This window comes from Cellulomonas chitinilytica (assembly GCF_016862675.1).
Taxonomy (GTDB): domain Bacteria; phylum Actinomycetota; class Actinomycetes; order Actinomycetales; family Cellulomonadaceae; genus Cellulomonas; species Cellulomonas chitinilytica.
Genome location: NZ_BONK01000015.1, coordinates 57672 through 115180 on the forward strand (window position 1 = coordinate 57672; position 57509 = coordinate 115180).

At 73.9% G+C, this 57509-nt stretch carries 47 protein-coding genes (2 of these 47 cut by a window edge); 30 read left to right on the plus strand and 17 right to left on the minus strand.

Translation table 11 applies throughout. From position 1 onward, the window contains the following. Positions 1-1444 carry the 3' portion of an FAD-binding and (Fe-S)-binding domain-containing protein gene (locus tag Cch01nite_RS18880; protein WP_444542250.1) on the plus strand. Its footprint begins 1538 nt before the window's first position, so only the last 1444 of its 2982 coding nucleotides appear in the window; the start codon falls outside the window, past its left edge; its stop codon occupies positions 1442-1444. Here Cch01nite_RS18880 and Cch01nite_RS18885 read toward each other — a convergent pair. Further along, positions 1426-1923, minus strand: coding sequence for a DUF6174 domain-containing protein (locus Cch01nite_RS18885; protein WP_203758043.1), 498 nt, complete (start codon positions 1921-1923; stop codon positions 1426-1428). The two genes, Cch01nite_RS18880 and Cch01nite_RS18885, sit on opposite strands and share 19 nt — an antisense overlap. A gap of 126 nt (positions 1924-2049) precedes the next feature. On the opposite strand from Cch01nite_RS18885, the gene Cch01nite_RS18890 reads away from it, so the two are divergent. Next, positions 2050-2349, plus strand: coding sequence for an MTH1187 family thiamine-binding protein (locus Cch01nite_RS18890; RefSeq protein ID WP_203758044.1), 300 nt, complete (start codon positions 2050-2052; stop codon positions 2347-2349). A 194-nt stretch (positions 2350-2543) separates the two neighbouring features. Next, positions 2544-4106 (plus strand): restriction system modified-DNA reader domain-containing protein, encoded by a 1563-nt coding sequence (locus tag Cch01nite_RS18895; protein ID WP_203758045.1) that lies wholly within the window; start codon positions 2544-2546, stop codon positions 4104-4106. 57 nt (positions 4107-4163) lie between these two features. Here Cch01nite_RS18895 and Cch01nite_RS18900 read toward each other — a convergent pair whose 3' ends face one another. Both Cch01nite_RS18900 and Cch01nite_RS18905 read right to left on the minus strand, forming a co-directional pair. After that, on the minus strand, positions 4164-5222 hold the full coding sequence (locus Cch01nite_RS18900) for an alpha/beta hydrolase (RefSeq protein WP_239071041.1): 1059 nt from the start codon (positions 5220-5222) through the stop codon (positions 4164-4166). Between the two features lie 61 nt (positions 5223-5283). Then, on the minus strand, positions 5284-6243 hold the full coding sequence (locus tag Cch01nite_RS18905; RefSeq protein ID WP_203758046.1) for a zinc-binding dehydrogenase: 960 nt from the start codon (positions 6241-6243) through the stop codon (positions 5284-5286). Between the two features lie 125 nt (positions 6244-6368). Between Cch01nite_RS18905 and Cch01nite_RS18910 the strand changes: the two genes are divergently transcribed. Next, positions 6369-7049 (plus strand): DUF5995 family protein, encoded by a 681-nt coding sequence (locus Cch01nite_RS18910; protein WP_203758047.1) that lies wholly within the window; start codon positions 6369-6371, stop codon positions 7047-7049. Positions 7050-7065: 16 nt separating this feature from the next. Here the strand turns inward: Cch01nite_RS18910 and Cch01nite_RS18915 are convergent, their stop codons facing one another. The 3 genes from Cch01nite_RS18915 to Cch01nite_RS18925 form a co-directional block, all read right to left on the minus strand. Continuing rightward, a complete protein-coding gene (locus tag Cch01nite_RS18915) occupies positions 7066-8679 on the minus strand; it encodes a tetratricopeptide repeat-containing diguanylate cyclase (protein WP_203758048.1) in 1614 nt (537 codons plus the stop codon). A 129-nt stretch (positions 8680-8808) separates the two neighbouring features. Then, positions 8809-9726 carry a S1C family serine protease gene (locus tag Cch01nite_RS18920; RefSeq protein WP_203758049.1) on the minus strand — a complete coding sequence of 306 codons (918 nt, stop codon included), beginning with the start codon at positions 9724-9726 and terminating at the stop codon, positions 8809-8811. 68 nt (positions 9727-9794) lie between these two features. After that, complete coding sequence (locus Cch01nite_RS18925) at positions 9795-11468, minus strand: cation:proton antiporter domain-containing protein (protein ID WP_203758050.1); 1674 nt, start codon at positions 11466-11468, stop codon at positions 9795-9797. A gap of 116 nt (positions 11469-11584) precedes the next feature. Between Cch01nite_RS18925 and Cch01nite_RS18930 the strand changes: the two genes are divergently transcribed. Both Cch01nite_RS18930 and Cch01nite_RS18935 read left to right on the plus strand, forming a co-directional pair. Beyond that, complete coding sequence (locus Cch01nite_RS18930; protein ID WP_275407235.1) at positions 11585-11806, plus strand: AbrB/MazE/SpoVT family DNA-binding domain-containing protein; 222 nt, start codon at positions 11585-11587, stop codon at positions 11804-11806. After that, entirely contained in the window at positions 11803-12168 is a 366-nt protein-coding gene (locus tag Cch01nite_RS18935; RefSeq protein WP_203758052.1) for a type II toxin-antitoxin system VapC family toxin, read from the plus strand. The genes Cch01nite_RS18930 and Cch01nite_RS18935 overlap by 4 nt, the downstream gene beginning before the upstream one ends. Before the next feature lie 92 nt (positions 12169-12260). On the opposite strand, the gene Cch01nite_RS18940 is transcribed toward Cch01nite_RS18935, so the two are convergent. From Cch01nite_RS18940 to Cch01nite_RS18950, 3 genes are read right to left on the minus strand one after another with little or no spacing between them, the layout of a single operon-like run. Next, entirely contained in the window at positions 12261-12989 is a 729-nt protein-coding gene (locus tag Cch01nite_RS18940) for a maleylpyruvate isomerase N-terminal domain-containing protein (protein WP_203758053.1), read from the minus strand. Positions 12990-13010: 21 nt separating this feature from the next. Next, a complete protein-coding gene (metX, locus tag Cch01nite_RS18945; RefSeq protein ID WP_239071058.1) occupies positions 13011-14390 on the minus strand; it encodes a homoserine O-acetyltransferase MetX in 1380 nt (459 codons plus the stop codon). A gap of 5 nt (positions 14391-14395) precedes the next feature. Then, positions 14396-15715 (minus strand): bifunctional o-acetylhomoserine/o-acetylserine sulfhydrylase, encoded by a 1320-nt coding sequence (locus Cch01nite_RS18950; protein ID WP_203758054.1) that lies wholly within the window; start codon positions 15713-15715, stop codon positions 14396-14398. Between the two features lie 581 nt (positions 15716-16296). Between Cch01nite_RS18950 and Cch01nite_RS18955 the strand changes: the two genes are divergently transcribed. Then, positions 16297-17772: a C40 family peptidase gene (locus Cch01nite_RS18955; RefSeq protein WP_203758055.1), complete on the plus strand. Its 1476-nt coding sequence runs from the start codon at positions 16297-16299 to the stop codon at positions 17770-17772. Positions 17773-17865: 93 nt separating this feature from the next. On the opposite strand, the gene Cch01nite_RS18960 is transcribed toward Cch01nite_RS18955, so the two are convergent. Continuing rightward, positions 17866-18366, minus strand: coding sequence for an inorganic diphosphatase (locus Cch01nite_RS18960; protein WP_203758056.1), 501 nt, complete (start codon positions 18364-18366; stop codon positions 17866-17868). A 171-nt stretch (positions 18367-18537) separates the two neighbouring features. Here Cch01nite_RS18960 and dacB point away from each other — a divergent pair, with 171 nt between their 5' ends. The 15 genes from dacB to Cch01nite_RS19035 all read left to right on the plus strand — a co-directional run bounded on the left by dacB (position 18538) and on the right by Cch01nite_RS19035 (position 34970). Next, on the plus strand, positions 18538-19950 hold the full coding sequence (dacB, locus tag Cch01nite_RS18965; protein WP_203758099.1) for a D-alanyl-D-alanine carboxypeptidase/D-alanyl-D-alanine endopeptidase: 1413 nt from the start codon (positions 18538-18540) through the stop codon (positions 19948-19950). Between the two features lie 107 nt (positions 19951-20057). Beyond that, positions 20058-21152, plus strand: a complete 1095-nt coding sequence (locus Cch01nite_RS18970; RefSeq protein ID WP_203758057.1) for an Rv3626c family coenzyme F420 biosynthesis-associated protein — start codon at positions 20058-20060, stop codon at positions 21150-21152. Positions 21153-21200: 48 nt separating this feature from the next. Further along, entirely contained in the window at positions 21201-22286 is a 1086-nt protein-coding gene (gene tilS, locus Cch01nite_RS18975; RefSeq protein WP_203758058.1) for a tRNA lysidine(34) synthetase TilS, read from the plus strand. Between the two features lie 17 nt (positions 22287-22303). Beyond that, entirely contained in the window at positions 22304-22843 is a 540-nt protein-coding gene (gene hpt / locus Cch01nite_RS18980; RefSeq protein WP_203758059.1) for a hypoxanthine phosphoribosyltransferase, read from the plus strand. Between the two features lie 129 nt (positions 22844-22972). After that, positions 22973-25006 carry an ATP-dependent zinc metalloprotease FtsH gene (gene ftsH, locus Cch01nite_RS18985; protein WP_203758060.1) on the plus strand — a complete coding sequence of 678 codons (2034 nt, stop codon included), beginning with the start codon at positions 22973-22975 and terminating at the stop codon, positions 25004-25006. Between the two features lie 4 nt (positions 25007-25010). Next, entirely contained in the window at positions 25011-25640 is a 630-nt protein-coding gene (gene folE, locus Cch01nite_RS18990) for a GTP cyclohydrolase I FolE (protein ID WP_203758061.1), read from the plus strand. Between the two features lie 124 nt (positions 25641-25764). Next, positions 25765-26652 (plus strand): dihydropteroate synthase, encoded by an 888-nt coding sequence (folP, locus tag Cch01nite_RS18995; protein WP_203758100.1) that lies wholly within the window; start codon positions 25765-25767, stop codon positions 26650-26652. Continuing rightward, positions 26649-28037, plus strand: coding sequence for a 2-amino-4-hydroxy-6-hydroxymethyldihydropteridine diphosphokinase (folK, locus tag Cch01nite_RS19000; protein WP_203758062.1), 1389 nt, complete (start codon positions 26649-26651; stop codon positions 28035-28037). Before folP ends, folK begins: the two co-directional genes overlap by 4 nt. Then, positions 28037-28528: a DUF3180 domain-containing protein gene (locus Cch01nite_RS19005; RefSeq protein WP_203758063.1), complete on the plus strand. Its 492-nt coding sequence runs from the start codon at positions 28037-28039 to the stop codon at positions 28526-28528. The genes folK and Cch01nite_RS19005 overlap by 1 nt, the downstream gene beginning before the upstream one ends. 102 nt (positions 28529-28630) lie before the next feature. Further along, positions 28631-29152, plus strand: a complete 522-nt coding sequence (locus tag Cch01nite_RS19010) for a PH domain-containing protein (RefSeq protein ID WP_203758064.1) — start codon at positions 28631-28633, stop codon at positions 29150-29152. Further along, the gene (locus Cch01nite_RS19015; protein ID WP_239071065.1) at positions 29149-30753 is read left to right on the plus strand and encodes a PH domain-containing protein; all 1605 of its coding nucleotides are present in this window, start codon (positions 29149-29151) and stop codon (positions 30751-30753) included. The genes Cch01nite_RS19010 and Cch01nite_RS19015 overlap by 4 nt, the downstream gene beginning before the upstream one ends. Continuing rightward, positions 30750-31793, plus strand: a complete 1044-nt coding sequence (locus Cch01nite_RS19020; RefSeq protein WP_203758065.1) for a Rossmann-like and DUF2520 domain-containing protein — start codon at positions 30750-30752, stop codon at positions 31791-31793. Before Cch01nite_RS19015 ends, Cch01nite_RS19020 begins: the two co-directional genes overlap by 4 nt. Continuing rightward, complete coding sequence (panC, locus tag Cch01nite_RS19025; RefSeq protein ID WP_203758066.1) at positions 31790-32707, plus strand: pantoate--beta-alanine ligase; 918 nt, start codon at positions 31790-31792, stop codon at positions 32705-32707. The genes Cch01nite_RS19020 and panC overlap by 4 nt, the downstream gene beginning before the upstream one ends. Next, entirely contained in the window at positions 32704-33192 is a 489-nt protein-coding gene (panD, locus tag Cch01nite_RS19030) for an aspartate 1-decarboxylase (RefSeq protein ID WP_203758067.1), read from the plus strand. Before panC ends, panD begins: the two co-directional genes overlap by 4 nt. Positions 33193-33218: 26 nt before the next feature. Further along, a complete protein-coding gene (locus Cch01nite_RS19035) occupies positions 33219-34970 on the plus strand; it encodes an L-aspartate oxidase (protein ID WP_203758102.1) in 1752 nt (583 codons plus the stop codon). A 59-nt stretch (positions 34971-35029) separates the two neighbouring features. Here the strand turns inward: Cch01nite_RS19035 and Cch01nite_RS19040 are convergent, their stop codons facing one another. Next, complete coding sequence (locus tag Cch01nite_RS19040) at positions 35030-36625, minus strand: beta-1,3-glucanase family protein (protein WP_203758068.1); 1596 nt, start codon at positions 36623-36625, stop codon at positions 35030-35032. A gap of 518 nt (positions 36626-37143) precedes the next feature. Between Cch01nite_RS19040 and Cch01nite_RS19045 the strand changes: the two genes are divergently transcribed. The 6 genes from Cch01nite_RS19045 to Cch01nite_RS19070 all read left to right on the plus strand — a co-directional run bounded on the left by Cch01nite_RS19045 (position 37144) and on the right by Cch01nite_RS19070 (position 49620). Continuing rightward, entirely contained in the window at positions 37144-41742 is a 4599-nt protein-coding gene (locus tag Cch01nite_RS19045; RefSeq protein ID WP_203758069.1) for an endo-1,4-beta-xylanase, read from the plus strand. A 255-nt stretch (positions 41743-41997) separates the two neighbouring features. Then, positions 41998-46269: an endo-1,4-beta-xylanase gene (locus Cch01nite_RS19050; protein WP_203758070.1), complete on the plus strand. Its 4272-nt coding sequence runs from the start codon at positions 41998-42000 to the stop codon at positions 46267-46269. 151 nt (positions 46270-46420) lie between these two features. After that, a complete protein-coding gene (gene nadC, locus Cch01nite_RS19055; RefSeq protein ID WP_203758071.1) occupies positions 46421-47353 on the plus strand; it encodes a carboxylating nicotinate-nucleotide diphosphorylase in 933 nt (310 codons plus the stop codon). Positions 47354-47475: 122 nt separating this feature from the next. Next, complete coding sequence (gene lysS / locus Cch01nite_RS19060; RefSeq protein ID WP_203758072.1) at positions 47476-49017, plus strand: lysine--tRNA ligase; 1542 nt, start codon at positions 47476-47478, stop codon at positions 49015-49017. A 10-nt stretch (positions 49018-49027) separates the two neighbouring features. After that, positions 49028-49216 (plus strand): hypothetical protein, encoded by a 189-nt coding sequence (locus Cch01nite_RS19065; RefSeq protein WP_203758073.1) that lies wholly within the window; start codon positions 49028-49030, stop codon positions 49214-49216. Between the two features lie 68 nt (positions 49217-49284). Then, entirely contained in the window at positions 49285-49620 is a 336-nt protein-coding gene (locus Cch01nite_RS19070) for a histone-like nucleoid-structuring protein Lsr2 (protein WP_203758074.1), read from the plus strand. Between the two features lie 212 nt (positions 49621-49832). Here Cch01nite_RS19070 and xylB read toward each other — a convergent pair whose 3' ends face one another. Beyond that, positions 49833-51263, minus strand: a complete 1431-nt coding sequence (xylB, locus tag Cch01nite_RS19075) for a xylulokinase (protein WP_203758075.1) — start codon at positions 51261-51263, stop codon at positions 49833-49835. Positions 51264-51396: 133 nt separating this feature from the next. Further along, positions 51397-52584, minus strand: a complete 1188-nt coding sequence (gene xylA, locus Cch01nite_RS19080; protein WP_203758076.1) for a xylose isomerase — start codon at positions 52582-52584, stop codon at positions 51397-51399. A 70-nt stretch (positions 52585-52654) separates the two neighbouring features. Here xylA and Cch01nite_RS19085 point away from each other — a divergent pair, with 70 nt between their 5' ends. After that, positions 52655-53881, plus strand: a complete 1227-nt coding sequence (locus tag Cch01nite_RS19085; RefSeq protein WP_203758077.1) for an ROK family transcriptional regulator — start codon at positions 52655-52657, stop codon at positions 53879-53881. A gap of 9 nt (positions 53882-53890) precedes the next feature. On the opposite strand, the gene Cch01nite_RS19090 is transcribed toward Cch01nite_RS19085, so the two are convergent. The 4 genes from Cch01nite_RS19090 to Cch01nite_RS19105 form a co-directional block, all read right to left on the minus strand. Beyond that, complete coding sequence (locus Cch01nite_RS19090; protein ID WP_239071066.1) at positions 53891-54355, minus strand: hypothetical protein; 465 nt, start codon at positions 54353-54355, stop codon at positions 53891-53893. A 2-nt stretch (positions 54356-54357) separates the two neighbouring features. After that, complete coding sequence (locus Cch01nite_RS19095; RefSeq protein ID WP_203758078.1) at positions 54358-55668, minus strand: ABC transporter substrate-binding protein; 1311 nt, start codon at positions 55666-55668, stop codon at positions 54358-54360. A 278-nt stretch (positions 55669-55946) separates the two neighbouring features. Continuing rightward, complete coding sequence (locus tag Cch01nite_RS19100) at positions 55947-56186, minus strand: hypothetical protein (RefSeq protein ID WP_203758079.1); 240 nt, start codon at positions 56184-56186, stop codon at positions 55947-55949. Then, the gene (locus Cch01nite_RS19105; protein WP_203758080.1) at positions 56186-56872 is read right to left on the minus strand and encodes a hypothetical protein; all 687 of its coding nucleotides are present in this window, start codon (positions 56870-56872) and stop codon (positions 56186-56188) included. The genes Cch01nite_RS19100 and Cch01nite_RS19105 overlap by 1 nt, the downstream gene beginning before the upstream one ends. A 220-nt stretch (positions 56873-57092) precedes the next feature. On the opposite strand from Cch01nite_RS19105, the gene Cch01nite_RS19110 reads away from it, so the two are divergent. After that, positions 57093-57509: the start of a lactonase family protein gene (locus Cch01nite_RS19110; RefSeq protein WP_203758081.1), read on the plus strand. It continues 657 nt past the right edge of the window; the window shows 417 of its 1074 coding nt (coding positions 1-417); the start codon lies at positions 57093-57095; the stop codon falls past the right edge of the window.

Sequence of the window (57509 nt, forward strand, 5' to 3'; positions counted from 1 at the left end):
CCGCCCGCTCGACGTGGACCTGCGCCGCCCGCACGCCCGGCCCCTGCTCGCGACCACCGGGTTCGCCTTCCAGCACGACGCGGGCGACCTCACCACCGCCGTGCACCGCTGCGTCGGCGTCGGCAAGTGCCGGGCGGACACCACCGCCGCCGGCGGGTTCATGTGCCCGTCGTACCTCGCGACGAAGGACGAGAAGGACTCGACCCGCGGCCGGGCCCGCGTGCTGCAGGAGATGGCCAACGGGACGCTCGTCTCGCGCGGCTGGTCCTCGCCCGAGGTGCACGAGGCGCTCGACCTGTGCCTGTCCTGCAAGGCGTGCTCGTCGGACTGCCCCGCAGGCGTCGACATGGCGCAGTACAAGTCCGAGGTGCTGCACCGTACATACCGCCGCCGGCTGCGTCCGGTGACGCACTACGCGCTCGGCTGGCTGCCCCGGTGGACCCGTCTGGTGACGTCCCTGCCGGGCCTCGCGGCGCTCGTCAACGCGACGCTGCGCGTGCGGCCGGTCGCCAAGGCCGTCCTCGCGTCGGCCGGGATCGACACCCGGCGGCAGATGGTCACGTTCGCCACGCAGCCGTTCCGCACGTGGGTGCGGCGCGACGGGGCCGGGCAGGTCACGCGGACCTCCGGCCGGGCGGCGGCTCGCGCGGGGTCCGGGTCGCCGGCCGGCTCGTCCGGCGCCCCCGGTGCGAAGCCGCGCGTGCTGCTCTGGACCGACTCGTTCAGCGACACCCTCTCGCCGACCGTCCCGCAGGCCGCCGTCCAGGTGCTGCGCGCCGCCGGCTACGAGGTCCTCGTGCCCGACCACGACGCGTGCTGCGGCCTCACCTGGATCAGCACGGGCCAGCTCGACGGCGCCCGCCACCAGCTCAGCCACCTGCTCGACGTGCTCGGCCCGTTCGCCGTCAACGGCATCCCGATCGTCGGCCTCGAGCCGTCCTGCACCGCGGTGCTCCGCTCGGACCTGCTCGACCTGCTGCCCGACGACCCCCGCGCCGTCGCGGTCGCCCGCGAGACCCGCACGCTCGCCGAGCTGCTCACCGCCCCGGCCCCGATCGGCCCCGGGGACCGCTGGCAGGTCCCGGACCTGTCCGACGTCACCGCCGTGGTCCAGCCGCACTGCCACCACTACTCGGTGATGACGTGGACCGCCGACCGCACGCTCCTCACGGAGGCGGGCGCGACGTTCTCGGCGCTCGCGGGCTGCTGCGGCCTGGCCGGCAACTTCGGCATGGAGAAGGGCCACTACGAGGTGTCCGTGGCCGTCGCCGAGAACCAGCTGCTGCCCGCGCTGCGCGCCGCCGCCCCCGGCGACGTCTACCTGGCCGACGGGTACTCGTGCCGCACGCAGGCCGACCAGCTCGCGGGCGTCCAGGGGATCCACCTCGCGGAGCTGCTGGCCTCCCGGCTGCGCGCCGGCCGGGATCAGCCGGTCGGCGCGTAGTCCGTGACGACGTAGCACTCCTCGTCGTCGGTGCCCTGGGGCATCGGGTCGAACAGCACGGACGCCGGGTAGCCGGTCGCGGGGTCGAACGAGACCTCGGCGACGTCGTCCGCGTCCGTGTCGAGGACGCGGGCCTGCAGCTCGGACAGCGTCGGGATCTCCTCGGCGAGGTCGTGCCCTTCGCCGACGATCCGCACGGCGGTCTCGTCGAGCCCGACGACGTCCGTGATCGTGCCGCCGGTCACGGTCACCCGGTACGTCCCCCACAGGAGCCGTTCGCCGCACTCCGCGGTCAGCGTGAACGCGTAGTCGTCGGACCCGTGCGCGGCCCAGGCGGCGGACGCCGACGCGGCGACGTCGGGGTCGACCGCCGAGCCGGGCATCGACGCGCAGCCGCCGAGGAGGCCGGCCACGAGGACGGCGAGCGCGAGCGCCCGGGACGCCGTTGTCCGCGGGTGCTGCGCCGGCCGTCCTCGCACGTCCGTGACTCTAGGGCCGCCCCCGGGGCGGCCGGGTGCGGTCCGGGTCACGATCCGGCGACGACCTGGTCACGGCGCCGGTGGACGCCGTTGGACATCGCCCGGCCCCGCGACCAGCATGGACGGATGCTCGTCGCCTTCTCCGTCGCCCCGCTCGGTACCGGGGAGTCCGTCACGCAGGCCGTCGCGGACGCCGTCCGCATCGTCCGCGAGTCCGGCCTCCCGAACCGCACCGACGCCATGTTCACCACGATCGAGGGGGAGTGGGACGAGGTGATGGACGTCGTGAAGCGGGCGACCGAGGCGGTCGGCCGGGACGGTCACCGCGTCAGCCTCGTCCTCAAGGCCGACATCCGTCCGGGCCGCACGGGCGAGCTCACCGGCAAGGTGGAGCGCGTCGAGGCCGCGCTCGCCGACGACGCCTGACGGCGGACCACGCCGGCTCACGCCGGGCGACCGTCCGGTGTGAGAGATTGCCTGAGGCACCACCCGAACGACGGGCTGACGTGCTTGGCGTGCTGTGGGACCCTGTGGTCGCGAGACGTGTCCGGACGGGGGGCACGCGAGCGACCAACGAGGGACGTGCCGGGACGGGCGCGCGCCCAGGAAGGCCGGGAACGATGCCCATCTTCGAGCTCGACGAGGGTCGCCCCCGCCTCGTCCAGCCGATGCAGCCCCTGGCCGGATCGTTCGCGCAGGAGTGCGCCGCGCTCCTGACGCACCACCTGGCGGCGGTCGCCGGCGAGCCGCTGTTCGCGGTGCGGTTCCGCACCGGTGCACCGGACCACGCCGACCTCCCGGAGCTCCTCGCGCTCGACGCGACGGGCCGGGCGGTCGTCGTCGAGGTCGTGCAGGTCGTGGACGACGACGCGATCGTCACCGCCCTCCGGCACGCCGGTTCCGCGTCACGGCTGACCGCGACCGACCTGGCCCGGGCGTACCACGTGGACCCCGGCCGGTTCGCGGTCGACTACGCGGGCTTCCGCGAGCAGGTCGCGTTCGGCACGCAGACGAGCCGCCGCGACGGCGTGCGGCTCATCGTGCTGTGCTCCGAGGTGGCCGCCGAGGCCGGTGACACGCTCGGTTTCCTGCGAGGTCCCGGCCGGCACGTCGACGTGCTGCAGGTCGGTGTGGTCCGCGGGGTCGACGACCGCCGCCTCATCGACGTCTCGCCGCTGGCGACCCACGAGGGCGTCCGCCGTCCCGTCGAGCCCACGGCGCTGCGGCTGGTCCGGTCCAGCGAGGCGTTCGCGACCGCGATGGCGTACGCGCCCGAGCGGGACACGCACCTGCCGACGACGAACCCCCGCAAGGCCCTCACGGGCGAGCTGCGGGCCGTGACGCCGCCGCAGGCCCGGTCGACGCCGCCTGCGCCGACGCCGCTGGCGCGCCGCTCGTCGGCGACCGAGCCGACCCCGATCCCGTTCGGCGCCCTCGGCACGGGCACCGGGACGGACCCTGGTGCCGGCTCCGACGACGAGGAGCGCTCCGAGGACGGCACGGCGACGACCGACGAGACGACTGCGCCGCGCAGCCCGTGGACGGTGACCCCGACCGCGACCGACGGCCCCACGACGGACCCGGCCGGGCTGCCGCCCGTCGTCACGCTGCCCCCGGCACCCGCACCGGGTGCGTCCCGGACCCCGCCGTCGAAGTCGACCGCCCGACCGTCCTCGGCGACGTTCCGCCCGGCCCCCGCGACGCTCACCCCGATCGCCGGCCTGCGGGCGGCTGCCGACGACCGCGTGCGACCCCGGCCCGGCCAGGCCGACGACCTCGTGGGCCCGGGCGGGCCGCGACCGTTCGTCGCGTCGCCCGGCTCGGAGGGCCCGGCCGCGACGCCCCCGGCGGGCACGGGCACACGTGCGCGCGTGACGGACCCGAAGCAGCCGCCGACGAAGCCCGAGGGGCTCGTGCCGCTGCCCGAGCTCGCGGCGCTCGCGAAGAGCCGCCGGGCGGTCACCACGCTCGTCTGGCTGCGGGAGCGGCGCGGTCAGCGCTTCGTCGCGACCCTGCGGCCGGACGGCCTGCTGCAGCTCTCGAACGGGCGGATCTTCGCGGACCCGGACGCCGCGGCGACGTCGGCGGCGGACTCGGAGAGCACGCTCGACGGGTGGCGCGCGTGGCGGCTCGGCGACGGCGGCCCGACCCTGGCCGAGGCCTCAGGGGTCGACCCTCACTGACCCGCCGCGGCCCGGCCGCGCCGACCCGGCCGTGCCGACCCGCCCTCCGCGGACCAGTCAGGTCCAGCCGTACGCGGCGACCCACCGGTCGATCTCCGCGTAGAACCGGCCCCGGACCGGTGGGGGTGACAGGGACAGGTCGTGCAGGCCGTCGGGGATGCGGACGACGGTCACGTGCGTGCCGAGCTGCACGGCGCGGCGGGCGACGAGCTCCACGTCGAGGACCACGTCGGCGTGCCGCATGTCCTCGTTCCACCGCGGGCTGATCACCGTGCGGCTGGACGCGAGCGTGAGGATCGGTGCCGTGATGTGCAGGCCGCGGGCGACGTGCGCGTGCCCTGTCATGACCGCGCGGAGCCAGCCGGCCCGGACGGGGAACGAGGGGACGGGCCGCCACGCCGGGTCGTAGTCCCACTCGCCGTCGGCCAGGGTGCGGGCGTAGTACCCGGGGTCGATGTTCGGCAGGGGAGCCTTCGGTCCGAACCTCGCCAGGCGGCTCACGGCGGGGCCGCTGAGGTGCCGCAGCACCGACGACCCCTGCAGCTCCAGCCATGGGCTGTTGAGCACGAGTCCGGACAGCACCCCGGGGTTGCGGTCGGCCCACAGGGCGGCGACGAGCCCGCCGGTCGAGTGGCCCATGACGGTGATGCGGCCGTGCGTGCCGATCTCCGCGCGGACGACGTCGAGGGCGGCCTCGAGGTCCTCGTCGTAGACGCGCAGGTCGTCCGTGTACCCGGGCGTCTGGTGCGGGCGCAGGCTGCGGCCGTACTTGCGCAGGTCGAGCGCGTAGAACGCGACGCCGCCGCCGTGCCAGTGCTCGGCGAGCCCGCGCTGGAAGAAGTAGTCGGACCAGCCGTGCAGGTAGAGCACGGCGCGGGACGGGCGGACCGGCTCGTCCGTCGGCGGCGCGTACCGGACCAGGCTGGCGACGACGTCGCCCTCGTCGTCGGGCCGCAGGGGGAGCGTGAGGACCTCGTAGTCGTCGCCCAGCACGTCGGGCACCCAGGTCCCCGGTGGCGCGGCCGGGCCGGGGGCCGTCACGGTGCCGTGCGAGCCGGCGGCGCCCCGTGGCACGGCGGGGGCCGCTGCCGCCCGGTGGTGGGACATCAGCGACATGTGCTCACCATGCCCGTCGGGGTGGCGCGCGGCCAGACGGGGAGCGGGTGAGGTGCGGCCGTCAGACCTCCAGCACGACCTTGCCGAACTGGGCGCCGTCGGCCAGCCGGGCGAGCCCGTCGCGGGCGCCGGTCAGCGGGAAGGTCGAGTCGACGAGCGGGCGGACGCCCGTGCGGGCGAGGAACGCGAGCAGGTGCACGAGGTCGTCGCGGGAGCCCATCGTGGTGCCGACGATGCTGATCTCCTGGAAGAACACCTTCGTCAGCTCGGCGGGTGCCGGGTCGCCCGACGTGAGGCCGGCGAGCGCGATCGTGCCGCCCGGCCGCACCGACCGGACCGAGTGCGTCCAGGTGGCCTTGCCGACGCTCTCGAGGACGAGGTCGACGGGTGCGACGCGGGTGCCGGGCTCGACGGCCTGCGCGGCGCCGAGCCGCAGGGCGTGCTCCCGGCGGGCCTCGTCGCGGCCGGTCACGACCATCTCGAGCCCCGCGGCGGCGCCGAGCAGCACGGCCGCCGTCGCGAGCCCGCCACCCGCCCCCTGCACGAGCACCCGCTGGCCGGGCGTCGCGCGGCCGGTCGTGAACAGCATCCGGTAGGCGGTGAGCCACGCCGTCGGCAGGCACGCGGCCTCGACGAACGACAGCCCGGCCGGCTTGTCGACGAGGTTCCACGTCGGCACCGCGACCTGCTCCGCGAGGGTCCCGGGGTAGCGCTCGGACAGCAGCGACCGGGGCTCGTCGGGCCCGACGCCGTGCCCGCTCGCACCGCCGATGACGCCGTGCACGACGACCTCGCGGCCGTCCGCCGTGACGCCGGCGGCGTCCGTGCCGAGGATCATCGGCAGCTGCTCGGCCCGCAGGCCCACCCCGCGCAGGGTCCACAGGTCGTGGTGGTTCAGGGCGGCCGCCCGGACGTCGACCACCGACCAGTGCTCGCGCGGCTCGGGCGCGGGGCGGTCGCCGACCACCAGGCCGGACAACGGGTCGGAGGGCGAGAAACCGGCGGCGTAGGCGGCGATCACCCGGCCACCGTAGTCAGCGGTCGGTGCCGCCGCCGGGCAGAAGGTCCGCGCGTCGGGCGCGTCGCCGTGTCCGTGGCAGCGCGCGGCGGTCTCCTGGTGGTCACGACGACGAGGGACGGTGGCGGATGGGCGGGTCGGCCGCGATCGGGCAGGTGGTCGCGACGATGGACGGGTGGCGCGACGACTGGCCGCCGAAGGACGGGCTGGGAGTGTTCCTCGACCTGTACCGGACGGTCACGGTGCTGGTCGGGGAACGGGTCACGGACGCGACGTTCCACGACCCGGCGTTCGTCGAGGACCTCGACGTGCGGTTCGCCGGGCTGTTCCTCGACGTCCCGCGGGACGTCGCCGCGCACCGGCGGGTGTCCCGGGCGTGGGCGCCGCTCGTCGAACGTCGTGCGACGCCCGGCGTCCTGCCGATCCAGTTCGCGCTCGCGGGGATGAACGCGCACATCAACCACGACCTCGCGCTGGCCCTCGTCGCGACGTGCGCGGCCCGTGGCGTGGCACCCGACGACCGGACGGTGCACGCCGACTTCGAGCAGGTGAACGGGGTTCTCGCGGAGGTCGTGCGGCCGATCCGGCAGTCGTTCCTCGACGCGCACGTGGTGCAGGTCGGGGCCCCGCTGTCGCCGGTCGCCGACCTCGTGTCGAGCTTCTCGATCGACAAGGCCCGCGACGCCGCGTGGGTGTCCGCGCTGCTGCTGTGGCAGGTGCGGGACGTGCCGTTCCTCGCGGCGGCCGCCCGGGACACCCTCGCCCGGACCGTGGGCCTCGTGGGTCGTCAGCTGCTCACGGTTGTGTGAACGCCGGCCGCCGGCGTCAGGCGGGGGGCCCGACGACCCGGTTGCGTCCGGCGGCCTTCGCCGCCCGCAGGCGGCTGTCCGCCAGCGCGAGCAGCTCGATGCTCGTCGTCGCCTCCGTGCCGAGCGCGGCGCCGAAGCTCGCGGTGACGGCGATGCCGGGGGCGAGGGACGCCCAGTCGTAGCCCTCGACGGCCTGGCGGGTCCGCTCGGCCAGCGCGATCGCACCCTCGCGGGAGACGCCGCGCATCACCATGGCGAACTCCTCACCGCCGAAGCGGGCGACGGTGTCGCCCTGGCGGCAGCTGCCGCGCATCAGACCGGCCAGCACGCGCAGCACGGAGTCTCCGACCAGGTGGGAGTGGTCGTCGTTGACACGCTTGAAGTGGTCCACGTCGAGGATCACCACGGAGCTCGTCGTCAGGTCGGACGCGAGCAGCTCGTCGAGGCGGCGACGGTTCGGCAGGCCCGTCAGCGGGTCCTCCATGGCCTGGCGCCGCAGCTTCTCGGAGTTCTCGTGCAGGTCGGCGGCCTCGTTCGCGAGCGCGAGGGCCCGCGCCTGCGCCTGGGCCGTCTCGAGCCGGACCGCGGCGACCCCCGCGGCCAGCTGCGCCCGCTCCGACGCCTGGTCGCTGAGCAGGGCGAGCATCCGCTTGTAGTGCGTCAGCGCGCCGGACAGGTCGCCGGTGTCCTCCAGGAGGCTCGCGAGCGCCCTGCGCGCGTTGATCTCGTGCGAACGGGTCGGGGCCTCGGCGATGCTGAGCCGCAGCAGCTCGGCCGCCTCCTCCCGCCGTCCCAGGGCGAGCAGGATGATCCCGCGGGTCTGCCGGTGGTGGCCGATGGTCGGCACGGTGTCGCGCGTCGGGTCCGCGGGCCAGCTGTCCAGCAGGTCCAGGCCCTCCTGCGGGCGGCCGCAGTCCGCGAGCGACTCGGCGAGGTTCGCGACGGCGGTGGCCTCGGTGCGGCGCGCACCCGCCTCCCGGGCCATCAGCATGGCCCAGCGGGAGAGCACGACGGTGTGCTCGTGCAGCTCGGCGGCCTGCTCGTGGTCGCCGCGTTCGGCGGCCTCGCTGGCCATCCCGCCGTAGCAGAACGACACGGTGTCGATGGCGGAGCACTCGGACGTCGGGTCGCCGAGCAGGCGGGTGGCCTCGTGGTAGCGCTCGGCGAACGTGAGGGCGCGCTCCCACTGGCGCAGGGCGGCGTACACGTTGCACATCGCGCGGGCGGCTGCGGAGATCGCCTCGAGGTCGCCGCAGGAGTCCGCGGCCTCCATCGCCGCGACGCCCTCCTCCAGGCCACCGGTCGTGTCGCCGGTGTCGACGAGGATCCGCGCCGCCACGTGGTGGGCCTTGGCCAAGGTCGGCAGGTCGTCCATCGCCGTGCTCAGGTCGATCGCGGTGAGCACGCACGACATGGCCTCGGCGATGTCGTGGCGGACGTACAGGACCCGGGCGAGCACGGTGATCGCGCGCGCGTGCATGACGGCGTCCCCGGCGGCCTCCGCGATCGCGACGGCCTGGGCGGCCAGCCCCTTCGCCGTGTCGACGTCGGAGGCGACCAGCGCGGACTCGGCGTCCACCAGCAGCGCAGCAGGTGTCCGCTCACGCGACTCGAGCACTGAGCCGAGCATGGTCCGGGTTCCCTCCGATCGGGTCGTCAGCCGAGAGAGATCGGCGCGGGACGGGCGACGATGAGCGTTTGCGTCGAGCGTCACACGACTGCGTCGCGGCACCGCGGGGTGCGCGGCGGCCGGCCGGACCTACGTCAGCTCGCGGGGCCAGGCGAGGACGTCGACGAGGGCGCCGTTGCGCCACACGGTGATCTCGATCCGCCGGTCGATGGCGTCCTCGACCATGAGCCGCTGGACGGCCGTCGCGGTGACGACGCGGTTGCCGTCCAGGGAGACGACGATGTCGCCGCGCCGCAGCCCGGCGACCGCCGCGGCGCTCCCCGGGGACACCTCGACGACCTGCAGCCCCGTGCGTGAGCCCATCCGGGCGGCCACCTCCGGGGCGAGGGTCACCTGGGTCCCGGCGATGCCGAGCCAGGCCCGGCGCACCCGGCCGTGGTGCATGAGGGCGTCCACGATGTGCCGGGTCGACGCGTTGACGGGCACCGCGAGGCCGACCCCGATCCCGGCGAGCGCCGTGTTCACGCCGACCATCCGCCCGGCTCCGTCGGCCAGCACCCCGCCGCTGTTGCCGGGGTTGAGGGCGGCGTCCGTCTGGATGACCTCGTCGACCACGCGTCCCGACGCGGTGGGCAGCGACCGGCCGAGCGCGGAGACGATGCCCGCGGTCACGCTGCCGGCGAGGCCGAGCGGGTTGCCGAGCGCGATGACGAGCTGGCCGACGCGCAGCCCCGCGGCGTCGCCGAGGGGAAGGGGCGCGGGGACGTCGTCCCGGGCGTGCAGCACGGCGAGGTCGGACAGGGGGTCGGTGCCCACGACGTCCGCCCGCACCACCGTCCCGTCGAGGAACGCCGCCTCGACGGACCGCGCACCGGTGACCACGTGCGCGCTCGTCAGCAGGTGCCCCTCGGAGGTGATGACGCTGGCGCTGCCCGCGCCCGTGCCGCGGCTCGTCGCGACCGTGAGACTCGCGACGCTCGGCAGCACCGCGGCGGCCACCCCCGAGACGGTGCGCGAGTAGGCGTCGAGCGCCTCGTCGTCGTCCATGCCCTGCTACAGCGTGCGGCGACGGCCGGGCGATGCCGCCGTTCGCTGTGGGCCGAGCAGCCGGGTCGCTACGCCGGCTCGGCCCGGCGGTCCAGCGGCTCGAGCACGTCCAGCCCGTCGTCCGGGCGGGCCGGGGGGTGGTGCTGCTCCGGCGTCCCACCGCGGCCGCGCATCAGCACCTCGGCGGCGTGGTCGGCGAGCGCGAACCCGGCCGACCCGTACAGGTGGAACACGGCGTCGGCGCCCTTGCGCTGCAGCTCGGCGACGTCGTCGTCGTACCGGGCGACGGCGGCGACCTTGCCGGTGAAGCCGGCCGCCTGGAGCCGCGCGAGCGCGATGAGGTTGGCCTTGTGGAACGGCATCGCGAGGACGGCGACCTTGACGCGGCCGGCCCGCTGCACCCGGTTCCAGAACTCCAGGTCGGTCGCGTCGGCCCGCACCACCTCGTAGCCCTCCTCCTCGAGCGTCGCGACGCGCGTGCGGTCGTGCTCCACGCCGACGACGGACAGCCCGTACTCGTCGCGCAGCCGTGCGTACGTCGCGGCACCGACCCGGCCGAGGCCGAGCACGACCGCGTCGGCGTCCCCGATGTCGACGAGCCGGTCGTCGGGGTGCAGCCGGTCCTTGTCCCGCGCGGGGAGCAGCCGCGACAGGCGGGACGCGAGCTCGACGCCCCGCCGGTTCACGATCGCCGACAGGCCGAAGCTGAACGCGACGGCGAGGGACGTGATGACCACCCACTGCTCGTCGAGCAGCGCGGCGCTCGCCCCGACGGCGACCACGATGATCCCGAACTCGGAGAAGTTCGCCAGCACGAGGCCCGCGAGGAACGAGGTGCGGCGCCGCAGCCGCATCATCCACAGGACGACCGAGTACGCCGCGACCTGGAACGGCAGCAGGAGCAGGAGCAGCGCCGCCAGCGCGACCTCGACGGCGTCCGGTGTGCCGTGCAGCCCGATCTGCACGAAGAACGCGACCAGCATGAGGTCCTTGAACGTCATGAGGGACCGCGACAGCTCACCGGCCTGCGGGTGGGACGCGAGCAGCGCACCGACGACGAGCGCGCCCACGTCGCCGTCGATGCCGACGAGCTCGAACAGGCCGAACCCGAGCACGACCGCGACGAACACCCCGAACAGCGCCTGCAGCTCGCCGTGGCCGACCCGGTCCCAGACCCGGTGCAGCACCCACGAGCCCGGCAGGAGCAGCACGAGCAGCAGGGCCCACGGGCTCGGCGGCTCACCGCTCGCGAAGGACAGGAAGACGACGGCGGCGACGTCCTGCATGACGAGCACGCCGACGGCGATGCGCCCGTACAGCGACGTGGTGTCGGAGCGGTCGTCGAGGACCTTGACGACGAAGACGGTCGACGAGAACGACAGCGCGAAGCCGACCAGCGCGAGCGCCCCCCACGACTCGCCCGCGACGTACCCGAACCCGATCACGGCGAGCAGCCCGAGGAACCCGACCGCGATCGCGACGCTCAGCGCCAGGTGCACCGCGGTGGTCAGCCAGATCTCGCGCCGCAGCAGCGTCCGGACGTCGAGCTTCAGCCCGATCGCGAAGAGCAGCAGGACCACGCCGAGGTTCGCGATCGCGTCGAGGTAGGGGAGCTCGGGTGCGCCGCCCGCGCCGAGCGCGAACCCGGCGGCGAGGAACCCCACGAGCGGCGGCAGGCGCAGCAGCACCGCGAGGAGCCCTCCGACGAGGGCGGCCCCGAGGTACAGGGCTGCTGCTGCCATGCGGGGTCCTCTCGCGCGGGCCGGATGGTGGGGTCCATCTTGCCTGCTGCGGCGTCTTCCCACCGTGGCGAACCGCGACGTACGCTCGTCGGGTGAGTGGGACATACACGGTCGTGATGGGAGATCGGGGGCGGTTGGTCGTGCCCGCCGAGCTGCGTCAGCGCGCCGGTCTCGGCGAAGGCTCCGCGCTGATCATCATCGACACGCCGTCCGGTCTGGTGGTGATGACCCGGGACCAGGCGCGCGACCATGTACGCCGCCAGCTCGAGGGCGCGGACCTCGTCGCCCAGCTGCTCGACGACCGGCGCCGCGCAGCCGCCGGCGAAGACGCCGCGTGAGCGTCCTCGACGCGTCCGCGCTGCTGGCGTTCCTGCAGGGCGAGGCTGGTGCCGACGTCGTCGAAGGCGAGCTCTCGTCGCAGGCCCGTTGCTCCGCCGTGAACTGGTCGGAGGTCGCGCAGAAGGTCACGGCGGCGGGCGGGGACTGGCAGGTCGCCCGGGCGCTCCTGCTCAGCTACGGGCTCCAGGTCGTCGACGCCACGGCCGACGACGCCGAGTGGGCGGCAACGCGGTGGCGTCGTGGCGAGGGCCTCTCGCTCGCCGACCGGTTCTGCCTCGCGCTCGGCGCGAGGCTCGGCGGGACCGTCTGGACCGCAGACACCGCGTGGGCATCCGACGGGAACATCAGCCAGATCCGGTAGCGCACCTGGACGGCAAGGATCGCGGCATCGACGGGTCACGTTCGCTGATCCAGGAGAGCGGCTGGCGGGACTCGTCCGAGCGCGCCGGGAGGTCAGAGCACCGGCAGCATCCGCCCCAGGTCCGGGACGGCGTCGGACGTGTACTGCGGGTGCAGCGCCTCGGCGAGCACGTCGACGTCGTACGGCACCCGCCCGGCGGCGAGCCGCACCCACGTGCGGGCGTCCGCGACCTCCAGGCTCCAGCCGCCACGGGCGACGACGACGTCGAGCAGCACCTGCGCGACGAGCGTCAGCGCACCCGGGTCGACCGGGTCGGGGCCGGCGCCGGTGCCGCGCGCCCGGCGGACGGAGCGGGCCAGGTCGTCGGCGTGCACGACGAGCTCGATGACGCGCGACACGGTCATGGTGCTGAGCAGCACGGGCCCGCGGCGGGCCTGCACGACGAGGTCGCCGGGGCCGAGCTCGTCGAGCTTCGCGAACGCGGCGGCCGCCCGGGCGTCGACCTGGCGGAGCGGGTCGCCGGCGATCTCGGCCGCGAGGTCGCGGGTGGTCTGCGCGATGTCCTGCGCGCGGCCCGCGTACTGGCCGACGTACTCGCCGAGCGTCAGGGGCACGGTCTCGGGCGGCAGCGGGACGCACACCGCGAGCGCGTCCATGGCCCGGCCGAGGTGCGCGACGAGCTCGGTGACCGTCCAGCCGTCGAGCACCGACGGGGACCCGCCGACCTCGTCGTCGACCACGTCACCGACCCACGTGCGCAGGCGGGACCACTGGGTGTGCAGGGCGGCGGAGGCGTCGGGGACGCTCACGGTGGTCGACATCCGCCCATCGTGCCGCAGGCGTCAGGGGCGCCGGGCGCCTTCCGCGAGGAACTCGGAGACGAAGCGGCCCACCTGGTCCTCCTCGATGAGGAAGCCGTCGTGGCCGTAGTCCGAGTGGATGGTCCGGACCGGGCCGGCGCCGGGGATGCCGGCGGCGATCCGCTCGGACTGCGCGGGTGGGAACAGCCGGTCGGAGTCGACGGCGACGACGAGCGCGCGGGCCGTGATCTGCGCGAGGGCCGCGCTGACGCCGCCGCGGTCGCGGCCGAGGTCGTGCGTGATCATCGTGCGCGTCAGCGCCACGTACGTGTTCGCGTCGAACCGCCGGGTGAGCTTGTCGCCGTGGTGGTCGAGGTACGACTGCACCGCGAACCGGCCGCCCTCGAGCGGGTCCTCGCCGCCCTGCGGGATGCGGCCGAACCGCTCGTCGAGCTCGAACGCGCTGCGGTACGTCTGGTGCGCGATCTGCCGGGCGAGGCCGAGGCCGTTGTGCGGGCCGTCGCCGTCGGTCGCGTCGTAGTAGTCGCCGCCGCGGTAGCCGGGGTCGGCCGCGATCGCGGCGAGCTGGGTGTGGAAGCCGGCGATCTGGTCGCCGGACGTCTGCGCGGCCGTCGCGATCGCGGCGATGGCCTCGACGCGCTCCGGGGCGGACGCCGCCCACTCGAGGACGCGCAGGCCGCCCATCGACGCGCCGATGACGAGGGCCCACGAGTCGATGCCGAGCAGGTCCGCTAGGCGGATCTCGGCGGCGACCTGGTCGCGGACGGTGAGCAGCGGGAAGCGGCCGCCCCACGGGCGGCCGTCGGGGGCGGGCGACGACGGGCCGGTGGAGCCCTGACAGCCGCCGAGCACGTTCGGCGCGACGACGAACCACTCCTCGGTGTCGATCGGCGCACCCGGTCCGACCATGGACGACCACCAGCCGGCGGTCGGGTGGCCCGGTCCGGCGTCGCCGGTGACGTGCGAGTCGCCGGTGAGCGCGTGCAGGACGAGCACCGCGTTCGTGCCGTCCTCGTTGAGCGTCCCCCACGTCTCGTACGCGAGCCGCACCGCCGGCAGCCGGCCGCCCGACTCGAGCGCGAACGGACCGAGGTCCGCGAACTGGCGACGACCCACGGGGTCGCCCTGGCGCCACGCGGCGGACGCGGGCACCGGGGGCCGCTCGGGGAGCGGGACGCGGCTCGACAGCGTGCGGGCGTGGGCCCGGTGGGGGGCGAACGTGAACGTCTCGTCGGGCACGAGACCCCAATCTACGGGCCGGGCGCGGGGTGTCCCGGGCGGGGTGGTGGGTTCGCCCGGTGTGATCTCACCGGGCGGGACGGCCGCGCCGTCCTCGTCGGGCCGTCCCCGACCCTGCGACGGGTCGGGGTCCGGGCGCGACGAGGACGGCGGTGGCGTCATGCGGGTCAGGCGCCCTTCGCGGCGCGGAACCCGGCGTCGAGGTCCGCGAGGATGTCGTCGATGTGCTCGATGCCGACCGCGAGCCGCACGAGGCCCGGCGTGACGCCGGACAGGGCCTGCTCCTCGGGCGTGAGCTGGCTGTGCGTGGTCGAGGCCGGGTGGATGACGAGCGAGCGCACGTCGCCGATGTTCGCGACGTTGGAGTGCAGCTCGAGGGCCGACACGAACGCCTGACCGGCCTCGGTGCCGCCGTCGATCTCGAACGCGAGCACCGCGCCCGCACCGCGCGGCGCGTACTTGACCTGGGCGGCGTGCCACGGGCTCGACTCGAGGCCGGCGTAGTGCACCGACCTCACGTCGTCGCGCGCCTCCAGCCACTCGGCGACCTTCTGCGCGTTCTCGACGTGCCGCTCCACGCGCAGCGACAGCGTCTCGATGCCCTGCGCGATGAGGAAGGCGTTGAACGGCGAGATGGACGAGCCGAGGTCGCGCAGGAGCTGCACGCGGGCCTTGAGGATGAACGACAGGTTGACGCCGAACAGGCCGCCGACGCCGAGGTCCCGGGCGAACACGAGCCCGTTGTACGACGGGTCGGGGGTGTTGTAGTTCGGGAACCGCTCGGGGTACTGCGCGTAGTCGAACGTGCCGCCGTCGACGATCACGCCGCCGATCGCCGAGCCGTGGCCGCCGAGGTACTTGGTGGCGGAGTGCACGACGACGTCGGCGCCCCACTGCAGCGGGTTGATGAGGTACGGCGTCGCGACCGTGTTGTCGACGACGAGCGGCACGCCGTAGTCGTGCGCGACGCCCGCGACGAGCTCGATGTCGAGGATGTCGGACTTCGGGTTCGGGATGGTCTCCGCGAAGAACAGCTTGGTGTTCGGGCGGATCGCGTCCTTCCATGCCTGCGCGTCGTGCGGGTCCGTGACGAACGTCGTCTCGATGCCCAGCTTCGGCAGCGTGTAGTGCAGCAGGTTGTACGTGCCGCCGTAGAGCGACGGGCTCGCGACGATGTGGTCGCCCGCCTCCGCGATGTTGAGGATCGCGAACGTCTCGGCCGCCTGGCCGGACGCGACGACGAGCGCGCCGACGCCGCCCTCGAGGTTCGCGATGCGGTTCTCGACGACCTCCGTGGTCGGGTTGCCGATGCGCGTGTAGATCGGGCCGAGCTCCTTGAGCGCGAACCGGTCGGCGGCCTGCTTGGCGGAGTCGAAGACGTACGACGTCGTCTGGTAGATCGGCAGGGCTCGGGCGCCCGTCGCCGGGTCGGGGGTCTGACCGGCGTGGATCTGGCGGGTCTCGAAGCTCCAGCTCTCGTTGCTCACGGTGTGCTCCTCAGCGGTGGTTCTCGGGTGGAGGGATCCGCGGGGAGCTCGGGCAGCCGACGTCCGTCCCGCGGAGGGATAGGGAGTGGCGCACGGATCGAGCCGGGGCTCGGGCGGGAGGTCACCGTCGAGGCGACCGGCCGCGGGCACAGCCGAGCGTGCGCTGGTCAGCGACACATTCGACGGGACATGTCGATGAGAGTAGGCAGACCGTCCCTCCTGGTGAAACGCATGTCTCAAGATGTGGACGGCGCTCGTCCATGGCGGGTCGCGCGGCGCGCGGGCACGGACGGCCCCGCCGCGCGGACGGCCTCGTGCGGCGCGCCCGTGCGGACGCTCCTCGTGGGCCCGTCCGCCACGGGTGCGCGCAGGGCCGCACCGCGGCTGCGCGGTCCGCGTCTGCGCACGTCGGACGCGCAAACGGGTGATCTGTCGCCGATCCCGTCCGGTTCCTCCCAAACCACACCGGTGTGACTCGTGTGACGGGTGTGACTGGTGTTCACTTCTGGGAAACATGCGGATAGCGTCGCGAACGGAGCGGCCCCCACATGGCGCTCCCAGGGTCGGGGAGGGCCCACCGGATGACGCACCGCAGCGCTGCCGCACGCACGGCCGACGGGCTCCGTCGGCGCTCCGTGCTGCGCCACCTCGGCCGCCCCGCGGTCGCCGTCCTCACCGTCGCGGTGCTCGCCGGCGGAGCCGCCGCCGCCCCGTCGTACGCCAGCCCGTCGAGCCCCTCCGACAAGGACGTCCGCGACGCCCAGCGCGCCGTGACCCGCGCCGCGAGCTCCGTGGCCGAGATGGAGATCCGGCTCGCGCAGCTCAGCGCGCAGGCCGACGCCGCCGAGCTCGCCGTCCAGCAGGCCGGCGAGGCGTACACGCAGGCCCTCGCCGACGCCGACGCCGCCGCGGCCGCCGCCCAGCAGGCCGCCGAGCGGTCCACCCAGGCCGACGCCAACGCCGAGGCCGCCCGGCAGACGCTCGTCGCGATGGCCCGCGAGATGGCCCGGTCCGGCGGCTCGACCGAGGGACTGCAGGCCGTGCTGTCCGCCGACGGGTTCGAGGACGTCGCCCGCCGCAGCTCGGCCCTCGAGCACATCACCGGCAAGGCCGACGAGGCCGTCCAGGGCTACCGGGCCGCCCAGCTCGTCGCCGCCACGTTCTCCGAGCGCGCCGAGGCGGCGTCCGACACCGCCGCGGCCGCCCGCCAGACGGCCGAGGACGCCCTCACGACCGCCAAGCAGACCCAGCAGGCCAGCGACGAGGCCCTCGCCGCGGGTGCCGCCGAGCGCGACCAGCTCATCGCCCAGCTCGCCGCCGCCCGGCAGACGAGCGCCGAGGTCGAGGCCGCCCGCCAGGCGCAGATCGAGGCGGACAACCGCGCCCGCGCCGAGGCCGCCGCGAAGGCCGCCGCGCTCGCCGCGAAGCCGAAGCCCGCGACCCCGCCGGCGAGCGGCGGTTCGACGGGCGGCTCGACCGGTGGCTCGACCGGAGGTTCGACGGGCGGCAGCACGGGCGGCTCGACGGGCGGCAGCGCGGGCGGCTCGACGGGCGGCAGCGCCGGCGGCTCGACGGGCGGTGGCTCGACGGGCGGCGGCTCCACCGGCGGCGGCTCCACCTCGACGCCCGCCCCGACCACCCCGCCCGCCACGGCCCCCGGCCTCGGCACCGGCTCGTCGCGCGGCAGCGCCGGCCAGGGCCAGGCGGCGCTCGACTGGGCGCGCACGAAGCTCGGCATCATGTACGGCTGGGGCGCCACCGGCCCGGACGCCTACGACTGCTCCGGCCTGACGATGCAGGCGTGGCGCGCGGCGGGCGTCAACCTCAACCGCACGTCCCGCGACCAGTACAAGCAGGTCCTCAAGATCAGCTACAGCGACCTGCGCGTCGGCGACCTGCTCTTCTGGTCGACCAACCCGAACGACGCCGACGCGATCTACCACGTGGCCATGTGGGCCGGGAACGGGCAGATCCTCGAGGCCCCGAGCGAGGGCAAGCCGGTCCGCATCACGTCGATGCGCTGGGGCAGCGTCATGCCCTACGCCGGCCGCCCCTGACGACAGACCCTGACGAGCCCCCCTGGCGACAGCAGGGATGCAAGCACGAAGGCCGCCGCTCCCGGGCTGGGGGGCGGCGGCCTTCGTCGTCGGTCAGTGACCCGTGTGGTACCCCTGGTCGATGGCCCGCTGGCGCGAGCGCTCGATCTCGGCCTCCGCCTCGGCACGGCCCACCCAGTGGGCGCCCTCGACGGACTTGCCGGGCTCGAGGTCCTTGTAGACCTCGAAGAAGTGCTGGATCTCGAGGCGGTGGAAGTCGGACACGTCGTCGATGTCCTGCCGCCACGCCGCGCGCTGGTCGCCCGTCGGGACGCACAGCACCTTGTCGTCGCCGCCTGCCTCGTCGCGCATGCGGAACATGCCGAGCGCCCGCGCGCGGATGAGGCAGCCCGGGAACGTGGGCTCCTCGAGCAGGACGAGGGCGTCCAGCGGGTCGCCGTCCTCGCCGAGGGTGCCCTCGATGAAGCCGTAGTCGTCGGGGTAGCGCGTCGAGGTGAAGAGCATGCGGTCGAGCCGGATGCGGCCCGTCGCGTGGTCGACCTCGTACTTGTTGCGCTGACCCTTGGGGATCTCGATCGTGACGTCGAACTCCACAGCACTCCTTCGCACCACGTCCGAGCCCGGGGATGCGGGCCGGTGGACCGGCGACGTTGTGTCGTCGTGAACGGCGCGCCGGGCAGTCAGGGGCGCCCATTGTCTCGGACAGTAGTCTGACGCACCGGCGGGGGATCGTCCCCCCCTGCCTCCCGACGGAGATGGGTGACGATGAACACAGCGGCGCGCGCGAGCGGCATCGCGGCGCTCGTCGTGGTCCTCACCGCAGGGGCGTACGTCACGGCCGACGCGCACGACCTCGTGCCCGGCCCGCTCACGCTGGCGCCGACGGTCGCGCCCGCCGCACCGTTCCCCACGGCACCCGGCGCGGTCGCGCCGACGGACCCGACCGGTGCGCTCGCCGCCCTCGACCCGCAGGTGCCGCTGCCGGCGTCGTCGGTGGTGCAGGGCATGGTCGACGGCCTCGTCGCCGACCCGCGCCTCGGGCCGAGCGTCGGCGTGGTCGTCGCGGACCAGCTCACCGGCGAGGTCATCGCGTCGCACCTGCCCGACCAGGGCCGCACGCCCGCGTCGACCGCGAAGCTCGTGACCGCCGTCGCCGCGCTCAGCACCCTCGGCCCCGACGAGACGATGCCGACGCGCACGGTCCGCGGCGCGGCCGACGAGGTCGTGCTCGTCGGCGGTGGGGACATGATGCTCGCGCCCGGCGAGGGCGACCCCGACGCGACGGTCGGCCACGCGGGTCTCGCCGACCTCGCGGCCCAGACGGCGAAGGCCCTGCAGCTCGCGGGCACCACGTCGGTGCGCCTGTCGTTCGACGACTACCTGTTCACCGGTCCCGCGCTCAACCCGACGTGGGACCCGGCCGACATCGCGGCCGGCTTCGTCGCGCCCGTGACGGCGCTCGCGGTCGACACCGCGAAGATGAAGGCCGGTGAGTACCCGCCGCGCTGGCCGGACCCGTCGCTGGCCGCCGCGAAGACGTTCGCGCAGCGCCTCACCGAGGCCGGCATCACCGTCACCGGCACCCCGACGCGCGTCGACGCCCCCGACGGCGCCCCGCAGCTCGGCGAGGTGCGGTCGGCCCCGCTCGACCAGGTCGTGCACCACTTCCTCGACGAGTCCGACAACACCATCACCGAGGTGGTGTCCCGGCTCGTGGCGATCCACGAGGGGCTGCCGGCGAGCTTCGAGGGCGGCACGCAGGCGGCCCTGCACGCGGTCGGGGTGCTCGGCGTCGACACCGCGGGCGCGCACCTGTCGGACGCGTCGGGCCTCGGGTCGGGTTCGGTCCTGCCGCCCGACCTCCTCCTGGGCCTGCTCCGGCTGACGGCCGACCCGACGCACCCGGCGCTGCGCGACGTCGCGACCGGCATGCCGATCGCGGGCCTCACGGGCACGCTGGCGGACCGCTACACGACGTCCCCCGCCCGTGGCATGGTCCGGGCCAAGACGGGGAGCCTCCCGCACGTCACGGCGCTCGCCGGGACCGTGCTCGACGTGGACGGCCGCCAGCTCGTGTTCGTCGTGCTCGCCGACGCGACGCCCGACGGCGGCCAGGGTGCACCGCGCCAGACGATCGACGCGTTCGCGTCGGCGCTCGCGGCCTGCGGCTGCCGCTGACCCGGGCTGATCCGCGCGGGGACACGGGTCCTGACCCGTCAGGTGCCCGGGTTGCGCCGAGGGCGGACGCCCGACCACCCCGCCGTCCGCCCGGTTACCGTGGCCCGATGGAGCTCGAGGACGGACCTGTCGACTGGCCCGCGGCGGCCCGGATCGCCGGGAGGCTCGCGCAGCCCGGGCCGCGGGCGTCGCGCGACGAGCTGACGGCGCTCGTCGCCGAGCTGCACGCCTCGGCACGCCGCGCAGGCGGGCACGCCTCGCGCATCACGGGCCTGGCGGCGTCCGACGGCACCCCGCCCGACGAGGTGTCCCGGGTGCTCGTCGTCGACCGCCCCCGCTGGGCGCAGGCCAACACGCAGATGTTCGCCGTGATGACCGGCCCGCTCAACGCCCGCTCGGACGGCACGCCGGTCAAGGTGCCGCCGGGGGCGCGGTCGGCGGCGGCGGTGCAGGTCGGCGGCGTGCTCGCGCTGCTCGCGGGCAAGGTCCTCGGTCAGTTCGACCCGTTCACCCCGTCCGCCGACGGCCGTGGCCGGCTGCTTCTCGTCGCGCCGAACGTGCTCCACCTCGAGCGCACCCTGAGCCTGGACCCGTCGGACTTCCGGCTGTGGGTGTCGCTCCACGAGCAGACGCACGCGCTGCAGTTCGCCGCCGCCCCCTGGCTGGCCGGCTGGCTGCGCGGGCGGGCGGCCGACCTCATGGGGGACCTGTCGGACGCGATGCCCGGCGTCGACGGCTCGCGGGGGAGCGGCGGTCCGCAGCTCGCGGACCTCGTGCAGCTGCTGGGGCGAGCGGTGTTCGGCCCCGAGGGGTCCGTGAGCGTGCTCGACCTGCTCGGTCCCCGCCAGCGGGAGGTGTTCGAGGAGATCGGTGCGGTGATGGCGCTGCTCGAGGGGCACGCGGACGTCGCGATGGACGAGGTCGGTCCGGGCGTCGTGCCGAGCCTGGCGACGATCCGCCGCAAGTTCGAGGCGAAGCGGGACCAGGGCGCGCAGTCGACGGGCACCGAGCGGCTGCTGCGCAAGCTGCTCGGGATGGACGTCAAGCTCGCCCAGTACCGCGACGGCGCGAAGTTCGTCCGGGCCGTCCGCGCCGACGTGGGGCTGGACGGCTTCAACGCGGTGTTCGACGGCCCGCACAACCTGCCGACGGCGCGGGAGATCGCCGACCCGCGCGCGTGGACCCGCCGCGTGCACGGCTGACGTGCCCACGCCCGCCATGCCCGTGCTCGACACGCCCTGCGAGCAGCGGTGAGCGGCCCCGACCCGCGCGTGGCGGCGATCCGCTCGGCGGTGACGGACGCCGTCGCCGACCTGCCGGACGGTGCGCTCGTCCTCGTCGCCTGCTCGGGCGGCCCCGACTCGCTGGCGCTCGCGGCGGGCCTCGCGTTCGTCGCGGACCGGTCGCGACGTGCCGAGCGGCCGGTGGCCCTGCGGGCCGGTGCGGTGGTCGTCGACCACGGCCTGCAGCCCGGCTCGTCGGACGCCGCCGCGGCCGCGGCCGACGCGTGCCGCCGTCTGGGCCTGGACCCGGTGCTCGTCGTGGCCGTCGACGTCGCAGGTCCGGGCGGACCCGAGGCGGCCGCTCGTGCCGCGCGCCACGACGCGTTCGAGAAGGCCGCCTCCGACACCGGCGCGGCCGCGGTGCTGCTCGGCCACACGCTCGACGACCAGGCGGAGACGGTCCTGCTGGGCCTCGCCCGCGGCTCGGGCGCGCGGTCGCTGGCGGGGATGCCCGCCACGAGGGGCGTGCTCCGGCGCCCCTTGCTCGCGCTGCGCCGTGCGGACACCGTTGCGGCGTGCGAGGCCCTCGGGCTGGAGCCGTGGCACGACCCGACGAACGCCGCCGACCACCCGGCCGCGGGCGCACGGTCGCGGGTCCGGGACCGGGTGCTGCCGGTCCTGGAGGACGTCCTGGGGCCGGGCGTCGCCGCGGCGCTCGCCCGGACCGCCGCGCAGCTCCGGGAGGACGCGGCGGCGCTCGACGCGCTGGCCGGTGTGCTCCTGGCCGACGCGACGCAGGCGGTGACCGGGCGGCACGACGGGCTCGTCGGGCTGGACTGCGCCACGCTCGCCGCCGCCCCCGACGCGGTCCGGCGCCGGGCGCTGCGGGCGGCCGCGCTCACCGCGGGATGTCCCGGGGGAGCGCTGCACCGCACGCACGTGCTCGCCCTCGACGCGCTCGTCGTGGGGTGGCACGGGCAGGGCCCCGCGGCGCTGCCGGGCAGGCGGGAGGGGCGTCGCTCGTATGGCACGCTTGTGCTGGGTCCTGGCCGCGACGCGGCCGGGGGGGACGAGCAGTTCAGCCCGCAACGGGACGAGCAACAGGAGCGGTGACGGTGGACCCTGCGACGATGGGCGACGACCTCGAGCGGGTGCTCCTGACCGAGGAGCAGCTGCACACCCGGCTCGACGAGATCGCCGCGCAGATCGACGCCGACTACGCCGGCAAGGACCTGCTCCTCGTGGGTGTCCTCAAGGGTGCGGTCATGGTCATGGCGGACCTCGCCCGGCGGCTGACCCACTCCGTGCAGATGGACTGGATGGCGGTCTCGTCGTACGGCTCGGGCACGAAGTCGTCCGGCGTGGTGCGGATCCTCAAGGACCTCGACGCCGACCTCACGGGCCGGCACGTCCTTATCGTCGAGGACATCATCGACTCCGGCCTGACCCTGTCGTGGCTGCTGTCGAACCTGCGTTCGCGCGGGCCCGCCACCGTCGAGATCGCGACGATGCTGCGCAAGCCCGAGGCGTCCAAGGTCGACGTCGACGTCCGGTACGTCGGCTTCGACATCCCGAACGAGTTCGTCGTCGGGTACGGCCTCGACTACGCGGAGAAGTACCGCAACCTGCCGTTCGTCGGCACGCTCGCACCTCACGTCTACGGGTCGTGAGGCCCGTCACCGGGGCGCACGGCGGTCTCTGCCCTCGGTGAACATCGTCGGGAACGGCCAGGAACACCGTGTAACTTCGAGGCCAGAACCCCTGCGACCGGAGGATGAGGGGCCTGGCCCCGATCGCCCATGAACCTCAAGCGTCTTGTCCGTGGTCCCTTCCTGTGGATCGCCGTCGCCGTCGTCCTCCTGTGGATCGGTGCGAGTGCGCTGACCTCCCCGAAGGTCAGCCACATCGACACGTCCGACGGCCTGGCGCTCCTGGCGGGCGGCAAGGTCGAGCAGGCCAAGATCACCGAGGGCGAGCAGCGGGTCGACCTGACGCTGACGGACGACTTCGTCAAGGACAAGGACAACTACGGCAAGCTCGTCCAGTTCAACTACGTCGAGCCGCAGGGCCCGTCGGTCGTGGAGGCCGTCGCCGACGCCGACCCGCCGAAGGGCTTCGACTCCTCCGTGCCGCAGACGGCGTGGTGGTCGAGCCTGCTGAGCCTGGTGCTGCCGTTCATCATCATCCTGGGCATCTTCTGGTTCCTCATGTCGTCCATGCAGGGCGGCGGCTCGCGGGTCATGAGCTTCGGCAAGTCCCGCGCCAAGCTGGTCAGCAAGGAGTCCCCGCAGGTCACGTTCGCGGACGTCGCGGGTGTCGACGAGGCGGTCGAGGAGCTCCAGGAGATCAAGGAGTTCCTCTCCGAGCCGGCCAAGTTCCAGGCCGTCGGCGCCAAGATCCCCAAGGGCGTGCTGCTGTACGGGCCTCCCGGGACCGGCAAGACGCTCATCGCCCGCGCGGTCGCCGGCGAGGCGGGCGTGCCGTTCTACTCGATCTCCGGGTCGGACTTCGTCGAGATGTTCGTCGGCGTCGGCGCGAGCCGCGTCCGTGACCTGTTCGAGCAGGCCAAGCAGAACGCGCCGGCCATCATCTTCGTCGACGAGATCGACGCGGTCGGCCGTCACCGCGGCGCCGGCCTGGGCGGCGGGCACGACGAGCGCGAGCAGACGCTCAACCAGATGCTCGTCGAGATGGACGGCTTCGACGTCAAGACGAACGTCATCATGATCGCCGCGACCAACCGGCCGGACATCCTCGACCCCGCGCTGCTGCGTCCCGGCCGCTTCGACCGTCAGGTCGCCGTGGAGCCGCCGGACCTCAAGGGCCGCGAGAAGATCCTGCAGGTGCACGCGCAGGGCAAGCCGATGGCGCCGCACGTGGACCTCACCGGCGTCGCGCGCCGCACGCCCGGGTTCACCGGTGCGGACCTGGCGAACGTGCTGAACGAGGCCGCGCTGCTCACCGCGCGCATGAACGCGCAGATCATCGACGACAAGATGCTCGACGAGGCCATCGACCGCGTGGTCGCCGGCCCGCAGAAGCGCACGCGCGTCATGAACATCAAGGAGCAGAAGATCACCGCGTACCACGAGGGCGGCCACGCCCTGGTGGCGGCGGCACTGCGGTACACCGACCCGGTGACGAAGGTGACGATCCTGCCGCGCGGCCGAGCCCTCGGCTACACGATGGTCATGCCGACCGAGGACAAGTACTCGACGACCCGCAACGAGCTGCTCGACACGCTCGCCTACGCGATGGGCGGCCGCGTCGCCGAGGAGCTGGTGTTCCACGACCCGACCACGGGTGCGAGCAACGACATCGAGAAGGCCACCGCGACCGCCCGCAAGATGGTCACCCAGTTCGGCATGAGCAGCCGGCTCGGTGCGATCCGGTTCGGCCAGGCGGACGGCGAGGTGTTCCTCGGGCGCGACGTCGGCCACCAGCGCGACTACTCCGAGGACGTCGCGGGATCGATCGACCTCGAGGTGCGGGCGCTCATCGAGCACGCGCACGACGAGGCGTGGGAGATCCTCGTCGAGTACCGCGACGTGCTGGACCACCTGGTGCTCGAGCTCCTCGAGAAGGAGACGCTCAACGCGCAGCAGCTCGCCGAGATCTTCACGCCGGTCGTGAAGCGGGCGCCGCGCCAGGTGTGGCTGTCGAGCGACCAGCGCAACGTCTCGGAGCGGCCGCCGGTGCTGACGCCCGGCGAGAAGGCCGCGATGAACGGTCACGAGGTGATCCCCGAGGACGAGGCCGCCGTGGCGTTCGGGCACCCGTCCGAGCAGATCGTGCAGGTCCCGCCGTCGCAGACCCCCGACGCGAAGGCCTGAGCCGATGACGAGCACCGACGGCCACCGGACCGCGCTCGGACCCGTGGCGGCGCCGGACGGCGCGGTCGGCGAGTACGACCAGGACCGGGTGGAGAAGGCGATCCGTGAGCTCCTGCTCGCGGTCGGCGAGGACCCGGACCGTGAGGGCCTGCGGGAGACGCCGTCCCGGGTCGCCCGGGCGTACCGCGAGATCTTCGCCGGGCTGTACCAGGAGCCGGCGGACGTCCTGACCACGACGTTCGACATCGGCCACGAGGAGATGGTCCTGGTCAAGGACATCGAGGTGTACTCGACGTGCGAGCACCACCTCGTGCCCTTCCACGGGGTCGCGCACGTGGGGTACATCCCCGGTGCGGACGGCCGGATCACGGGCCTGAGCAAGCTGGCGCGCCTCGTCGACGTGTACGCGCGCCGGCCGCAGGTGCAGGAGCGGCTCACGTCGCAGATCGCGGACGCGCTCGTCGAGGGCCTCGCGCCCCGGGGTGTGCTGGTCGTCGTCGAGTGTGAGCACCTGTGCATGTCGATGCGCGGCGTCCGCAAGCCGGGTTCGCGGACCGTGACGTCGGCGGTCCGGGGCCAGATGCGCGACGTCGCGACTCGTGCCGAGGCCATGAGCCTCGTCCTGGGCCGCTGACGGGCGCACGCCGGACGGTGCACGCCCTAGGCTCGGCACCGTGATCCCCAGCGACCCCGTCGCCGCGCCGGCCGGACCGGCGGCCCTGCCGGAGTCGTTGCGTGCACCGGGCCGGACGCTCGTCATGGGCGTCGTCAACGTGACTCCCGACTCGTTCTCCGACGGAGGCCGCTGGTTCACGCCGGACGCGGCCGTCGCGCACGGCCTCGAGCTGCTCGCGCAGGGCGCGGACCTCCTCGACGTCGGTGGCGAGTCGACGCGTCCGGGTGCGCGCCGGGTCCCCGTCGAGGACGAGCTCGCCCGGGTGCTCCCGGTGGTGTCCCGGCTCACGGCGGCCGGGGCGGCGGTGAGCGTCGACACGACCAGGGCTCTCGTCGCGCACGCCGCGGTGGACGCGGGGGCGGTGCTGGTCAACGACGTCTCGGGCGGGCTCGCGGACGAGGCGATGCCCGGCGTGGTCGCCCGCACGGGTGCCGCGTACGTCGCGATGCACTGGCGCGGGCACGCGGACGTGATGGACGAGCTCGACGACTACGACGACGTCGTCGCCGACGTCCGCCGGGAGCTCGCCGAGCGTGTGGCCGTGCTCCGCGCGGCGGGGGTTCGCGACGACCAGGTGGTGCTCGACCCGGGCCTCGGGTTCGCGAAGCCGGGCGCGAGCAACTGGCCGCTGCTGGCCCGGCTCCCGGAGCTCGTCGCGGACGGCTTCCCGGTGCTCGTCGGCGCGAGCCGCAAGCGCTTCCTCGGCCACCTGCTGGCGCGTCCCGACGGGGAGCCGGCGCCGCCGCTCGCGCGGGACCGGGCGACGGCGGCCGTGAGCGCGCTGGCCGCCGCGGCGGGCGCGTGGTGCGTGCGGGTGCACGAGGTGGCAGGCTCGGCCGACGCCGTGCGGGTGGCCGCCGCGTGGCGGCACGCCGGCGCACCGGTCGTGCCCGCCGCCTCGCCGGGTGCACCGGACGACGAGGAGATGCCGGTCGACGAGGACGCGACGACAGGACGGAGCTGGACGTGACGTTGCACGACGAGGCGCGGGGGATCGCGTTCGACGCGAGCGGGCGTCGGCTGGACCAGATCCGGCTGAGCGGCATCTCCGCGACGGGCTACCACGGCGTGTTCGAGCACGAGCGTCGCGACGGCCAGACGTTCGTCGCCGACGTCGTCGTCCACCTGGACACGCGCCGCGCCGCCGCCGGTGACGACCTCGCGCACACGCTGCACTACGGCGAGCTCGCGGAGCAGGTGGCCGCGGTCCTCGCCGGGGATCCCGTGGACCTGATCGAGACGGTCGCCGAACGGATCGCCGCGACCGTGCTGGCGCACGGGATCGTGCAGGCCGTCGACGTCGCCGTGCACAAGCCGCAGGCGCCGATCCAGGTGCCGTTCGGGGACGTGGTCGTCGCGATCCACCGGGACCGCTCGAAGCTCCCCGCCGCCGAGCCGTACGTGGCCCGTTCGGCGTCCGGCGCCGCGTCGAGGCCGGTCCGCACGTCGACCGCGTCGTTCTCCGTCGCCGCCGGCGACAGCCCTGCCGCGGCCCCCGGGCCGGTGCTCCCGGGCCCGGGACCGCTGCCGCCGTCGGGCCCGACGACGGTCCTGCCAGCACCGTCGGGGGTGCTCGCGGGAGGCCTTCCGGACGGTCCTGTGGGCCGTGCCGACGAGGTGCCCGCCGGCGATGCCGCGACCGGTGCTGGGACCGGTGCCGAGGTCGCTGCGTGGTCGGCGCCGGCGCCGGTGCAGCTCGGCGAGGACGCCGACGACGTCGTCGAGGGCGAGCTCCTCACGGACGCGCTCGACGTGCCGCCGGACGTCCCGGTCGACGTCGTCCTGGCGATCGGCGCGAACATCGGCGCCGCGCAGGACACGCTCCGGCAGGCGGTCTCCGACCTCGCGGGGACGCGCGGGCTGGAGGTCGTCGACGTCTCGCCGCTGGCGCGGACCGCCCCGGTCGGCGGGCCCGAGCAGCCCGACTTCCTCAACGCCGTCGTGCTCGCACGCACGACGCTGTCGCCGCGCGACCTGCTGCGCGCCACGCAGGAGGTCGAGCACGCGCACGGCCGGGAGCGGCACGAGCACTGGGGGCCGCGCACGCTGGACATCGACATCGTCGTCTACGGCACGGTGCTCGCGACGTCCGACGACCTGGAGCTGCCGCACCCGCGCGCACGGGAACGGGCGTTCGTCCTGCAGCCGTGGGCGCAGGTGGACCCGCACGCGGTGCTGCCCGGGCTGGGTGGCGGCCCGGTGGCGGCGCTCGCCGCGACCGCGCCCGACCGGGACGGTGTCCGCTGGCTCGCCCTCGACTGGCTGACCGCGCCGGTACCCGCCGCGAACCCGGCACCGCCCGCCGGGTCCGAGCACGGCGAGCCGGGGTCCGTGCCTCCCGCGCCTGCGCCGTGATGCAGCGGACCCGCTGGCAGACGCTCCTGCTCCTCGCCGCCGGGGTGGCGGCCGGGACGTGGGCCGTGCTGGGGGCGCTCGTGCGACGAGGCACGACCCCGCCGACCGTCCCGGTGCTCGTGGTGGCCGTCGAGGTCGTCATCGCGGCGGTGGTGTTCGTGCTCGGATGGGCGGTGCGGCAGTTCCTGCGCGGCAAGCGCCCGTCGCTCGACCCGCTGCGCGCGGCCCGGACGGCGATGCTCGCGAAGGCGGCGTGCTACACGGGTGCGCTGCTGCTCGGCTGGTACGCGGGGCAGGTTCTCGCCGTGCTGGGCCGGCTCGAGATCCCCGCGAACGGCCAGCGCGCCCTCGCCGCGGGCATCGCGGGCGCGGGTGCCCTGCTGCTCGCCGTCGTCGGCCTGATCGTCGAGGGCTTCTGCCGGATCCCGCCCCCCGAGGGCGACGCGAAGGTGCCCCAGCAGGACGTGAGCCCGGACCCGAGCGCCGGCTGACCCGGCCCCCGAGGACACCCGGGACGACGGGTCCCTGCGCTGCTCACGAGGGGGAGGCGAGCCCTGCCGTGGACGGGCTGTGCCGGTGCGAGGATGTGGGGCATGACCTCCGACGCCACCGTGCCCACGGCCGACGGCACCCGTGACCCGTTCGCGCCGCTCGACGTCACGTGGACACCGGTGTCGACGCGGCTCGCACGGGCGCGCCTCACCGTGCTGGCCCTGTGGTTCGGGCCGCTGGTGCTCGCGGGCGTCGTGGTCGCCGTCGCGACCGGCGAGCCGTGGGTGTGGGTGTGGCCGGGCGTGACGGCGGCGCTCGCGGCGTGGCAGTCGTGGCTGATCCCGCGGCAGGTGCGGGCGATGGCGTACGCGGAACGGGCCGAGGACCTGCTGATTCGCCGGGGCATCCTGTTCCGGACCCTCGTCGTGGTGCCGTACGGGCGGATGCAGTACGTCGACGTCACCGCGGGGCCGCTCGCGCGCCGGTTCCGCATCGCGTCGGTGCAGCTGCACACCGCGTCGCCCGGCACGGGGGCGTCCATCGAGGGGTTGCCGCCCCAGGAGGCGGCTCGGCTCCGTGACCGGCTCGCGTCCCGCGGCGAGTCGCGGCTGGCGGGCCTGTGAGCCGCAGCGCCCCCCAGGGCGAGCAGGACGTGGTGGACGAGAGCGTGCCGCCGGGCGCCTGGCGCCGCATGCACCCCGTCACGCCCGCGCTCAAGGGCTGGAAGATCTTCGTCGGTGTGCTGCTGGTCGCCGGGTACCAGCTGACGGACAACCTCCAGCAGGCGTCGAGCCTGCTCGAGGGCCGCGGCTGGCTCATCGCGATCGGCGTCCTCGCGCTCGTCGCCGTCGTCGGGTTCGGGTACTCCGCCGTGGCGTGGCGGATGACGAGGTTCGCCGTCACCGACGACGCCGTGCACCTGCAGACGGGGATCCTGTTCCGCCAGCAGCGGCAGGCCCGCCTCGACCGGCTGCAGGCGGTCGACGTGGTGCAGCCGCTCCTCGCCCGGCTCGTCGGGCTGTCCGAGCTCAAGCTCGAGGTCGCGGGCGGCAGCGGGTCGGCCGTGTCGCTCGCGTTCCTGCGGGAGGGCGAGGCCGACGTCCTGCGCGCCGAGCTGCTGGCCCTCGCGGCGGGACTGCGCCGGCCCGCGGCCACACCGGCTCCGGGGGTCGACGCCGTGGCTGCGGTCGGCGCCGAGCCGGGCGTGCCCGCCGTCACCACGGCCGCGGCACCCGTCGCGTTCGCGGCGGCCCCCGAGCACCAGGTGTACGAGGTGCCGATGCCCCGCCTGGTGCTCAGCACCATCCAGTCGTCCGCGACCGTCGGCCTCGTGATCGCGATCGGCGCGGCGGTGGTCACGGCCGTGATGTCGCGGGAGGTCGGCGCCGCGTTCTTCGTCGTCCCGATGCTGTTCGGCATCGGCGGCTTCCTGTGGTCCCGCATCAACCAGGGCGCGAGCTTCCGGGCGGCCACGTCGCCCGACGGCATCCGGCTGCGGCACGGGTTCACCGAGGCGCGCGCGCAGACGGTGCCGCCCGGCCGGGTGCAGGCGATCCGGATCAGCCAGGGGCTGTGGTGGCGCTGGTCGGGCTGGTGGCGGGTCGAGATCAACGTCGCCGGGTACGCCATCGGCAAGGAGCAGCAGCAGGACACCGTCCTGCACCCGGTGGCGACGCAGGACGAGGTCATGACGGCCGTCTGGCTCGTCCTGCCCGACCTCGGCGTCGCGGACGTCCGGCCCGTCTACGACGCGGCCCTGCGGGGGACGGGGGACGACGGCGGGTTCACGGCCGCACCTCGGGCCGCGCGCTGGGTGGACCCGATCGGCTGGCGCCGGCACGGCGTGCTCGTCACGCAGCGGGCGCTCATCACCCGGTCGGGCCGACTGCGCCGGCAGGTGGACATCGTGCCGCACGAGCGGACGCAGTCCCTGGGCCTCGAGCAGGGGCCGCTGCAGCGGCGGCTGGGTCTCGCGTCGTTCGTCGTGCACTCGACGCCCGGGCCCGTGCAGCCCGCCGTCGCGCACCTGGCCGCCCCGGTGGCGGCGGCCTTGCTCGACGAGCAGGCGGAGCGGGCCCGCACCGCGCGCGCCGGTGACCGGTCCGAGCTGTGGATGCGGTCGCACCTCGAGCCGGCGCCCGCCGCGGCGCCGACCGAGCCCGCAGCGCCGACCGAGCCTGCGACACCCACCACCGCGGCACCGCCCCAGGACCCGGTCGCATGAGCGTCGAGCTTCCCCCCGGCGCCGGGCCGTCCTCGCGCCCGGGACGCCTCGGCGTGGGCGTGGTGGGCGCGGGCCGGGTCGGTGCGGTCCTCGGCAGCGCGCTGCGCGGCGCGGGGCACCCGGTGGTCGCGGTGAGCGCGGTCTCGGAGGCGTCCCGGGAACGCGCGGAGGCGCTCCTGCCGGGGGTGCCCGTGCTCGACGTCGCCGAGGTGGTCCGCCGGGCGGAGCTCGTGCTGCTCGCGGTGCCGGACGACGCCCTGCCGGGGCTGGTCGCCGGGCTCGCGGAGGTCGGCGCGTGGCAGGCCGGGCAGATCGCCGTGCACACGTCGGGGCGGTTCGGCGCGGACGTGCTGGCGCCGGCGAGGGCGGTGGGGGTCATCCCGCTGGCGGTGCACCCGGCGATGACGTTCACGGGCACGTCGCTCGACCTGGCCCGGCTCGCGGGCTGCTCGTTCGCGGTGACGGCGCCGGCGCCGGTGCTGCCGATCGGGCAGGCGCTCGTCGTCGAGATCGGCGGGGAGCCCGTCGTGCTCGCGGAGGGTGCCCGCGGCCTGTACCACGCGGCCCTCGCGCACGGCGCGAACCACCTGGTGGTGCTCGTCGCGCAGGCCGCGGAGGCGCTCGCGGCGGCGGGGGTCGACGACCCGGGCCGGATGCTCGGCCCGCTGCTGGAGGCCGCGCTGGACGGTGCGCTGCGCGCCGAGCAGCCGGGTGACGTGGGGCAGCGCGGACCGGGCGCGATCACGGCGCTCACCGGGCCGGTGCGGCGCGGTGACGCGGGCACGGTCCGTGAGCACGCCGAGGCGTTGACCACGTTCGCCGCCTCGAGCGGCGCGGTCGACGTGCCGGCGGGGTACCGTGCCCTGGCGCGCTCGGCGACGCAGCGCGCGCTCGCGGCGGGGCTGATCGCCCCGGCGCAGGCCACCGAGCTGCTGGACGCGGTCGCGGGCATGACCCGGGCCGCCGGATCGTTGCAGCCGGAGGACGACCAGCCACCGGGGGCGGACGACGGACCGACCCCGCCGCAGGAGGACGCATGACCGGAACGCCGACGCTCGTGCGCACGCGCGCCGAGCTCGACACCGCGCTGAGGGCGGGAGACGGGTCGCGCCGCGCCGTCGTGATGACGATGGGCGCGCTGCACGCGGGCCACCTGTCGCTCGTGGAGCAGGCACGGGCGCTCGCGGACACCGTGGTGGTGACGATCTTCGTCAACCCGCTGCAGTTCGCGCCGACGGAGGACCTGTCGCGCTACCCGCGGGACCTCGAGGGTGACGTGCGGCTGCTGACGGCCCCGGGGCTGCTGCGGGCGGGCGACGTGGTGTTCGCGCCGACGCCGGACGTCGTGTACCCGGACGGCGACCCGGTCGTGCGGGTGTCCGCGGGGTCGGTCGGGGACGTGCTGGAGGGGGCGGCCCGGCCGGGGCACCTCGACGGCGTCCTCACGGTGGTCCTCAAGCTGATGCACCTGACCCGCCCCGACGTGGCGCTGTACGGCGAGAAGGACGCGCAGCAGCTCGCCGCGATCCGCCGCATGGTGCACGACCTGGACGTGCCCGTCGAGGTGGTCGGCGCGCCGCTCGTGCGGGACGCCGACGGGCTGGCCCTGTCGAGCCGCAACGCGTACCTCACCGCCGAGGAGCGCGACCGCGCCCTCGGGCTGTCCCGCGCGCTGCGGGCCGGCGTCGAGCGGGCCGCGTCCGGCGCGACCGCGTCCGAGGTCCGCGCGGCGGCCGGTGCCGAGCTCGCCGCCTCGGGGGTCGACGACGTGGACTACGTCGCGCTCGTCGACCCGTCGACGTTCGCCGAGGTGCCGGACGACGTGCACGGCGACGCGCTCCTGCTGCTGGCCGCCCGGGTCGGCACCACCCGGCTCATCGACAACACCGCACTCACGCTCGCACCGTCGACCGGTGTGGGCGCCCGCACGGCCCCGGAAGGAGCCCGCGCATGACGACGCTGCAGCGGACCATGATGACCGGCAAGATCCACCGCGCCACCGTGACGCAGGCCGACCTGCACTACGTCGGGTCCATCACCGTCGACGCGGACCTGCTCGCGGCGGCGGACCTGCTGCCCGGCCAGCAGGTCGACGTCGTCGACGTGACGAACGGTTCCCGGCTGACCACGTACGCGATCGCGGGCGAGGCCGGCTCCGGCCAGGTCTGCATCAACGGTGCCGCCGCGCACCTGGTGCACCCGGGCGACACGGTCATCCTCATCGCGTACGGCCTGATGTCGGACGCGGAGGCCCGGACGTACTCCCCGCACGTGGTGCTCGTCGACGCGGAGAACCGGATCGTCGACCTCAGCGAGGACCCCGGGCAGGTGCCCGACGAGTGGACGGCGCAGTCCGGCCTGAGGCCGAGCGGCGTCCCGTTCACCGAGGGGCGCGACCTCGTCGAGCACCCCCACGACCTGCACCTGCAGCAGCGGTGACGGCCGCCGCCGGCGCGCCGACCGCGCTGCACCGCCCCGCGCCGCAGCAGCACGTCCCGGACGCCGGGACCCGGCCGGGCACCCGCCTGGCCACCCGGCTCGCCGCGCCGGAGCCGGGCTGGACGGTCGAGGTGGACGCGATCGTCGTGGGTTCGGGCATCGCCGGCCTGACCGCGGCCCTCGAGCTGCGCACCCGGGTGCCGCGGGTCCTGCTCGTCACGAAGGACACCCTCGTGTCGGGCTCGACGGTGTGGGCGCAGGGTGGCATCGCCGCGGCGCTCGACCCGACGGACTCGCCCGCTGCTCACCTGCAGGACACGCTCGTCGCGGGCGTCGGCCTGTGCGACCCGCGCGCGGTCGAGGTGCTGGTGACGGAGGGCCCGTCGCGCGTGCGGGAGCTCGTGGCGCGTGGTGCCCGGTTCGACCGGTCGCCCGACGGCGAGATCTCCCTGACCCGTGAGGGCGGCCACCACGCGGACCGGATCGCGCACGCGGGCGGCGACGCGACGGGTGCGGAGATCTCCCGGGCGCTCGTCGCGCAGATCGAGGCGGTGCGGGACGACCCCGGCATCGAGGTCGTCGAGCACGCGCTCGTGCTGGACGTGCTCACGGGCCCTCCCGGGCCGGACGGCCGGCCGGGTGCCGCGTGCGGCGTCACGCTGCACGTGATCGGCGAGGGGCAGCGCGACGGTGTCGGCGCGGCCCTCGGCAAGGCCGTGGTGCTCGCGACGGGTGGCATCGGCCAGGTGTTCCGCTCGTCCACCAACCCGGCGCAGGCGACGGGCGACGGCATCGCCGCGGCCCTGCGGGCGGGAGCGGTGCTCGGCGACGTGGAGTTCGTGCAGTTCCACCCGACGGTCCTGTGGGCGGGGTCGGGGGCGCGCGGGCAGCTCACGCTCGTGTCGGAGGCGGTGCGCGGCGAGGGCGCGATCCTGCTCGACACGGACGGCGTGCGCTTCATGCCGGCGGTGCACCCGATGGCGGAGCTGGCCCCGCGGGACGTCGTCGCGCACGCGATCGTCGCGCAGATGGCGGCCACCGGTGCCGAGCACGTGTGGCTCGACGCGCGGCACCTCGGCGCGGACTTCCTGCGCAAGCGGTTCCCGACGATCCACGAACGGCTGCTGGACCACGGCATCGACCTCACGACCGATCTCGTGCCCGTCGCCCCGGCGCAGCACTACCACTCGGGCGGGGTCGTCACCGACCTCGTCGGGCGGTCCTCGGTGCGCGGGCTGTACGCGGTGGGGGAGGTCGCGTGCACCGGGGTGCACGGGGCGAACCGGCTCGCGTCGAACTCGCTGCTGGAGGGTCTGGTCTTCGCGACCCGGGCGGCCCGGCACATCGCGTCGCAGGTGCAGGGCGGCGTGCTGCGGCAGTCGTCGCCGGTGCAGCGCCCCGGGGACGAGGCGCTCGTCGCGGCGGCGTCCCGGGCACGGGTGCAGCGCGCCGCGTCCGAGGGGCCCGGTGTGCTGCGGTCCGGCGCGGGCCTGCGCCGGGCGGTCACGGCCCTGGCGGCGGTCCCGACGGACGCCCACGAGCGGCTCGACGACGGGCGGCTGCTCGCGCACCCGCAGGTCGCCGAGTGGGAGACGACGAACGTGCACGCGGTCGCGACCGTGCTGACCGCGACGGCGCTCGAACGCGAGGAGAGCCGGGGCGGGCACGCCCGGTCCGACTTCCCGGCGACGGACCCCGACTGGCAGGTCCGGATCGAGGTCGCGCTCGACCCGGACGGCACGGTGACGACCCGGCGGTCGGAGTCGACGCTGCGGTAGGTGCCCGGGCCGACGAGGTCGGGCACGGAGCCCGCGTGCCCGACCTCGTCGGCTGACCGCTAGTGCAGCGTCCAGCGCTGCGCGCCGCTGCCGTTGCAGTCCCAGATCTGCACCTGGGTGCCTGGGGTGGTCGACGCCCCGGGGTCGTCCAGGCAGCGGTTGGACTGCGGGTTGAGGTAGGAGCCGTTGGACTGGGGGATCCAGACCTGCGCGCCGGTGCTGTTGCAGTCCCAGAGCTGGACCTTGGTGCCGTTGGCGGTGCCGCCGCCCGCGATGTCGAGGCACTTGCCCTGCACGCGCAGCGTGGTGCCGGCGGCGACGAAGGTCCACTGCTGGGCGACGGTGCCGTTGCAGCCCCAGATCTGGATCTTGTTGCCGTTGGCGGTGCTCGCGGCGTTGTTGTCGAGGCACAGGCCGTTGGCGTTGGTGATCGACCCGGCCGTGCCACCCCCGCCGCCGCCCGCGCCGAAGGGACTGAGGACGATGCCGGCGGAGCGCGGGTCGCCGTCGTTGACGAGCGACTCGAAGTTGCCGACGTCGTCGAACGCGAACGCGTACGCCTTCCCGTCGACCATGTTCGCGTGCAGGATCCGCGCGTACTGGTTGGTCGGGCTGCTCTTGTAGAAGTCGGCCGCGTTCAGGCTCGGCTGGGTGTCGATCGTGCCGAGCGTCCCGCGGTTCAGCGCGGCGCACAGCGTCCGGGCGATCGGGCCGACGACGAGGTCGTTGGGGGCCTGCAGGTTGCCGTCGCAGCCCCACACGTTCGCGCTGGTGGGCTTGGTGAACGAGGCCACCTGCGCGCCTGAGGTGTTGGTGAAGGTCATGACGTTGCCGCTGGTGCGGCCGAAGAACTTGGTGTTCGGCTGGTCCGCGAACGGCACGACGGTCAGCGTCTTGGAGGTGTACGCGTTCCACGCCGAGGTGATGTACGGGTCCAGGTAGGTGGTGCTGAACAGACCGGCGCCGGCGGCCTTGCCGGGGGACAGGACGCGCAGCACGGTGCCGTCCGAGCGGGTGACGACGGTGCTCGCCCAGCCGGGCTGTGCCTTGATGCCGTTGATCACGGCGCTGCGGCCGTCCGACACGAGGTCGCCGGTCCGCTTGGTCACGCCGTTCGCCCCGGTGACGGTCACGGCGTGCGGGACGGCGAACATGTCGACCTGCGAGCTGTTGAGCCACAGTCCGGCGTCGTTGTAGGTGAACTCGCTCCAGTCGAACAGGACGTCGTGGCTCGCGTCGCCGCCGGCCCACGGGGCCGGTTGCACGAGGCCGTCGGGTGTCAGGAAGAAGCTGAGCCGGGTCCCCAGGGAGAAGTAGACGCGGCCCGAGAAGCCGCGGGGGAAGCCGATCGTGGTGCTGCCGCCGTTGCCGGGGCCCGGGATCGAGACGTCGGGTGCGGGTGACGGCGGGATGGACCCCGCCGGCCAGGCGGTGAACGTGCCGCCCGCGCTGACGTAGCCGAGGCGGCCAGTGCTGAGGTTGGTGCCGATCACGTACAGGTAGACCGCGTCGCTGCGGCCGGTGCTGTTGGTGACGGTGACGGGCAGGACCGACGGGCCGACGGCCCGGGCGGGCGTGTCGCCGGTGGTCAGGACGAGCGGGACGGTGAGTGCGGTCGCGGCGAGGACGCCGACGAGTGTTCGCAGGCTGCGCATGGAGGGGTGCCCCCTGTGTCGGTGGAGGGGTTCGTGGGTGGGTGTGCGCGGGGCGCGCGGGCGCGCCGCGGGACCGCCGGTGCGGCGTCGGGCGCGGGGCGCGCGGCGGCGGGGCGCAGGCGTGGCAGCTGGCTGTCTGCGCGGGCCATCGCGTCGATCGCCGCGATCGCCGTGCGCAGCATGGTGGTGCCCTCGCGGGGTCGGGGCGACGGTGCTCCGACGGCGGCGAGGGGCGGTGCTCCGAGCGAGGGAGCCGGTGGCCTGGCTGGCCGGGGTGGGGCCGCCATCGACTGACAACTCGGTAACCGTAGCGCTCCGGTCATGATGGCCTTCACCGCGGAGACCGTCAAGGGTGACTGTTGGCACGTGTCACCGAGCCATTTTCGATGCCGCTGCGGCTGCCGAAAGTTCGAACCCGCCAGTTCGTGAAGTTTCGAACGAAACCCGCATTGCGGACGATCCGGCACGATGCGTACCTTGGTCACGCCTCAGCATGGATCTGCGCAAAGGAGCGTCGGATGAAGCGACCGCGGGTCGTCGAAAGTATCGGAGTCGGCATCGCAGCGGCAGCGCTGGCCATCGCTCCCCTCGCCGGTGTTGCGCTCGCGGCTCCCGCCGCGGCGGCCGACACCGTCGTCCTCAGCAACGACTTCGAGGACGGCAGCTACACCCCCTGGGGACCGCGCGGCCCGGTGACCCTCGCGGTCACCGACACCGACGCGCACGCGGGGACGCACAGCCTCTCGGTGACCGGCCGCACCGGCGACTGGAACGGCGCCGCGACGAGCGTCGCCACCCTCTTCCAGGCGGGCACGCCGTACACGGTGGAGGCGTGGGTCAAGCTCGCGCCGGGCACCATCGGCTCGTCGGGCATGCACTTCACGGTGCAGGAGACGTCCGCCGCCGGCGACGCGTACACCTGGGTCGGCGGCGCCGTCGCCACGACCGCGGACGGCTGGGTCAAGATCGGCGGCACGTACACCAAGCCTGCGGCGGCGACGGCCGCGACCCTCTACATCGAGGCGGCGAACATCGACAGCACGTCACCGAGCTACCTCGTGGACGACATCTCGATCACGGGTGCGGAGGTACCGCCGCCGGACACGTCGGTGGTCCCGGGCGGTGCCGTCGACCCGGTGCTGACGCCCTCGGTCGCCGCACGCGGCACCGGCAACGTCGCGGCCCTCACGTTCGACGACGGCCCCAACGGCGCCACGACGACGGCGCTGCTCGACTACCTCCAGGCCAACGGGCTGCACGCCACGTTCTGCGTCATCGGGCAGAACATCCAGGCGGACGGCGGCGCGGACATCCTCAAGCGGATCGTCGCCGACGGGCACACCCTGTGCAACCACTCCATCGACTACGCCGACATGGGCAGCCTCACGCTCGAGCAGGCGCAGGACCGGATGAAGCAGAACCTCGCGATCATCCGGGACGCGCTCGGCGACCCGAACGCGCAGGTGCCGTTCTTCCGGGCACCCAACGGGAGCTGGGGCTCGAACGTCGCCGCGGCCGCCGTGTCGCTCGGCATGCAGCCGCTCGGCGTGACGAACACGATCTCCGACTGGGAGACGCAGGACGTCGACACCCTGACGACCAACCTGCGCGCGGCGATGAAGCCGGGACAGATCGTCCTGACGCACGACGGCGGCGGTGACCGCTCCGGCACGCTCGCGGCGGTCAAGACCGTCGTGAACGAGCGGCTCGCGCTCGGGTGGCAGTTCAGCCTGCCCGTCGGCGGTCCTGCCGACGACGGCGGCTCGTCGGGCGTCTCGACGCTCACGAACGACTTCGAGACCGACCTCGGCGCCTGGGGCGCACGCGGCGACGGGACGAACCCGGTCGTCAGCCTCAGCACCACCGAGTTCCACGGCGGCACCCAGGCGGCGAGCATCGCGGACCGCACCCAGACGTGGCACGGCTTCGGCGCGTCGGTCACCGGCCTGTTCACGACGGGCCGCACGTACAACATCTCGGGCTGGGTCAAGCTCGCCGACGGGGTCACGGACCCGGCCGACGTGCGCCTGAGCATCCAGCGCGACAACGCGGGCACGTCCTCGTACGACACCATCGCCACGGCGACGGGCGTCACGTCCGGGGCGTGGGTGCAGATCAGCGCCTCGTACACCATGGCCGCGGCCGAGACGGCTCTGCTCTACTTCGAGACCGCGTCCGGCACGCCCTCGTTCCTCGTCGACGACGTGGTCGTCACGGGGAACACGGCCCCGCCGGTGCAGACGGGCATCCCGTCGCTGCAGGACGTCGTCCCGTGGCCGCTCGGCGTCGCGATCGACAGCCGCGAGACCACCGGTTCCGGCGAGACGCTGGTCAGCAAGCACTTCGACCAGATCACGCCCGAGAACGACATGAAGCCGGAGGAGGTCCAGCCGACCGAGGGCACGTTCACGTTCGGTGACGCCGACGCGCTCGTCGACCACGCGATCGCCCACGGCACCCGGGTGCACGGCCACACGCTCGTGTGGCACAGCCAGACGCCGGCGTGGTTCTTCGAGCACACCGACGGCACCCCGCTCACGGACAGCGCGGACGACCAGGCCCTGCTGCTGGCGCGGATGAAGACGCACATCGACACCGTCGCCGAGCACTTCCGCGAGAAGTACGGCGAGTACGGCACGGCGGGCAACCCGATCGTGTCGTTCGACGTGGTCAACGAGGTCATCGACGAGAGCCAGGCCGACGGCATGCGCCGCAGCCCCTGGTACGCGACGCTCGGGTCCACGTACATCGCCAAGGCGTTCGAGTACGCGAGCGACGCGTTCAACGGCGGGGACACGACCAACCCGCCGGTGAAGCTGTTCATCAACGACTACAACACCGAGCAGCCGGCCAAGCGGCAGGCGATGTTCACGCTCCTGCAGGACCTGATCGCCCAGGGCGTCCCGGTGGACGGCGTCGGCAACCAGTTCCACCTGAGCATGTCCACGTCGATCGCGAGCCTCAAGGAGACGCTCGACCTGTTCGGCACGCTCCCGCTGCTGCAGAACGTCAGCGAGCTCGACGTCGTGATCGACGGGACGGTCACGCAGAACAAGCTCGTGCAGCAGGGGTACTACTACAAGGACCTGTTCGACCTGCTCCGCACGTACCCCGACCTGTTCGCCGTGACGATCTGGGGTCCGTACGACTCCCGGTCGTGGCGGAGCGAGGGCAAGCCGCTGCCGTTCGACGGCGACCTGCAGGCCAAGCCGGCCTACTGGGGCATCGCCGACCCGACGCAGCTGCCCACCCTCACGCTGTCCGCGCTCGCGCACGCCGGTGACCCGGCGGGTCCGGACGCGCACGACTGGACGCTGCTGCCGAACACCCAGGTCGGCACGGGCGCGTCGGGCTTCCAGGTCCGCTGGTCGGCCGACCACCTCACGGCGTACGTGCACGTGGACGACGCCACGGACGACGGCGCGGACGACACGGTGGACCTGTTCACCGCGGGCGGCGCGTCGGTCACCGTCGACCGCACGGGGTCCGGTGGGGTCGTGGCGGAGGTCGAGGGCGGCTACGACGTCGTCGCGACCCTCCCTGTCACGGGCCTGACGCAGGGCGGCAGCACGCCGTTCGACGTCCGGATCACCGACGGCGCCACCGGCACGGTCGCGTCGTGGAACGACCTCACCCACCACCAGGAGGACGGTGCGCGCCTCGGCTCGCTCGACCTCGTCGAGGCCGTCGGGCACGTGGCGGTCCCGCAGGTGGACACGGCGCCGACGATCGACGGCGACGTCGACGCGGCGTGGGCGGACGCCCCGGTCGTCGAGACCACGACGCTCGTCGAGGGTGCGGCCGACGGTGCCACCGCGCAGGTCAAGGCGCTGTGGACGCAGGACGCCCTGCACCTGCTGTTCCAGGTGACGGACCCGTCGCTGGACGCGGGCTCGAGCAACGCCTGGGAGCAGGACTCGGTCGAGACGTTCCTCGACCCGGTCAACGCGAAGAACGGCTCGTACCTGCCGGACGACGGCCAGTACCGGGTCAACTTCGAGAACTTCCAGTCCGTGAGCGGGGACCTGACTGTCATCGGGGACCGGCTGACGAGCGCGACGAAGGTCGTCGACGGCGGGTACGTCGTGGAGGAGAGCATCGCGTTCGGCCGCACCGCGGCCGTGGGCGACCTGACCGGTGTCGACTTCCAGGTCAACGACGGCACGGCGGGTGTCCGCACGGCGGTCCACTCGTGGACCGACCCGACGGGCCGCTCGTACCAGAACACCTCCCGCTGGGGTGTCGCCGAGCTCGTCGGGCCGGTGGCCCCGCCGCTGGCGGCGCCGCTGGTCACGCAGCAGCCGCAGTCGGTGTCCGGGGCGTTCGGCTCGCAGGTCACGCTCACGGCGGCGGCGTCGGGCGAGCCCGCGCCGACCGTGCAGTGGCAGGTCCTGACGGACGGCTGGCTGTGGACGCACAAGTGGAAGGACGTGCCGGGGGCGACGAGCCCGAGCCTGACGGTCACGCTCGACGCCAAGCACGACGGTGCGACCTACCGGGCGGTGTTCACCAACTCCGAGGGGTCCGCGACCACGGACAGGGCGACGGTCACGGTGGCGAAGGCCAAGCCGGTCGTCACGCAGCAGCCGCAGTCGGCGTCCGGTGCGCTCGGCTCGACGGTGAAGCTGACCGCGGCGGCGTCCGGGTACCCGGTGCCGTCGGTCCGGTGGGAGCAGAAGGCCGCCTGGTCGTCGCACTGGACGTCGGCCGGCTGCACGGGCACCACGCTGTCGGTGAAGGTCACGGCCAAGACGGACGGCACGCAGTACCGCGCGGTGTTCACCAACAAGCTGGGCTCGGCGACCACCGAGGTGGCGACCGTGACGGTGGCCCCCACGGCTCCGGCGATCACCACGCAGCCGAAGGACGTCACCGCGAAGGCGGGGTCGACCGCGAAGTTCACGGTCGGCGTGAGCGGGTACCCGGCGCCGAAGGTGCAGTGGTACCAGAAGGCGAAGGGCTCGTCGTCGTGGACCAAGGTCTCCGGCGCGACGAGCGTGACGCTGACCGTCGCCGTGAGGTCGAGCGGTGACGGGACGCAGTACCGGGCCGTGGCGACGAGCTCGGCCGGCACGGCGACGTCGGCGGCGGCGACCCTGGCGGTCCGGCGCAGCTGACGACCCCTGACCTGCGCCCCCGGGACCCTCGATGGTCCCGGGGGCGCAGTCGTGTCGTCACCCGTCGGTGGACGCGGGACGCGCGCGCGGCTGTGGCGAACGGGTGAATCCGGTGCCGGGTTTTGGCCGATTCTCGAAAGTGTCGGACGGCGAACCGATTGTTCAGGCGCCCATCACCCGATACATGCATTGTTCACCGGGGCGTTTGCCTCTACCTTGGCGCCGATCCCAGTCGGAGCACGCAAAGGAGCGTCGATGAGACGGCCAAGGTTGTTCGAAAGTATCGGAGCAGGGGCGGTGGCGCTGGGCGTCGTCGCCGCGTCGCTCGTCGCCGTCCTGCCCTCGGCGACCGCAGCCGCGTGCACGCCGTCCCCGGCGGTGGACGTCGTCTCGGAGCCCTTCACCGGCGCCGTCGGGGTCAGCTACCCCGGACCGCTCTGGGGGAGCGGCTACAGCGGCACGGGCTCGCTCACCTACGCCGACCTCGACGGGGACGGGAACACCTCCCTGCTCCTCCCGGGCCGCTCGGCCGACTACTTCAGCGTGCAGACCCCGAACGACAAGCTCGGCGCCTACGTCGGCAAGACCGTCAAGGTGTCGGTCAAGGTGCGCCTCGCGGCCTCCGTGACCGACCCGGTCACGGCGACCATCAAGGGGAAGTGGCGCGCGTCCGGCGCGAGCTCCGACTCCTACACGAACGTCGGCGACAGCAAGGCCCTCTCGAGCACGGCCTGGACCCAGCTCACGGGCGAGTTCGCCGTGGACGCCGACCGGGCGAACGGGCAGTTCTACATCGGCACGACCGACATCACGACGGGCTCGCCCGCCACGAACGTGCCCTACGACTACTACGTCGACGACTTCACGGTCGCCGTCCCCGCCGTGACGTGCCCCGACGCCGGCGGGCCGCTGCTCTCGACGAGCTTCGAGTCGGGCGTCACCCCGTTCGCGGGCCGCTCCGCCACCGTCGCGCAGACCTCGACCGCGGCGCACACCGGGACGTCCAGCGCGCTCGTGTCGGGCCGCACGGCCGGCTGGAACGGCCTCCAGGTCGACGTGTCCAGCCTGATCACGTCCGGCACCTACCACGTGTCCGCGTGGGTCCGGCTCCCGGACAGCGCCACGGGTACCCACAAGCTGAACCTCGGGATCAACCTGCCCGCATCCACGGTCAACAAGTACCCGTGGATCGGCGGCCAGCCCACGGTCGGCACCAGCTGGGTCCAGCTCCAGGGCGACTACACGTACGACCCGGCGACGCCGCCGACGATCGTGTACATCGAGGGCGACACGACGACGGACTTCCTCGTCGACGACGTCGAGATCACCGGCCCGCCGACCGGCGGCACCCCCTCGCCGACGCCCTCGCCGTCGGACACCTGCGCCTACCCCACGGGCACCACGCTCGTGAGCTCGACGTTCGAGAGCGGCATGGACGGCTGGAGCGCCCGTGACGGCGGCCAGGGTCCGGCGACCGTGACGGTCGTCGACGGCGGCCACGCCAGCGACCACGCGATCGCCGTGACGAACCGCGTCCACCAGGGCCAGGGCCTCATCCGTGACGTCGGCTGCGTCCTCAAGGGCGGCTCGACGTACGTGTTCGACGCCTGGGTCAAGTTCGGTGCGGGCCAGCCCGCGGGCGACATCGCCCTCACGGCGCAGACGACGACGGGCAGCACGACGAGCTTCGCCACGCTCGCCACGTTCACCGGCATGAGCAACAGCGCCTGGGTGCACGCCACGGCGCAGTTCCAGATGTCGACCGGCACCGCCGGACGCATCTACCTCGAGACCAAGTACGCGAGCGGCGCGGCCGGCAACACGTCCGACCTGCTGATCGACGACATCACGATCACGACCCCGGCACCCCTGGACGTCCAGGACGAGCTCGAGGCGATCAAGGACACCGTGCCGTTCCCGGTCGGCGTCGCGATCGACCCCCGCGAGACCCAGGGCGCCTACTCGGACCTGCTGCTCAAGCACTTCGACCAGATCACGCCCGAGAACCAGATGAAGCCGGAGACCTGGTACGACGCGAACGGCACGTTCGTCACGTCGAACCCCCAGGCCGACGCGCTGATGCAGTACGCCCGGGACAACCACATCCGCCTGTACGGCCACACGCTCGTGTGGCACTCCCAGACGCCGGACTCGCTCTTCAAGAACGCGAGCGGCGGCTGGCTCACGGACAGCGACGCCGACAAGGCGGTCCTCACGGCGCGGCTGCACACGCACATCGACAACGTCGCGCGGTACCTCAGCGACGAGTTCGGCCCGTTCGGCAGCGCCACCAACCCGCTGGTCGCGTTCGACGTGGTCAACGAGGTCGTCTCCGACGCCGCCGACACGAGCGACGGCCTGCGCACGAGCCACTGGCACGACGTGCTCGGCGAGGACTACATCGCGCTCGCGTTCCAGTACGCGAACGAGGCGTTCAACACCACGTACGCCGCTTCGGGCGCCACGCACCCGGTGTCGCTGTTCATCAACGACTACAACACCGAGCAGGCCGGCAAGCAGGTCCGCATGCACGCGCTCCTCGAGCGTCTGCTCGCGGCAGGTGCGCCGATCGACGGCCTCGGGCACCAGTTCCACGTCAGCCTGTCCACCCCGGTGAGCACGCTGGCGTCGACGCTCGACGCGTTCGACGACCTCGGCATCAAGCAGGCCGTGACCGAGTTCGACGTCACGACCGGGACGCCCGTCACGAACGCCCTGCTCATCGACCAGGGCTACTACTACCGCGACGCGTTCCGGGCGTTCCGGGCCCGCTCCGCCGACCTGTTCTCGGTCACCGTGTGGGGTCTGCGTGACGGCCGGAGCTGGCGGAACACGTCCGGTGCTCCGCTGCTGTTCGACGACGCCATCCAGGCGAAGCCGGCGTACTTCGGCGTCGTCGACGGCGACCTGCCGCTCGCGCAGCGCTCGGCGAACGTGTTCCAGGCCGACGTGCCGCTCGGCCCGGACGCCACGTCGGCGCCCGAGTGGGCACGCCTGCCCCTGCACGCGATCGGCACCAAGGCCGGGTTCCAGCTCCGCTGGGCGCCCGACCACCTGACGGCGTACGTCGAGGTGCACGACACCACGACCGACGCCGCCGACGCGGTCGTGTTCGACGACGGCCACGGGACCGTGACGTTCACGCGTGGCGGCTCCGGTGACGTCGACGGCGTCGTCACGGAGGTCTCGGGCGGCTGGACGGCCGTCGTCGAGCTCCCCCGGACCGGTCTGGCCGCGGGCCAGACGAGCGCGTTCGACATCCGGGTCGTCGACGGCGCGAGCACGTCGACCTGGAACACGCCGGGCGCGCTCGGCACCCTCTCGCTCGTCGAGCCGGTGTCGTTCGTGGAGATCCCGCAGGCCGCCACGGCGCCGACGGTCGACGGCGTCGAGGACGCCGCCTACGCCGACGCCCGTGCGGTGTCGACGGACCGGCAGGTCAGCGGCAGCGGCGGCGCGGTCGCGTCGGTCCGCACGGTCTGGAACGGCGACAAGGTGTACGTGTACGCCGCCGTGACCGACCCGACCGTGGACGTCTCGGGCTCGGACCCGTGGATCCAGGACTCGCTCGAGATCTTCGTCGACTCGGGCAACGCCAAGAACGGTCCGTACCGCTACGACGACAGCCAGCTGCGCATCTCGGCGGCCAACGAGGTCTCGGTCGGCACCGGTGACGTCCCGTTCCAGAAGGGTCGCCTGCAGAGCCGGACGCGGACGACGGCGACCGGCTACGTCGTCGAGGCCGCGATCGACCTCGGCAGCGAGTACAGCGGTCTCGGGACGTTCCACGGCCTGGACTTCCAGGTCAACGACGCCTCGGGCGGCGCCCGCACGGCCATCCGCAACTGGGCGGACCCGACCGGTGCCGGCTACCAGACCACCGCGAGGTGGGGTGTCGGTCAGCTCGTCGCCGCACCGGTGACCGACCCGGAGCCGACGCCGACCCCGACGCCGACGCCGACCCCCACGCCGACGCCGACCCCGACGACGACGCCGACGCCGACCCCGACGGCCACCCAGTCGCCGGACCCGTCGGCCACGCCGCAGCCGACCCCGTCGCAGTCGCCGGCGGGCACGCCCGGTGGCGGCGGTTCCCAGCCGGTGACCGGACCGGACGGCGTGACCCTCGCCCTCAAGGGAGGTGCCGCGTCGTTCAAGGCCGGCGGCGACGTGACCCTGTCGGCGACCAACCTGCAGCCGGACGAGCCCGTCGAGGTCTGGATCCACTCGACGCCCGTCCTGCTGGCCCGCGGTGTCGCCTCGGCGACGGGCAGCTACACCGTGACCGTGCAGATCCCGACGGCGCTGCCGCCGGGCCAGCACACCATCGAGATCCGCGGGCTGCGGTCCGGCAGCTCGACCTCGATCCCGATCACGGTGACGGCGGCGGGCGGTGCCCTCGCGGCGACCGGTGCGCAGGTCGCGGGCCTGATCTCGCTCGCGGTCGGCCTGCTCGGGTCCGGGACGGCGCTGGTGCTCTACCGCCGTCGCGGGTTCACGCGGCCCGAGGGGGCGCTGCGGGCCTGAGCGCACGCATGACGACGGTTGTGGGCCGTCGTCTCTGAAGGACCGGTTCCCTTCCGGTCGGCCTGGTGGGCCACGAGGGGCTCGGGGAGCGGTGACGTCGCTCCCCGGGCCCCTCGGTCGTGCGCGGACGCGAGCGGTTACGGTGACCGACGTGACCACGCACGCCGCCCCCGAGCACACCCCCACCGCCGGACCCGGCGCCCTGGATCCCCGCTGGCTCGCGGGCGTCGTCGCGACCGCCCTGGACGAGGACCTCGGTGCCGCGCCCGGCCGGGACGTGACGACGCAGGCGACGATCCCGCCGGACGCGGAGGGCACCGCGGCGCTCGTCGCCCGCGCGCCGGGCGTCGTGGCGGGGCTCGTCGCCGTCCCGGAGGTGCTGCGCCAGGTCGCCGACCGCCTCGCGCTGCCGGCGGTCACCTACCGGCCGCTCGTCGAGGACGGCGCCGCCGTGACCCCGGGCGAGGTGCTCGCCGAGCTGTCCGGGCCGGTCCAGGTGCTGCTCGTCGCGGAGCGGACGCTGCTGAACCTCGCGTCGCGCGCGTCGGGCGTCGCGACGCACACCCGCCGGTGGGCGGACGCGCTGCAGGGCACGGGCGCGCTGGTGCTCGACACCCGCAAGACGACCCCCGGGCTGCGTGCCCTGGAGAAGTACGCGGTCCGGTGCGGCGGCGGCACGAACAAGCGCATGGGGTTGCACGACGTCGCGATGGTCAAGGACAACCACGTCGTCGCCGCGGGGTCGGTGGCCGCCGCCGTGCACGCGGTGCGGACCCGGTTCCCGGACGTCGCGATCCAGGTCGAGGCCGACACCCTGGACCAGGCCCTCGAGGCCGTCGCCGCGGGTGCCCGGTTCCTGCTGCTCGACAACATGCCGACGCCGCTGCTCACCGAGGTCGTCGCGGCGGTCCGGGCGGGCGAGCCGGCGACGGGCCGCGTGGAGCTCGAGGCGACCGGGAACCTCACGCTCGACCGGGCCCGGGAGGTCGCGTCGACGGGTGTCGACTACCTCTCGGTGGGCGGGCTGACGCACTCGTCGCCGATCCTCGACCTGGCCCTGGACCTCCGCCCGGCGGCCGGCTGAAGGGTTCGTCCCGTCCGGCGTGACGAACCCTGCAGCGAGGGGCCCGGCGGGGCCGCCGTCCGGGTGGTGGACGGCACACCGGTGCGGGAGGGCGCGCACAGGCGCCCCGGTAGAATCGCCCGGTGAGCGAGACGCCTGACACCCCCGTGACAGCCCCGGACCTGGTCGACGGCACGGTCGACGAGACCCCCGAGCAGATCCGGGTCCGGCAGGAGAAGCGGGCCCGCATGCTCGCCGAGGGCGTCGAGGCGTACCCGGTGGGCGTCCCGCGGACGCACACGATCGCCGAGGTCCGTGCGGCGCACCCCGACCTCGAGCCGGGCACCGAGACGGACGTCGAGGTCGGCGTCGCCGGTCGCGTCGTCTTCCTGCGCAACACCGGCAAGCTCTGCTTCGCGACGCTGCAGGACGGCGAGGGCAACCGGCTGCAGGCGATGCTCAGCCTCGCGGAGATCGGCGAGGACCGGCTCACGGCGTTCAAGGCGGACATCGACCTGGGCGACCACCTGTTCGTGCACGGCCGCGTCATCTCGTCGCGCCGCGGCGAGCTGTCGGTCTTCGCGGACGCGTGGCAGCTGGCCGCGAAGGCCATCCGCCCGCTGCCGAACCTCTACGAGGGCACCGTGCTGTCCGAGGAGGCGCGCGTCCGGCAGCGGTACGTCGACCTCATCATGCGGCCCGCGGCGCGGGACATGGTGCGCCAGCGCGCGGCCGTCGTCCGGTCGCTGCGCGACAACTTCCACCGCCGCGGCTACCTCGAGGTCGAGACGCCGATGCTGCAGACGCAGCCGGGCGGCGCGGCGGCCCGCCCCTTCGTCACGCACATGAACGCGTTCGACATCGACCTGTACATGCGGATCGCCCCGGAGCTGTTCCTCAAGCGTGCCGTGGTCGGCGGCATCGAGCGGGTCTTCGAGATCAACCGGAACTTCCGCAACGAGGGCGCCGACAGCACGCACTCGCCGGAGTTCGCGATGCTCGAGGCGTACGAGGCGTACGGCGACTACGACACGATGGCGGAGCTCACGCGCGACCTGGTGCAGACCGCCGCCAAGGAGGTGCTCGGCGGCACGCTCATCGTGCTGCCGGACGGCACCGAGTACGACCTCGGCGGCGACTGGGCGCAGCTGAACATGTACGACTCGCTGTCGGAGTCGCTCGGGACCGAGATCACGGCCGACACCACCCTGGCCGAGCTGAGCACGATCGCGGCGAGGCTCGACGTCGAGGTGGACCCGAAGAAGGCGAGCCACGGCAAGCTCGTCGAACAGCTCTGGGAGCACCGCGTCGGCGACGCGTTGTCCGCGCCGACATTCGTGCGCGATTTCCCGGTCGAGACCAGCCCGTTGACGCGCGACCACCGCAGCAAGCGCGGACTCGTCGAGAAGTGGGACCTGTACGTGCGCGGCTTCGAGCTGGCGACCGCCTATTCGGAGCTCGTCGACCCGGTGATCCAGCGTGAGCGCTTCGAGGCGCAGGCGCGGCTCGCGGCGGCCGGTGACGACGAGGCGATGCGCGTCGATGAGGACTTTCTCACGGCCGTCGAGTACGCGATGCCGCCCGCCGGCGGGATGGGCATGGGGATCGACCGGCTGCTCATGGCGCTCACGGGATACGGCATCCGCGAGACGATCCTTTTCCCGCTCGTGAAGCCGCAGGTCTGAGGGGAACGGCATGGACACCCTGCTCACGGCGCTGGCGGCGATCATCCCGTCGGTCGGTGTCGGCCTGCTGTTCTGGCTCGCCATCCGTGCGCTGGTGAATGCCGACCGCACCGAACGGCAGGCTTTGGCCAGAATGGATGCCGCGGAACGCGCCGCGGAAGCCGCCGCGAAGAATGGCGAATCTCCGTCGGGCGTTTGACGTTGCATTAGTCCGGGTGCGATGCTGCACGAGTCCCGCATTTCGCACATCGCATACCGGAGCGAACAATGGCGCAGAAGACTGTCGTGACCCTTGTGGACGACATCGACGGTGGAACTGCCGACGAGACCGTCACGTTCGGGATCGACGGCGTCACCTACGAGATCGACCTCACCACCGCGCACGCGGCCGAGCTGCGCGACGCGCTCGCGTCGTGGGTCGGCCACGCACGCAAGGTCGGGGGCCGCTCGGGTTCCGTGCGGTCGGGTGCCACCCGCAACCGTCGCGCCGCGAGCGGCGACGCCCAGGCCGTCCGCGAGTGGGCCAAGGCGAACGGTCACCACGTCTCGGAGCGCGGCCGCATCTCGGCCGAGGTCAAGGCTGCGTACGACGCGGCGCACTGAGCACCGAGCACCGCGGCTGAGCACCGAGCACCGCGGCTGAGCACCGAGCACCGCGGCTGAGCACCGAGCACCGCGGCCGGCCGGCTGACGAACGAGAGCCCGGCACCCTGGAGCGATCCAGGGTGCCGGGCTCTCGTCGTGCCCGCCGACCGGGGTGTGCCGGCCCGCGGACGGGCGGGTGCCGGTCGGGTGGAGCCGACCGGCCTGCGCGCTCAGGCCGGGCGCGACGCCGTGAGGTCCCGGACGGCGGCGTACTGCTCGCGCACGCGCGCGACGGGCTCGCCGGTGTACGTCTCGGCGGTGGAGGCGGCGCTCCACGCGGGCGGCTGGGCGGCGCCGGACAGCACCCACGCGGCCTGCCGGGCGGCACCGTCGGCGACGTACTCGCCGGGCGTCGGGACGAGGACGTCGAGCCCGAGCACGGACGGGGCGATGCGCCGCACGGCCTCGGACTGCGCGCCGCCGCCGATGAGGAACAGCCGCTCGACGGCGACGCCCTGGGCGCGCAGCGCGTCGATCCCGTCGGCCAGGCCGCAGAGCATGCCCTCGACGGCCGCCCGGGCGAGGTGCGCGGGCGTGGTGTTGCCGAGCCGCACGCCGTGCAGGGCGCCCGTCGCGTCGGGCTTGTTCGGGGTCCGCTCGCCCTCGAGGTAGGGGACGAGCACGAGCCCGTCGGCGCCGGCGGGGGCCGAGAGGGCGAGCGCGGACAGGCCGGCGTGGTCGGTGCCGAGCAGGCGGGCGGCGGCGTCGAGCACGCGTGACGCGTTGAGCGTGCAGGCCAGGGGCAGGAACGCGCCGGTCGCGTCGGCGAAGCCGGTGACCATGCCGCTGCCGTCGGCGGTGACCGTGGGCGTGATCGCGGACACGACGCCCGACGTGCCGATCGACACGGCGACGTCGCCGGGGCCGAGCCCGAGCGCGAGGGCGGCGGCGGCGTTGTCGCCGGCGCCGGGGCCGAGCACGGGAGCGAGCGCACCGACGGCCGAGCGGGGTCCGGCCTGGTTCGGGCCGAGCACCACCGGCAGTGCGGCCGAGTGGCCGAGTGCGAGCTCGAGCAGGTCGTGGCGGTACTCGCCGGTCGCCGGGGACCAGTAGCCGGTGCCGGACGCGTCGGAGCGGTCGGTGACGAGCGCGTCGAGGCCCGCCGAGCCGGAGCCCGCACCGTGCCCGGCGAGCCGCCAGGTCAGCCAGTCGTGGGGGAGAGCCACCGCGGCGACGCGGGCGGCGTTCTCGGGCTCGGCGTCGCGCAGCCAGCGCAGCTTCGTGATCGTGAGGGACGCGACGAGGACGGAGCCGACGGCGTCGGCCCACGCCTGCGGGCCGCCGAGCTCGTCGATGAGCTGCAGCGCCGCGGGGGCGGAGCGGGTGTCGTTCCAGAGCAGCGCGTCGCGGACGACCTCGCCGGTCTGGTCGAGCGCGACCATGCCGTGCTGCTGGCCTCCGACGGAGATCGCCTCGACGTCGTCGAGGCCTCCCGCGTCGGCGATCGCGGTCTGGAGGGCGTCCCACCAGTGGCGGGGGGCGACGGACGTGCCGTCGGGGTGCGAGGCGCGACCGCTGCGCACGAGGGCGCCGGTCTCGGCGTCGCGGACGACGACCTTGCAGGACTGCGTGGACGAGTCCACGCCGGCGACGAGGGCCATGGATGTTCCTTCGTGACTGACGGGTCGTGACGGCGGCGTCGCGACCGACCGGGAGAGCGGGCCGGGGAAAGGGGACCGGCCGGGCCCGTTGCGGAGACGGGCCCGGCCGGCGGGTACTCGGAACGGCTGGGGGTCAGCGGGCTCCGAGAGCGTGCTCGACGGCGAGCTGGTTCAGCCGGACGAAGCCGAAGCCACGGGCGGCGACGGCGTCGACGTCGAGGTCCTCGTACGCCGAACGGTCGGCGAGCAGGTCGGCGAGCGTCTCACCCTCGGCGAGCGTCGGCTGCGAGAGCTCGAGCACACCGGCCTCCTCGAGCGCGGCCTGGACCTCGGGGTCGGCGCGGAACGCCTGGGCCCGCTCCTTGAGCAGGATGTACGTCGACATGTTGGCCGCGGCCGAGTCCCAGACGCCCTGGAAGTCCTCGGTGCGCGACGGCTTGTAGTCGAAGTGGACCGGGCCGTCGTAGCGGGGGCCGCCACCCGGGAAGCCGTTCTCGAGCAGGTCGACCGTGGCGAACGCCGAGAACAGGTCGCCGTGGCCGAACACGAGGTCCTGGTCGTACTTGATCGACTTCTGGCCGTTGAGGTCGATGTGGAAGAGCTTGCCCGCCCACAGCGCCTCGGCGATGCCCTGCGTGTAGTTGAGGCCGGCCATCTGCTCGTGCCCGACCTCGGGGTTCAGGCCGACGATGTCGCCGTGCTCGAGCTTGGCGATGAGCGCCAGCGCGTGGCCGATCGTCGGGAGCAGGATGTCGCCGCGGGGCTCGTTCGGCTTGGGCTCGATGGCGATGCGCAGCCCGTAGCCCTTCTCCTTGATGTACGACGCGACGGTGTCGATGCCCTCGGCGTAGCGGTCGTGCGCGGCGTTGAGGTCCTTGGCCGAGTCGTACTCGGCGCCCTCGCGGCCACCCCACATGACGAACGTGTCGGCGCCGAGCTCGGCGGCGAGGTCGACGTTGCGGACGACCTTGCGCAGGCCGTAGCGACGCACCCGGCGGTCGTTCGAGGTGAACGCGCCGTCCTTGAAGATCGGGTGGCTGAACGTGTTGGTCGTGACCATCTCGACCGTGATGCCGGTCTCGGCGAGCGCGCCCTTGAAGCGGTCGAGGATGCGGTCGCGCTCGGCGGCGTCGGAGCCGAACGGCACGACGTCGTCGTCGTGGAACGTCACGTGCGAGGCGCCGAGCTCGGCGAGCTTGTGCACGGACTCGACCGGGTCGAGCCAGGGGCGGGTCGCGGAACCGAACTGGTCCTGCGCGTTCCATCCCACGGTCCACAGGCCGAAGGAGAACTTGTCGTCACGGGTGGGCTTGCGGACCATCGTCGAACCTCTCAGCGTCGAGATTTGTTGTATGGATGAACTTATGCGCGATCGCCGCTAGGGTCAAGCCATGAGGTCGACGCCGGCGCGGCAGGGGAGCCTGCGCGAGCACAACCTGGGCATCGTCCTGCGCGAGGTCCTCGAGGCCGCCGCGACGGGCGCCCCACCACCGTCCCGCGCGGACGTGGCCGCCGCGACCGGGCTCGCCCGCGCCACGGTCTCGGCCCTCGTCGACCGCCTCGTCGCGTCCGGCCTGGTCGCCGAGCTCGAGCCCGTCCCGACCCTCAGAGCCGGCCGTCCCGCCGTGCCGCTGGCAGCCCCGTCCGGCACGCTCGCCGCGCTCGGGGCCGAGGTCAACGTCGACTACCTGGGCGTCCGCGTCGTCGACCTCTCCCGCGCCGTGCTCGTCGAGCGCGTGGTGCACGGCGACTACCGCGGCAGCGACCCCGCCGCCGTCCTCGCCGAGCTCGGCGCCCTGGTCGACGACGCCGTCGGAGCGCTGCCCGGCCACGGCGCCGACGTCCCGGACGGCCGCCCCGTCCGGCTCGCGGGCGCGTCCCTCGCGCTGCCCGGGCTCGTCGACAGCACCGCCGGCACCCTGCTGCTCGCCCCGAACCTCGGCTGGCGGGAGGTCGACGTCGCCGGCCTGCTCGCACGCTCGTCGTCCGTGCTGCGCGAGCACCCCCCGCTGCTCGCCAACGAGGCCGACCTGGCCGCCCGCGCCGAGGCCGACCTGCGCCGCGCCGACGGCCCCGCGAGCTTCGTCTACGTCTCCGGCGAGATCGGCATCGGTGGCGCGATCGTGCTCGACGGACAGATCTTCGGCGGCCGGCACGGCTGGGCGGGCGAGCTCGGGCACACCGTCGTCGCGGACGGGCGCACGCTCGAGCAGGTCGCCGGCCAGGACGCCATGCTGCGCGCGGCGGGCCTCGACCGGCAGGCCGGCGTCGAGCCGCTGCTGCGCGCCGCGCGGGCGGGCGAGCCGGCCGCGCTCGCCGCGCTCGCGGACGCCGCCACCGCGCTCGGCGTCGCACTGTCGAACGTCGTCAACCTCCTCGACGTGGGCCACGTCGTGCTCGGCGGCACCTACGCCCGGCTCGCGGTCCACCTGCGCGCCCCCGTGCTGGCGGCCCTCTCGGCCCGGGTGCTCGCCGGGCCGTGGGTGCCGCCGACCGTCGACGTGGCGCGCGGCGGCAACCTCGCGGCGATGACCGGGGGAGCGCTCGCGGTCCTCGGCCAGGTCGTCGCGGAGCCGTCCGCGTGGCTCGTCGAGCACGAGGTCGCCGGGGCGGGCTGACCCGCGCCGTCAGTCCTGCCCCTCGCCCAGGAGGCGCCGGACGCCTGCCCGCGAGCCGAGCAGCGCGACGACCAGCAGGGTCACGGGCACGAAGCCGCCCAGGCTCACGGCGTCGCCGAAGACGACGTCGACCAGCCAGAGCACGACCAGCTTGCTGCCCGCCGCGACGACCCACAGCGCCAGGGCCGCCACGACCCTGGCCCGCCGGGTGGTCGCGGCACGGAACCGGGCGACGACGCGGCCCTTGACGCGGAGCACCACCTCCAGGGCGACCTTGAGCAGCACCGCGGTGAGCAGCGACAGGGTGAAGCTCTCGCTGAGGACGGCCGGCAGGTACTCGATCGCGAGGTTCAGCACGACGACGTACACGAACACGTCGACGACGTCGGCGGGGCGGGTGCGGTGCCGTGCGGGGACCGGGCCACGGCGCGTGGGCGGCGGCCCGTCGTGACCTGCACCTGTCCCGTTCGGCACGCTCAGCCCCGCTCGCCCGCGGCGACCGACGTCAGGGAGTCCAGCATCGGGTCCAGGGTGGTCGGGTCCTGGACGAGAGTGAGCATCCCCTGCCACCACGCCCGCTGGACGGACGCGGGCATCAGGTCCCCGGCGCCGAACCGGGTGACCGGGGCGTCGGTCAGGTGCTCGGCCACCGCGCGCGAGACGGGGTCGTCGTACGCGTCCGCCGGGACGGCGAGATTCACCGACGTGAAGCCGCCGAGCCGCACCCACTGCTCCTGCGCGTCGGCGCCGGTGAGGTAGGCGAGGAACGACCGGGCGGCGGGCGTGTCGTGCATCATCACGACGACGTCGCCGCCGACGGTGATCGCGCCCGCGTGGGCCGGGTCGACCGTCGGGAACGGGAAGAAGTCGTAGTCGTCGGCGGGCGTCAGGTCGGGGAACGCCGTCGTGATGAACCCCTCGGCGAACGAGGCCATGGAGTACATGAACGCCGTCGGAGGGTCGCCGTACAGCGGGACGACACCGTCGGCGTCGCCCGTCGTGAGGATGCCCTGGGTGCCGCCGAGCACGTATCCCGGGGTCTCGACGATCGTCGAGAACCTCTCGAACGCCGCCCGGACGCACGGGTCCGTCCACGGGACCTCGGCGGCGACCCACCGGTCGTAGAGGTCCGGTCCGCAGCCGGCGAGCACGAGCTGCGCGACCCAGTCGGTGAGCGCCCAACCGCTGCCAGGGCCCTTCGGCGCGACGACGGAGAACGGGGTTCGTCCGTCGGCGACCATCCGGTCGGCGAGCGTCGTCAGGTCGTCCCAGGTCGCGGGAACGGCGTACGCGCCCGCCTCGAACGCCGGCGGGGCGTACCAGACCGTCGCCTTGTCCGACACCTTGGAGAACAGCCCGTACAGCACACCGTCGTGGCTGCCGAGGTCGAGCCATGCGGTGGAGTAGTCCTGCGTCACCTCGTCCACGTCGAGCGCGTCGCCGAGCGGCACCAGTGCACCGTCGCCGGCGAGCTCGTGCAGCAGGCCCGGGTTGGGCAGGACCGCGATGTCGGGCGGGTCGTCGTCCTCGGCACGGGCCGCCAGGTCGCGGGCGACGTCCTGCGACCCCTGCCAGTCGACGACCCCGCCGGTGTCCTGCTCCCAGGTCGAGGCGACCGTGTCGAACGCGTCGTACTCCGGGCCGCTCCACAGCCCGACGACGTCGACGTGCGCACCGTCGAGACCGGCGCTCGCCGTGGGCTCCGGGGTGCTGTCGGCCGTGCAGCCGGCCGTCGAGATTGCGGCGAGCAGGACGACGGCCAGCACGGTCCCGCGGCGAAGGATCATCGATGGTCCCCGGTGAGGTCTGCTCGGGAGCGCCCGACGCGTCGCACTCTACGCGTGACCTGGACGACGACGGCCGAACGGGCGGAGGTGCTGCTCGCCGTCGAAGGCACGATCGGGACGGGGGCGTTCGCCGCCTGGCCGGTTGCTACGCGGCACCGCGGTCAGGTCTGGCAGAGCAGACAGCCTCCGGCATGTCGTGGGATGCCACGCCATTCATCATGCCGGAGGCCGCCACGCTCACGTCACGGGATCCTGACGTCGGCCCCGATCGAGAGTGCCTAGGCGCTCTGCGCGAGGTCGGAGCCGTCCGGCACCCGGCGCCGAGCCCAGAGCTGCCTGGTCAGGTACAGCAGCGGACCGACTATGGGCACGAAGAGCAGCACGATGAGATCGACGAACTTGCCGCGATAGGGCCGGTCGACGAGCCAAGCGACGAGCGCCGCCAGTCCCAGAGTGATCCCCGCGGTCCAGATCGCGTCGTACCAGACACCGCTCAACTGAGTCGGCCCTGTCCCCATCAGGAGTTCTCCTGCCAGTACTGGTTGCCGCCCACCTTGAGCCGGACGCCCTTGGTCACCTGACCGCCGATGCCAGCCGCGACGTTGTAGATGATAGCCAGCTCGGCGTGTGCGGGTTCCGATGCGCTCTCCACGCCCTTGAGGATGCGGAGCTGGTGCGACTCGTAGTTGTGCCCGACCGCATAGGTGAAGAACGGCGACCCGACGCTGCTGATGCTGTCCCAGCTGGTCGTCGTCGTGAAGTTGGCATAGAAGCCGTAAGAGAAGATCGTCGTGCGGTAGTGGACCTTGCAGTTGGTGTAGCTCGCCCAGCCGCTTCCACCGACGACGCGGCAGCCGGTGACCGAGAACGTCGTCGCCCCTCCGGGCTTGACAACGCGGGGGAGCTCCCGTTCGACGACACCGATCGAGCCGTCCGCGTACGTGGAGATGGTGACCGCCGAACCTCCGCGCGCTTCGTTCGTCACGGACACCGGCTTGGCGCCCCGCACGTCGGCGTCATTCAGGCCTCCCGCGAGGCCCTTGTTGAGGAGCCTGTCCTGAACCTCCGGCGCCACGCCGAACTCCGTCATGAACGCACGGCTCGCCTGGACGTCAGCGGGCTCGATCGGCGGGGATGCCGCCGTCGCTTGAGTCGGAACTGCCAACGCCGTCAGCAGCGCGGCGACGACAACGAGTGGCCTCATTCTCTGCACGGTAGATCTCCTCGTCCTGACCTGATGACCCGGTCCGACGACCGGGTTGGCGTGGAACGTAGCCACGTGTGTCAGCCCGGTTCGGTTCGACTGGTGGCCCTTGTGGACCGCTTCGAGGAGTGCCCGGGCTGTGGATGGTTCACGGTGCCTGTTCCCACGTCGGGCACCTGGATCAATCCGCTCCGGCCGTCCCGCCGTAGGCTCGGGGACCGTGACCCCGCAGCCCGAGAACCTCCGCCCGCTCTGGATCGGCACGTACCCCGAGGCGGGGGCCGGAACCCCGGCGGGTCTCGGCGAGGGCATCTGGCGCGTCGACCTCGACCCGGCCACGGGCGCCCTGTCCGGCGCACGCCTCGTCGTCGAGACGCCCGCGCCGTCGTTCCTCGTCGCGCACCCCACGGCACCGGTGCTGTACGCCGTCGACGAGGAGCAGGACGGCGCGGTCACCCTGTTCGACGTCGTCGACGACGACCTGCGGCCGCGCGTCACCGTCTCGTCGGGCGGTGCGGACCCGTGCCACCTGCTGCTCGACGACGAGGCGCGGACCCTGCTGGTGGCGAACTACAGCGCCGGCACGCTCGGCGTCCTCCCGCTCGACGCGGACGGCGGCTTCAGCGCCGAGGTGCTG

What these genes read in the sequence shown, in the direction of transcription:
- Cch01nite_RS19085 (WP_203758077.1), top strand. Translation starts at nt 52,655, where the DNA reads ATGAGGTCGACGCCGGCGCGGCAGGGGAGCCTGCGCGAGCACAACCTG.
- Cch01nite_RS19065 (WP_203758073.1), top strand. Translation starts at nt 49,028, where the DNA reads ATGGACACCCTGCTCACGGCGCTGGCGGCGATCATCCCGTCGGTCGGT.
- Cch01nite_RS18920 (WP_203758049.1), bottom strand. Translation starts at nt 9,726, where the DNA reads ATGGACGACGACGAGGCGCTCGACGCCTACTCGCGCACCGTCTCGGGG.
- Cch01nite_RS19005 (WP_203758063.1), top strand. Translation starts at nt 28,037, where the DNA reads ATGCAGCGGACCCGCTGGCAGACGCTCCTGCTCCTCGCCGCCGGGGTG.
- Cch01nite_RS19095 (WP_203758078.1), bottom strand. Translation starts at nt 55,668, where the DNA reads ATGATCCTTCGCCGCGGGACCGTGCTGGCCGTCGTCCTGCTCGCCGCA.
- panD (WP_203758067.1), top strand. Translation starts at nt 32,704, where the DNA reads ATGACGACGCTGCAGCGGACCATGATGACCGGCAAGATCCACCGCGCC.
- Cch01nite_RS18940 (WP_203758053.1), bottom strand. Translation starts at nt 12,989, where the DNA reads ATGTCGACCACCGTGAGCGTCCCCGACGCCTCCGCCGCCCTGCACACC.
- hpt (WP_203758059.1), top strand. Translation starts at nt 22,304, where the DNA reads ATGGGCGACGACCTCGAGCGGGTGCTCCTGACCGAGGAGCAGCTGCAC.
- Cch01nite_RS19045 (WP_203758069.1), top strand. Translation starts at nt 37,144, where the DNA reads ATGAAGCGACCGCGGGTCGTCGAAAGTATCGGAGTCGGCATCGCAGCG.
- Cch01nite_RS18955 (WP_203758055.1), top strand. Translation starts at nt 16,297, where the DNA reads ATGACGCACCGCAGCGCTGCCGCACGCACGGCCGACGGGCTCCGTCGG.
- Cch01nite_RS18895 (WP_203758045.1), top strand. Translation starts at nt 2,544, where the DNA reads ATGCCCATCTTCGAGCTCGACGAGGGTCGCCCCCGCCTCGTCCAGCCG.
- Cch01nite_RS19040 (WP_203758068.1), bottom strand. Translation starts at nt 36,625, where the DNA reads ATGCGCAGCCTGCGAACACTCGTCGGCGTCCTCGCCGCGACCGCACTC.
- Cch01nite_RS18925 (WP_203758050.1), bottom strand. Translation starts at nt 11,468, where the DNA reads ATGGCAGCAGCAGCCCTGTACCTCGGGGCCGCCCTCGTCGGAGGGCTC.
- Cch01nite_RS19010 (WP_203758064.1), top strand. Translation starts at nt 28,631, where the DNA reads ATGACCTCCGACGCCACCGTGCCCACGGCCGACGGCACCCGTGACCCG.
- ftsH (WP_203758060.1), top strand. Translation starts at nt 22,973, where the DNA reads ATGAACCTCAAGCGTCTTGTCCGTGGTCCCTTCCTGTGGATCGCCGTC.
- Cch01nite_RS18900 (WP_239071041.1), bottom strand. Translation starts at nt 5,222, where the DNA reads ATGTCGCTGATGTCCCACCACCGGGCGGCAGCGGCCCCCGCCGTGCCA.
- xylB (WP_203758075.1), bottom strand. Translation starts at nt 51,263, where the DNA reads ATGGCCCTCGTCGCCGGCGTGGACTCGTCCACGCAGTCCTGCAAGGTC.
- Cch01nite_RS18915 (WP_203758048.1), bottom strand. Translation starts at nt 8,679, where the DNA reads ATGCTCGGCTCAGTGCTCGAGTCGCGTGAGCGGACACCTGCTGCGCTG.
- Cch01nite_RS18890 (WP_203758044.1), top strand. Translation starts at nt 2,050, where the DNA reads ATGCTCGTCGCCTTCTCCGTCGCCCCGCTCGGTACCGGGGAGTCCGTC.
- Cch01nite_RS18930 (WP_275407235.1), top strand. Translation starts at nt 11,585, where the DNA reads ATGGGAGATCGGGGGCGGTTGGTCGTGCCCGCCGAGCTGCGTCAGCGC.
- panC (WP_203758066.1), top strand. Translation starts at nt 31,790, where the DNA reads ATGACCGGAACGCCGACGCTCGTGCGCACGCGCGCCGAGCTCGACACC.
- Cch01nite_RS19070 (WP_203758074.1), top strand. Translation starts at nt 49,285, where the DNA reads ATGGCGCAGAAGACTGTCGTGACCCTTGTGGACGACATCGACGGTGGA.
- xylA (WP_203758076.1), bottom strand. Translation starts at nt 52,584, where the DNA reads ATGGTCCGCAAGCCCACCCGTGACGACAAGTTCTCCTTCGGCCTGTGG.
- Cch01nite_RS19050 (WP_203758070.1), top strand. Translation starts at nt 41,998, where the DNA reads ATGAGACGGCCAAGGTTGTTCGAAAGTATCGGAGCAGGGGCGGTGGCG.
- Cch01nite_RS18970 (WP_203758057.1), top strand. Translation starts at nt 20,058, where the DNA reads ATGGAGCTCGAGGACGGACCTGTCGACTGGCCCGCGGCGGCCCGGATC.
- Cch01nite_RS19105 (WP_203758080.1), bottom strand. Translation starts at nt 56,872, where the DNA reads ATGAGGCCACTCGTTGTCGTCGCCGCGCTGCTGACGGCGTTGGCAGTT.
- Cch01nite_RS19020 (WP_203758065.1), top strand. Translation starts at nt 30,750, where the DNA reads ATGAGCGTCGAGCTTCCCCCCGGCGCCGGGCCGTCCTCGCGCCCGGGA.
- Cch01nite_RS19100 (WP_203758079.1), bottom strand. Translation starts at nt 56,186, where the DNA reads ATGGGGACAGGGCCGACTCAGTTGAGCGGTGTCTGGTACGACGCGATC.
- folP (WP_203758100.1), top strand. Translation starts at nt 25,765, where the DNA reads ATGGGCGTCGTCAACGTGACTCCCGACTCGTTCTCCGACGGAGGCCGC.
- dacB (WP_203758099.1), top strand. Translation starts at nt 18,538, where the DNA reads ATGAACACAGCGGCGCGCGCGAGCGGCATCGCGGCGCTCGTCGTGGTC.
- metX (WP_239071058.1), bottom strand. Translation starts at nt 14,390, where the DNA reads ATGACGCCACCGCCGTCCTCGTCGCGCCCGGACCCCGACCCGTCGCAG.
- folE (WP_203758061.1), top strand. Translation starts at nt 25,011, where the DNA reads ATGACGAGCACCGACGGCCACCGGACCGCGCTCGGACCCGTGGCGGCG.
- Cch01nite_RS18910 (WP_203758047.1), top strand. Translation starts at nt 6,369, where the DNA reads ATGGGCGGGTCGGCCGCGATCGGGCAGGTGGTCGCGACGATGGACGGG.